The following is a 54766-nucleotide window of genomic DNA, read 5'->3' on the forward strand; positions in this document are numbered from 1 at the left end:
TGGCCAAAGCCAAGACCGCCTACGTCTGCACCGAGTGCGGCGCCGAGCACAACAAGTGGCAAGGGCAGTGCGTCGAATGCGGGGTGTGGAATACGCTGAGCGCCATTGTGCTGACGCCGGCGTCGGCAGCCGCGTCGTCCGTCGGGGCGCAACGTTCCAGCTATGCGGGCAACGCGGCCGGTGTGGCGCGCATCACGCCGCTGACCGAAGTGGCGTTGACCACCGAGGCACGCACGCTGACCGGCATCGGCGAGCTGGACCGGGTACTCGGCGGCGGACTGGTACAAGGCTCGGTGGTGCTGATCGGTGGCGATCCCGGCATCGGCAAGTCGACCTTGCTGCTGCAGATGCTGGGCACGCTGGGCGCGCACCTGCCCAGCGTGTACGTCACCGGCGAGGAGTCGCTGTCGCAGGTGGCGTCGCGGGCGCAGCGGCTGGGCTTGCCGCTGGAGCCGCTGCAGGCGCTGGCGGAGACCTGCATCGAGCGCATTCTGGAACAGGCGATGGCATCGCGGCCGCGCGTGCTGGTGATCGATTCGATCCAGACGATCTGGACCGAGTTGCTCGCCGCGGCGCCGGGCTCGGTGAGCCAAGTGCGCGAATCTGCCGCCAAGCTCACTCGTTTCGCGAAGGAAACCGGCACCTCGGTATTCCTGGTCGGCCACGTCACCAAGGAGGGCGGCATCGCCGGTCCGCGCGTGCTCGAGCACATGGTCGACGCGGTGCTGTATTTCGAGGGCGAGTCCGGCAGCCGTTTCCGCATCCTTCGTGCGTTCAAGAACCGCTTCGGTGCGGTGAACGAACTGGGTGTGTTCGCGATGTCCGACAAAGGCCTGCGCGAGGTGCCGAATCCGTCGGCGATCTTCCTCTCCTCGCACAATGGCCCAACCTCGGGCAGTGCGGTGATGGTGACGCGCGAAGGCACCCGGCCGCTGCTGGTCGAAGTGCAGGCGCTGGTGGATCAGTCTTCATTGGGTAATCCCCGCCGCGTCACGCTCGGGCTGGAACAGAACCGGCTGGCCATGCTGCTGGCCGTGCTGCATCGGCACGGAGGCGTGGCGGCGTACGACCAGGACGTGTTCGTCAACGTGGTCGGCGGCATCCGGGTGCAGGAGACGGCGGTCGATCTGCCGGTGCTGCTGGCGGTGTTGTCGTCGCTGCGCGACCGGCCGCTGCCGGAACACACCGTCGCGTTCGGCGAGGTCGGACTGTCCGGCGAGATCCGCCCGGTGCCGAACGGCGAGGAGCGCCTGAAGGAAGCCGCGCATCACGGCTTCCGCCGCGCGATCGTGCCGAAGGCGAATGGGCCGAAGAAGGGCCGCGTCGGCGAGATGGAGGTGATCGGGGTGGAGCGGCTGGCGGAAGCGATCGACGCCTGTCGCTGAGTGCCTCGAGAGCGACCTGGCGCGATCAGGTCAGCGGGCGATGCAGGATCAGCTCCAGCACGAACTTCGAGCCGAAGAAGGCTGCCACCAGCGCCGCCATCCCGAGCAGCGTGAGGTTGACCGCGCGCTGGCCGCGCCAGCCGCGGCGCCAGCGGCCGTAGAGCAGGACGCCGAATACCAGCCATGCCACGATCGACAATATCGTCTTGTGCGCCAGGTGCTGGCCGAACAGGTTGTCGACGAACAGCGCACCGGTGAGCAAGGTCAGCGTCAGCAGCACGAAGCCCGCGCCGATCAGCCGGAACAGCAACGTCTCGGTCAAGGTCAGCGGCGGCCACGCGCGCAGCCACGGACCGAACTGGCGATGGCGCAAGGCGCGTTCCTGCACCGCGAGCAGAATCGCGAATACGCTGGCGATCGACAGCACGCTGAATGCGATCAGCGCCACCGTGACATGCAGCTTGATCTGCCAGTCCATGGCGAGCGGCATCGTGGGCGGCGCCAGGAAGCTGTCTACAGCTATCAGTGCGGCCGTCAGCGGAAACACGATGACGCCGAGTGCGGCGACCGGCCGCGAGAGATTCACCAGCAGGGTCAGTGCCGATACCACGAAGGCGACCAGCGACAGCGCGGCGAAGAAGTGCAGGTCCAGCGCACCGCGGTGCATACCCAGCAGGATGCCGGCGTGCATCGCTACCGCGCCGCCAGCCAGGTACAGCGCCAGCCGGTTCAGCGGTTGGCCGCCGCTCAGCAACGGCCGCGCCAGCCCCACGGCTGCAGCGAGATAGAGCGCGATGGACAGCAACGCAAAGACATGGATGATCATAGCCATCAAGTGTCGCACAGGCCCCGCCAGGCGTGCATGGGGGGAGCGGCGCTCGGTCCGCTATAATCGGAAACTTTCCAGTTTGCCGGTTTCGCCATGTTCGAGTCGCTCAGCCAACGCCTTTCCACCACCGTCAATCGCCTGCGCGGCCGCGGCCGGCTGACGGAGGAGAACATCCGCGAGTCGTTGCGCGAGGTGCGCATCGCATTGCTGGAGGCGGATGTCGCCTTGCCGGTGGTGCAGGCGCTGATCCAGCGCATCAAGGTGCGTGCGGTCGGCCAGGACGTGCTGAAGAGCCTGTCGCCGGGCCAGGCGCTGATCAAGGTGGTCAGCGACGAGCTGACCACGGTGATGGGTGTCGCCAACACGGAGCTGAATCTGGCCCAGCAGCCGCCTGCCGTGGTGCTGATGGCCGGCCTGCAAGGTGCCGGCAAGACCACCACGGTGGCCAAGCTGGCGCGGCTGCTGACCGAGCGCAAGAAGAAAAAGGTGATGGTGGTCAGCTGCGACGTCTATCGTCCGGCCGCGATCGAGCAATTGCGCACGCTGGCCGAGCAGGTCGGCGTGAAGTTCTTCCCGTCCGAGTCGGGCCAGGACCCGGTCGCCATCGCCAGGGCCGCGGTCGCGGCGGCCCGTCGGGAAGTGGTCGACGTGTTGATCGTCGACACCGCCGGTCGCCTGCACGTGGACGAGGCGATGATGGCCGAGATCAAGGCTTTGCACGCCGCGATCACGCCGATCGAAACCCTGTTCGTGGTCGACTCGATGACCGGCCAGGATGCGGCCAACACCGCCAAGGCGTTCAGCGAAGCCCTGCCGCTGACCGGCGTGGTCCTGACCAAGACCGATGGCGATGCCCGGGGCGGCGCGGCGCTGTCCGTGCGTTATGTGACCGGCCGGCCGATCAAGTTCCTCGGCGCCGGCGAGAAGACTGACGCGCTGGAGCCGTTCCACCCGGATCGTCTCGCGCAGCGCATCCTCGGCATGGGCGACGTGCTGTCGCTGGTCGAGGAGGTCGAGCGCAAGGTCGACCAGGAGAAGGCGCAGAAACTTGCCCAGAAGGTGATGAAGGGCAAGCGCTTCGACCTGAACGACATGAAGGATCAGCTGGAGCAGATGAGCAATATGGGTGGGTTGGCGGGCTTGATGGACAAGCTGCCTGGCGTGTCCAACCTGCCGGACAGCGTCAAATCCAAGGTTGACGACGGCGAGATGAAGCGGATGGTGGCCATCATCAGTTCGATGACCAAGAAGGAACGTCGCCATCCGGATCTGCTGAACGGTTCTCGCCGCGCCCGCGTGGCGCGCGGTTCAGGCACCCAGCCGGCCGACGTCAACCGCCTGCTCAAGCAATACATGCAGATGGAAAAGATGATGTCCAAGCTGTCCAAGGGTGGCAGCAAGGGCCTGATGCGACAGATGCGGGGTGCCATGAAGGGCATGGGCGGCGGGCTGCCGCCGATGCGCTGAGAGTGAGGAACTCACTTCCCGCCATCAGGCCTTCCCTTTTCCCCGTTTTCCATTAAAATGCCCCGTTTACCGCGCACGTCTCTCGTGTGCCTGCCGCTGATTCGGCAATTCTGGAGTTTTACCATGGTCAAGATTCGTCTTTCGCGCGGTGGCGCCAAGGGCCGTCCGTTCTACCACGTCGTCGTGACCGATCAGCGCAGCAAGCGCGACGGCCGCAACATCGAGAACATCGGCTATTACAACCCGGTCGCGTCGGGCAAGGACAAGCGCCTTGAGCTGAACGTCGAGCGCGTCAAGGAGTGGGTGGGCAAGGGCGCTCAGCTGACCGACAAGGTCGCCGCGCTGGTGAAGGAAGCCGGCAAGCTGCAGGCTGCCTGAGTATGACCGCAGCCAGTCGACGCGTCCTGATCGGACGCATCGTCGGGCTGTACGGTGTGCAGGGCTGGCTCAAGATCGAATCCTGGGCTGAGCCGCGCATGCGGATCTTCGACTACCAGCCGTGGCTGCTTACCGCAGCGCCGGGTGTGGAGACGCAGATCTCGGGAGCGAAGGGTCGTTCGCAGGGCAAGGGCATGGTGGCCCAGTTGCCAGGCGTGGACGACCGGGAACACGCAGCAGCGTTGATCGGCCATGACATCTATGTGGCCCGTGAGCAGCTACCGCCTCCCGCGAAGGATGAGTATTACTGGGTCGATCTCGAGGGACTCGAGGTTGTCACCACGGAAGACGTGAAGCTGGGGCGGGTCAGTCACCTGTTCGCCACCGGTGCCAACGACGTCGTGGTAGTGAGGGACGGCGAGCGCGAGCGGCTGATTCCTTTCATCCAGGGTTCGTATGTGCGTTCGGTGGACTTGTCCGCAGGGCGCATGGTGGTGGACTGGGATCCCGAATTCTGACGTCGCCGGGTCGCGGGGCTTGAGGATCGGGATCATGCGCATCGATGTCGTCAGCCTGTTTCCCGACTTCGTGCTTCAGTGTGCCGCCGTTGGTGTGGTGGGACGCGCGCAGCAACGCGAGTTGTTGCAGGTGGAAACCTGGAATCCGCGCGACTACAGCACCGACAGGCACCGTTCCGTCGACAGCAGCTCGTATGGCGGCGGTCCCGGCATGGTGATGATGATCGAGCCGTTGCGCACGACCCTGGCGGCCATGCGGGACGCGGCAGCGGAACCGGTGCATCTGATTTATCTCAGTCCGCAGGGAGCGCGGCTGACGCAGGGCAGGGTGGAAGCGCTGGCGAAATTGCCGCGCATCGCGCTGCTCTGTGGACGTTATGAAGGTGTGGACGAGCGCCTGCTGGCGCACGAGGTCGACGAGGAGCTTTCCATCGGCGATTATGTGCTGTCCGGCGGCGAGCTGGCCGCAGCGGTGATCATCGACGCGGTGGGACGCTTGCAGGGCGGTGCGTTGAATCACGCGCAGTCGGCCGAGCAGGATTCATTCTCGGATGGCCTGCTGGATTGTCCGCATTATGGAAAACCGGTGCATGATGCGCTGGGTGATGTACCGGAGGTGCTGCTGTCCGGTGACCATGCGGCGATTGCCCGCTGGCGCCTGAAGCAATCGCTGGGACGAACCTGGTTGCGCCGCCCGGACTTGTTGTCGCAGCGTGGGCTGGATGCTGGATCCCGGGCCTTGCTGGATGAATTCCGCCGTGAACATGCTCAAGCCGAGCGGTTGCGGCAAGACGATGCGGCCGAAAGACGACCGCAGCATTGATATCGCTAAAGTGAACCGACAGGTGCGCCATGAACAAGATCATTGAACAGTTCGAATCCGAGCAGATCACCCGCCAGCTGCCGGAATTCAGCCCCGGCGACACCGTGGTGGTCAACGTCAAGGTGAAGGAAGGCAACCGCGAGCGCGTGCAGGCGTTCGAGGGTATCGTCATCGCCAAGCGCAGCCGCGGCCTGCATTCGGCCTTCACGGTGCGCAAGATTTCCCATGGCACCGGCGTGGAGCGCGTGTTCCAGGCGCACAGCCCGGCCATCGATTCGCTGACCGTGAAGCGCAAGGGCAAGGTGCGCGGCGCCAAGCTGTATTACCTGCGTGGCCTGGAAGGCAAGGCGGCCCGCATCAAGGAAGACATCGCCGCGGTCTCCGCCGCCAAGATCAGCGCCAAGGCAGCAGCTGCCGCATCCGCCGTCAAGTAATCCGTTCGGGATTGCTGGCTGCATGAAAAACCCGCGGAGCGATCCGCGGGTTTTTGCTGTCGGTCCGTCGGCGAAGGAGTTTGGCAGGCACCGCCCGCCGGTTACTCGAGCCGCATCGGCTGCTGCAGGAAATTGCCCTGCACGAAGTCGACGCCGCAGGCGAACAGCAACGACGTACTGGTCGCGTCCTCGACCCATTCGGCGATGGTCTGGCGCTTCAGTTCGCGCGCCTGCAGGCATATCTCGGTGATCTTTTTCTGGCTCTCCGGATGTTGCGGCAGCTCGGCCATGTAGCTGCGGTCGATCTTCAGGTAATCGGCGTCGACATGGTTGAGCAGCTGGAATGAATTCAGGCCCGAGCCGAACTGCTCCAGCGCGAAACGGCCGCCCAGCTTCTTCCAGCCATTGACGAACTCCTGCGCCGGGCGCAGCAGCGTCATCACCTTGCTCTCGGTCATTTCCAGCACCAGATGACCACGCTTGAGCGCCGCGTGGCCAAGCCGTTCGCGCAGCCACGGCAGCAAGGTGTCGTCGTGCAGCGAAGCCGCGGTGAGCTTGATGAAGAAGGTGGTCTGCTGCCCCTGCGCCTCGCGCGCCTGCAGCGCGCTGATGGCCTGGTCGAGCACCCAGCGGTCGATCGCGCCGGTGAGGTTGTGTTTTTCGGCGATCGGCATGAAGAAGCCGGGCAACACTTCGCCTTGCGGCCCGTTCATGCGCAGCAGGATTTCCGAATAGTCGCCCTCGGCATCCTGCAGGCTGATGGTCTGCTGGTGATAGAGCACCAGCCCATTCTTCGTCAGCGCCTGCTGCAACAGGTCCAGCCAGTAGCGATCACGCTCCTCGTCGGCCTTTTCCCGCGCCGCCGGATCGTGCAGTTCAACCTGGCTGCCGCCAAGGCTTTGCGCAGTGCGCAAGGCCAGGCTCGCCTGATTGAGCAGCAGCTCGGTATTGGCGTTCTTCTCGCCCAGCAGGCTGCCGCCGACGCTGGCGGTGACCGTGATCGAGCGGGCGCCGGCATCGAAAATCTTGTTGCTGACGCTGTGCTGCAGTTTGGCGATCCATTCCCTGATCGCCTCGTCCGAGCGCGAGTCGAGCACCACGCCCAGGGTGTGTTCGGCGAGCATGCCGGCGACATCGTCGGCGCCCAGCAGCATGCGGATGCGGTCGGCGAAGGCGGCCAGCAGCTCGTCGGCCTTGCCCAGGCCGATGCCGCCCACCAGCGAGCCCCAGTTGTCCGGTTCGACCAGCAGCAGCGACTGGCCCTTCTTGCCCTTGGCAGCGGCGGTGACCGCATCGTCGACGCAGGCCAGCATGTGGGCGCGATTGAACAGACCGGTGACCGGGTCGCGCTGCAGTTGCGCCAGCACCGCCGGGTCGACCATTTGCCGGCGGAACACGATCTGCAGGCACGGTTCGCCCTCGAATGTGGCCGGTGCGAACTCCACCGTGGCATCGAAGTGGCTGCCATCGGCGCGGCGCGCGTGCAGGATGAGCTGGGATGGCAGCTTTTCCTGACGGGCATGGCCGCGCAGCAGAGCCTTGAACTCGTCGGCGTTGGCCGAGTCGATCATGTCCAGCACCGGCAGGCCGAGCAGGTCATCGAAGCTCTCGTAGCCGAACGTCTCCAGATAGGCCTGGTTGGCACGCACGTGCATGCCCTCGTGCACGTAGGCGATCGCGTCGGTCGAGGAGTCGAGCAGTGCGTCGCAGCGTCGTTCCGATTCGCGCAGCGCGGTTTCCAGACGGCGCACCTGACGCCGCGTCTGCAGAGATTCGAACTCGCGCTGCAGGACTGCAATCAGCTGCTTCGGCTGGCTGCGCGAGGCGACGCCACGCGCGCCATGCACGAACAGGTCGGCAATGACCTGGTTTTCCATCGTGTTGACCAGGCCCAGCAAGGTGTAATCCCGGCCGTACGCGTCGAGCACCTTCACCGCTTCGGCCAGCGTGAGGGTGGTGACCGCCGGATCGAACATCACCACATCCGGCTCGAGTTCGTTTACGGCTGTCTGGACTTGTTCGACATTGGTGGCGCGGGCCGGTCGCACGGCGATGCCGGTATTGCGCAGCAGGCTGATGATCTGTTCCGCTTCCTCGAGCGAGTTCTCGATGAAGAGGATCTTGATGACGTAGTCTTTTTTCATGGGGCGTTAAGCTGTCCGTTGATCGCCGCAGGCCGCTCGAGCCGATTTGCACGGCCGTCTGTCACTGATGTTTGTAACGGATTCCGCCACCCGCCGCCAGCAAAAACCGCATGACGGTGCCGCTACCCGGCTCATACCGGCCGCTTGGAGGCCTCGCCGCCCACCTCACGTACCAGCCGGGGCACCAGATAGCCCGGCAGCCGCGCGCGCAGCGCTTCCATCAACGCCTGCGCAGAGGCGTCGTCGACCTCGAAATGGGCCGTGCCCTGCACGCGGTCGAGCTGGTGCAGGTAGTACGGCAGCACGCCGGCGGCGAACAGTCGCTCGGACAACCCGGCCAGCACCTCGGCATCATCGTTGACCCCGCGCAACAGCACCGACTGGTTGAGCAGGCTGGCGCCGGTATCGCGCAACCGTGCGCACGCGGCATCGACATGTCCGTCGAACTCGTTGGCGTGGTTGGCGTGCAGTACCACGACCTTCTGCAGCGGCAACGCAGCCAGCCAGGCGGTGAACGCAGGGTCGATCCGCTCGGGCAGCACCACCGGCAGGCGGGTGTGGATGCGCAGACGCGTGACGTGCGGCAAATCGGCCAGGCCCCGGCTCAATTCCTCCAGCTTGCCGGTAGCCAGCGCCAGCGGGTCGCCGCCGGAGAGAATCAGTTCGCTGATCGAGTCATCCCGGCGCAGATGTTCCAGCGCCTGCCGCCACTGGCCTGCAGCGGCCATTTCCTCCCCATACGGAAAGTGCCGGCGGAAGCAGTAGCGGCAGTTGATCGCGCAGCTGCCGCTGGCAATCAGCAGCGCCCGGCCATGGTATTTGTGCAGCACCCCCTGCGCCGCGCGCGCGGCCAGGTCGCCGACCGCGTCGACCGCGAAGCCCGCCACCTCGTCGAGTTCGGCCAGCTGCGGCAATACCTGCAACAGCAGCGGATCGCTTGCGTCGCCATGCCGCATGCGGGCGACGAAGCCCCGCGGTACGCGCAACTGGAAACCGGCGTCCGCCGGCGGCAGCTGTCCGGCGAGGTGCTGCAGGCCGAGCAGCCCCAGCAGTTCGCCGGCATCGGTCACGGCTTCGCGCCAGAGCTGGCGCCAGTCGGTCGTCGGGGTATCGGTGGACGGCGTAATGCGGGCGCCGGAGCTTGCGGTTATCATGGCGGGCCTTGGGCGGGCGCTCGAGCCCGTGACAGATACCCATTTTAGCCGTCTTGCGGGGCGGTTTTACCTCCGGAGCAGATAACGCATGGCGACCCTTGGCCTCAATGACGTCAAAACGGGTAAGAAGATCATCCATAACGGCGATCCGTGGCTCATCACCGAGGCGGACTTCGTCAAGCCGGGCAAGGGCCAGGCGTTCACCCGCATCCGCATCCGCAATCTGAAGGACGGCCGCACCACCGAGCAGACGCTGAAGTCCAGCGACTCCTTCGAGGAAGCCGACGCCACCGATACCGACATGCAGCTTTCGTTTATCGACGGCATCGGCAAGGACCGCGTCTGGCACTTCATGAACATGGAAACCTTCGAGATGGTGCCTGCCTCGCTCGCCGCGATGGGCGACGCGTGGAAGTGGCTGAAGGGCGAGGAAGAGTGTGTCGTCACCTTGTTCAATGGCGGCATCATCGCGGTACAGGCGCCGAAGTTCGTCGAGCTGAAGATTGTCGAGACCGATCCGGGCGTGCGTGGCGATACCTCGGGCGGCGGTGGCAAGCCGGCCACGCTGGAGACCGGTGCCGTGGTACGCGTGCCGCTGTTCGTCAATCAGGATGAAATCATCAAGGTCGATACTCGCACCGGCGAATACGACAGCCGCGTGAAGTGACGAACCGGCGCGCGAGCCCCGCTCGCGCCTTTGCCAGTTCGTCATCCCTGCGAAGGCAGGGATCCAGTTCAGGAAATCGTGCGTGGCACACGAAATGGATTTTGCGTGCCACGCGCGAGTACTTCACTTGATTTCCGCCCGCGCCGGAATGACGATCAAACGCATGACGATCCAGAACATGGGGCGGCCACCGCGAGGTACCGCCCCATGTCGTATCTCAAACCAGTACCTGCATGGAGCGAGTCCAGGATGAACCCGATGACAGCGCAAACCGTCGACCTGATGATCGAAGCCCGCTGGGTGGTGCCGGTCGAGCCGCATGCGGTGGTGCTGGAGAATCATGCGGTCGTTGTGCAGGACGATCGTATCGTCGCGCTGCTGCCGGTCGCCGACGCCCGCGTCGCCTATGCCCCGTGCGAGCGCGTCGCGCTGCCCGAACATGTACTGATCCCCGGCCTGATCAACAGCCACACGCACAACCCGATGACCTTGCTGCGCGGTCTCGCCGACGACTTGCCGCTAATGGTCTGGCTGCAGCAGCACATCTGGCCGGCCGAGGCGAAGGTGATCGGGCCCGAGTTCGTGCGCGACGGCGTCGAGCTGGCGGTGGCCGAAATGCTGCGCGGTGGCACCACCTGCGCCAACGAGAACTACTTTTTTCCCGACGTGATCGGCGCAACCTATCGGCGCATGGGCTTCCGCGCGGTGGTCGGCCTGCCGGTGATCGAGTTCCCCACCGCCTGGGCAAAAAGCCAGGACGAATACTTCGAACGCGCAGGTGAAGTGCACGACAGCTTTCTCGGCGACGGCCTGATCGGCACCGCGTTCGCACCGCACGCGCCGTACACGGTATCTGACGAGAGCTTCCAGCGCATCCGCGTGCTGTCCGACCAGCTCGACATCCCGGTGCATCTGCACACGCACGAGACCGCCCACGAGGTCGAGGACGAAAAGGCCAAGAGCGGCCTGCGTCCGTTCCAGCGGCTGCAGAAGCTGGGGCTGGTCAACGATCGCCTGATCGCCGTGCACATGACCCAGCTGACCGATGGCGAGATCGCCGCGTGCGCTGCGGCCGGCGTCTCGGTGGTGCACTGCCCGGAATCCAACCTCAAGCTGGCTTCCGGCTTCTGTCCGGCGGAGAAGCTGCGAGTGGCCGGCGTCAATGTGGCGCTGGGCACGGATGGCTGCGCGTCGAACAACGATCTGGACATGTTCGGCGAGATGCGTACCGCCGCGCTGCTGGCGAAGGCCGTGGCTGGCGATGCGGCGGCGTTCGATGCCGCGTTCGCGTTGCGCGCCGCCACGCTCAACGGCGCCAGGGCGCTTGGCCTGGAAGCGAAGATCGGTTCGATCGAGGTCGGCAAGCAGGCCGACTTCGCCGCCGTTCGCCTGGACGATCTGGAAACCCAGCCGATGTTCCATGTGATTTCGCAGCTGGTCTACGCCGCCAGTCGTCATCAGGTCAGCGACGTGTGGATTGCCGGCAGGCGCAAACTGGCCGAACGCCAGCTGATCGGTGTCGATACCGCGGCGATCCTGGACAAGACGCGCGCCTGGCGCGAACGCATCGCCGCAGCCTGAGTCGGAGCCTTCGATGAACCGTTATCTGATCCTGGCCATGCGCCGCCCGCATTTCGATCCAGCAGTGGTGCCGCTGCACCAGGCGTTTCTCGACCGGTTGCGCGAGCAGGGCCGGGTGGAATTGTCAGGCCCGTTCGGCGACAAGTCCGGCGGAGCGTATCTGTTGCACGCGGCCGATCTGGCGGAGGCGACCGCGATCGCGCACAGTGACCCCGTGCATCTCAGCGGTGGCTGGGACATCACGGTGCACGAGTGGCAGGCGCATTAAACTCGATGGCGTCCTTGGAGGATTCGACAATGCAGACCACGAATGCGAGTCCGTCGCAAACCCCCGCACCTGCAGGAGCGAACGCCCCGCCTAACGTAAGTCCCGACCCGCCTAACGTAAGTCCCGAGGAAATCGCCCGCTTCGGCGATCTCGCTGCGCGGTGGTGGGATCCGGATGGCGAGTCGCGTCCGCTGCACGATCTCAATCCGGTGCGTGCGGCCTACATCGGGTCACGCGTCGATCTGCGTGATGCCCGCGTGGCCGACGTCGGTTGTGGTGGCGGTCTGTTGAGCGAGGCGCTGACCCGCGCCGGCGCCAGGGTCAGCGGCATCGATCTCGGCGAGAAGGTGATCGAGATCGCCAAGCTGCACTTGCACGAGTCGAACCTCGAGGTCGATTACCGCGTGCAATCCTCGGCCGATCTGGCCGCCGCCGAGCCGGCCGGTTTCGATGTGGTGTGCTGCATGGAACTGATCGAGCACGTGCCCGATCCGGCGGCGCTGGTAAACGATCTGGCTGCCATGCTCAAACCCGGGGGGCATCTGTTCATGTCCACCATCAACCGCACGCCGGCTGCGTTCGGCGCGGCCATCGTGGGCGCCGAATACGTGATGCGGATGCTGCCGCGCGGCACCCATCACTACGCGCAGTTCCTGAAGCCGTCCGAGCTGGGTCGTCTGCTGCGCCATGCCGGGCTGGAACTGGAAGACGTCTCCGGGCTCGGCTACAACCCGATCAATCGCAAGGCATGGCTGAGCAGGATCACCGCAGTCAATTACGTGCTCAGCGCGCGTCCCACAGGGACTTCCTGCGGTCGAAAACCTGCATGAAGCCGCTACCCGAAACTATCCGGGGCGTGCTGTTCGACCTGGATGGCACCTTGCTCGACAGCGCCCCCGATCTGTACGCCGCACTGGTCGTGCAGTGCGCGGAAGAGGGTGTTGCACCGCCGCCGTATGCGCCAGTGCGCGAGGTGGTTTCGCGTGGTGCGCGTGCCGTGCTGCGCTGTGCGTTTGCCGAGCGCGGCGAGCCCGCGCTGGAAGCGCTGATACCCCGCTACCTGCAGCTGTATCAAGCCGCGATGGCACATCAGACCAAGGCATTCGATGGCGTCGACGACCTGCTCGCGCGGATCGAGGCACACGGCTTGCACTGGGGCATCGTCACCAACAAGGCGGGGTTCCTCACCGACGAACTGGTCAGTCGCATCGGCTGGGCCGGTCGCGTCAGCGCGGTGGTATCCGGCGATACCTTGCCGGTGAAGAAGCCCGATCCGGCGCCCGTGCTGCTGGCCTGCGAATGGGCCGGCGTGGAACCGGCCCATTGCCTGTTCGTCGGCGACGATCGCCGCGACATCCAGGCCGGCATGGCGGCCGGCTTGTACACGGTGGCAGTGAGCTGGGGTTATCTCGACGGCGGAGATCCGCACACCTGGGGTGCCGATGTCGTGCTGGCTCATCCAGCCGAACTGGTCGCGTTGCTGCAGTTGCAGCCGGTCGCCGCATGATCGAGCTGGTCGAACAGAGCGCTGTATTGCAAGGCTTCATCGACAAGTGGCTGGCGGTGCAGCCGCAGCAGCGCGTCGCGCTGGTATTCGTCGATGGCCGGCGCTATCCCGGTCATGTCGCGCTGGCTGCGCTGGAGCAGGAACTGCTCGGTGCCGCCTACGGCATTCGCGAGCCGCAGGTGGCGGTGGCCAAGCTCAACTGGTGGGCCGAGGAACTGGCCGGGGCGGCGACCAGCGGCGGCCGTCATCCGCTGACCCAGGTGTTGTTCGACGACGAGCGGGCGCATGCCATCGCCAGCAACCTGTGGCTGGCCCCGGTGCTGGCCGCGATGGCTCAGCTGGAGCAGGGCACCTCCACGGATTTTCCCGCACAGATCGACGCCGCGCTGCCGCTGCATGGTGGCATGGCCGCGTTGGAAACCGCCTGGTGGTATGGCGCCGACGCATCGCCGGCGCGGGCGGCCCGGGTCGCCACGCTCAATCACCTGCTGTACGCGCTGTTGCGGCTGGAGCAGGACGCCGAGCGCGATCGCCTCCCGCTGCCGATGGCGCGGTTGGCGCGGCATGGGCTCAGCCGCATGCAATTGCGCACCGCCAGCGAAGCGCGACAGCAGGCGGTCAGGGCTCAACTGCAGGATCTGCTGGCCAGTTGGAAAGAATCGACGACGCTGCCCGGTCCGCTAAGCGTGTTTCGCGCACTGGAATCGCGTCATGCCAGCCGGCTGGCGCAGCGTGCCGCGCATGCCGGCGATGCGCTGGCGACCTTGCAGGCCGGCCAGCCGCGCAGCGGTCTGGCGACCACCTTGCAGGCATGGCAGGCCGCCCGTGCGTGGCGCCGGCAAGTGATGTAAACCGGCTCGGGACGGACGCAGCGTTTCCGTCACACTACTATTGCGCGGTGGGCTCCCCGCCCCAAGATTGTCTGCTTCGCGGCGACGTGCTCGCCGATGTCAGGATCCAACGATGCCGAATCAGGAAAATACCGCCCGCCTGCTGCCCGACGTTGCCGTGCACGCGCAGCCGCATCTTGCCGGCGCACTCGACTGGGTCGGCATGGCCGACATCCAGGTGCCGGTGTTGTTCGATGCGGGCGACGGAGAAATACAGCGGGCCAGTGCGCGGGTCGGCGCCTTCGTCAATCTGAACCGGCCGGACAAGCGTGGCATCCACATGTCGCGACTCTACCTGCAGGTCGAGCAGGCGCTGAGCACGCAGGCGCTCACGGTGGACTCGCTGCACGCGCTGCTGCGCGGATTTCTCGACTCGCACAAGGACTTGTCCGACCGCGCCTGCCTCAGCATCCATTTCGAACAGCTGGTGCGCCGCCCGGCCCTGCGCAGCGCCAACCGCGGCTGGCGCGCCTATCCGGTGTGCATCGAAGCCAGCCTTGCCGGCGACGAGTTCCTGCTGGAATTCGGCACCGAGGTGGTTTACTCCTCCACCTGTCCGGCCTCGGCCGCGCTGTCGCGCCAGTTGATCCAGGACCAGTTCGCCAGCGACTTCGACGCCGCAGAGCCGATCGACCACGCGGCGGTGCTGGTCTGGTTAGGCAGCGAACACGGCATCGTCGCCACGCCGCACGCCCAGCGCAGCGTGGCGCGCCTGCGCGTTCGCCCGGTCGCTCGTGCCGGCTTCCGCTTGATCGATCTGATCGACCGCGCCGAGCACGCGCTCGGGACGCCGGTGCAGACCGCGGTCAAGCGCGAGGACGAACAGGCGTTCGCGCTGGCCAACGGCGGCAACCTGATGTTCTGCGAGGATGCTGCCCGGCGTATCCAGAAGGCGCTGGATGCCGACGCCGCGCTCAGCGATTTCCACATCCGCGTCGAGCACCAGGAAAGCCTGCATCCGCATGACGCGGTGGCTTACGCGAGCAAGGGCGTGGAAGGCGGCTACGGCTCGACGCCGTAACCGCATTCTTTCTCTCCCTCTCGGCGACCGAAGGGAGTCTCCTTGGGGGTTGAGAGGATCGAGGCGAGGTGATGGGTGTTAGCCGAAAACCACCTATCTTGCAGGCGCTTTTGTAGGAGCGACTTCAGTCGCGATGCTCCTGCCCTTCTGATTGGCCAGAGCGAAGACCTTCTGTCCGCATCAACGATCAAACGCCAGCCGCTGCCCGCGTACGTCATCGTCCACGGTCGAGCCATCCCATACCCGCCGCCCATTGACGAAGGTGCCGACGATCGAGCTGGAGAACGTTTCGCCCTCGAACGGCGCCCAGGCGCATTTGGACAGCACTTCGGCGCGGGTCACCGTGTGCGGCTTGTTCGGATCGACCAGTACCAGGTCGGCGGCGTAGCCTTCGCGCAGGTAGCCGCGCTCTTTCACGTCGAACAAGATGGCCGGTGCGTGGGCCACCGCATCGACCACCCGTTCCAACGTCAGCTTCCCTTCGAACACGCGCTGCAGCGCGGCCTGCAGCACGAATTGCACCAGCGGCAGGCCGGACGGCGCCTTGTCGTACTTCTGCGCCTTCTCTTCCAGCAGGTGCGGTGCGTGGTCGGTGGCCAGTACGTCGATGCGGCCTTCGGCCAGCGCCCGGGTGATCGCCTCGCGGTCGGCGGCGGTCTTGATCGCCGGATTGCACTTGATCAGAAAGCCCAGCCGCTCGTAGTCGCGATCGTCGAAATGCAGGAAATGCACGCAGGTCTCGGCGGTGATCTGCTTGCGCGAACCGTCCTGACGCCGGAGCGGGCCGGGCTGGAACAGCGCCAGCTCGTCGGCGGTGGAGATGTGCAGCACGTGCAACCGGGTGCCGTGCTTCTGCGCCAGCGAGATCGCCAGCCGGGTCGACTTGATGCAGGCCTCGCGCGAGCGGATCAGCGGATGCTCCCGGGCCGGGATGTCCTCGCCGTACTTTTCGCGAGCTAGCGCGTGCAGCGCGTCGATCGTCGGGGTGTCTTCACAATGCGTGATGATCGGAGTGGGGCAGTCGCGGAAGATGCCGTCGAGGGTTTCCGGGTCGTCGACCAGCATGTTGCCGGTAGAGGCTCCCATGAATACCTTCACGCCGGGTGTGGTGAGCGGGTCGATCGCCCGGATCGCTTCCAGGTTGTCGTTGCTGGCGCCCATGTAATAGGCGTAGTTCACCGCCGAGCCTTCCGCGGCGTGCGCGTACTTGGCTTCCAGCGCCGCGCGGTCCAGCGTGGGCGGCCGGGTATTCGGCATGTCCATGAAGCTGGTGACGCCACCGGCGGCGCAGGCCCGGGATTCGTGCCGGATATCGGCCTTGTGCGACATGCCCGGTTCGCGGAAGTGCACCTGGTCGTCGATCATGCCCGGCAGCAGCCATAACCCGCCGGCGTCCACCACCTGCTCGCCGGGGCGGCCGTCGAGATCGGCGGCGATTGTCTCGATGCGGCCATTTTTCACGCGCAGGTCGGCGTGGAAGCGGCGGCCTTCGTTGACGAGTTCGGCGTTCTTGATCAGCCAGTCAGTGGACATCGGGTGAATCTCCTTGGCAGCGGCAGCGGGGGTAGTGGAAGTGTTCGGGCACCGGATCCTCGCCGCCGGTGCACAATGGCTGGCAGCGTAGCAGCCGCCAGCCGGCCAGCAGGCTGCCGCGCCACGGGCCGAAGCGCGCGACCGCAATCCGTGCATAATCAGAGCAATTGGGGTGGAAGCGGCAGTGCGGACCGAGCAATGGGCTGAGCCAGCGCTTGTACAAACGGAGCAACCACAGTATCAATCGGGTCAGAACATTCACGTTGCCGGAACGGCTTGCTGCATGTAGTGGTACAAGTATTCCAGAAGCGAGCTTGCTGGTGTAGAACACATGGGCTATAACACCCGGCCGCCACGGCCAAAAACGGTGAAGGGATATGGCGAAAACGACACGTAATTCGACTGCCGTCAAGGCACAGAAAGGGAAGACTCCGGCCAGGGCGCAAGGCGCCAAGGCTGGCAAGCCGACAGCAGCTGCCACAAAGGGGCGGACCGTGAAGAGCGCCAAGACACCTGCCAGGAAAACCGTGAGCAAGCCAGCCGGCAAGGCAGCAGCCAACAAGGTCGCGGTCAAAAAGGTCGCAGCCGCGAAACCGGCCGCCAAGCCGGCGGCCAGGAAATCCATCGCCAAGCCACAATCGAAGAAAGCCGGCCCGGCCAAGAAAGCCGCCGTGAAGAAAGCCGCCGTGAAGAAGATGGTCGCCAAGAAACCAGCCGCCAAGAAGGTGGCCGCCAAGAAGCCGGCGCCGAAGAAAGTCGCCGTCAAGAACACCAAGGTCAAGAGCGGCGCCGCCGGGAAACCGGTGGCAAAACCCGTCACCAAGCCGGTAGCCAAGAAAGCGGCTGCACCGGCCAAGCAGGCCGTGAAACCGGTCGGAAAACCGGCCAAGCCGGTTCATGTCGAAGCCAAGCCGGCAGCCAAGGCCGCTCCGGCTCCAGTCGTCAACAGCGTATCCCCGTCACCCGCCAGCACCCTCTTCAAGGGCAAGGTGGCGAGTGCAACCGCCATGGTGACACCGCGAACAGCCCCGGCTGCCGCGCATCACGCTCCCTCTCACAAAAGTCAGAAAAACTCGTCGTCCTCAATGAATAAACTCGCTACAAAAAAACTCGATAACGGCATCACCCGTGAAGACGGGCGATACGCGCTGCCGGCGACCAGTACCATTGCGTTGCCCAAGGGCTACCACCCTTCCAGCAACGAGGAGTACATGAACCCGCAGCACCTGGCCTACTTCCGCAACAAGCTGCGGGACTGGCGTGACCAGCTGGTGGAAGAATCCCGCCAGACCATGGACAACCTGCGCGAGGAAGTTCGCGACGTCGGCGACGAAGCCGAGCGCGCCACCCGCGAAACCGAAAACTCGCTGGAACTGCGTACCCGCGACCGTTACCGCAAGCTGATTTCCAAGATCGACAAGGCACTGCGCCGGATCGAGGAAGGCAGCTACGGTTTCTGCGAGGAGACCGATGAGGAAATCGGCATCGATCGTCTCGACGCGCGCCCGATCGCCACACTGTCGCTGGATGCGCAGGAACGCCGCGAACACCTGCAGAAGCAGATGGGCGACTGAGCCAGTTCTTTTTGCGCTCCTCCATGAGCGCAAAGATCAAGCCGGCATCCATGCCGGACTTTTCAATCAAAGCCCCGCTCTGAGCGGGGCTTTGTCTTTTGGTGCCTCGGTGGCGGAGCGCTCAGGCCAATGCCTGTGCCGCGTAGCCTTTCAGTTTTGCCAGCATCGCGGCCAGCCCGTTCGAGCGCGTGGGCGAGAGATGCTTGGCCAGCCCGATCGCGGCGATGAACTGCGGTTCGGTGGCGACGATCTCCTGCGCAGGGCGATCCGAGTACACTCGCAGCACCAGCGCGATCAGCCCGGAGACAATCGCCGAGTCGCTGACCGCCTCGAAGTGCATGTTCGACGCATCGCCGCTGGGCACCAGCCACACCATCGACTGGCAGCCGTGTACGCGGTACTGCTCGGTCTTGCCCGACTCGGGAAACGGCGGCAATTGCTTGCCGAGGTCGATCAGGTACTGGTAGCGCTCGGTCCAGTCACCGAAGAAGGCGAATTCCTCGGCGATGTCTTGCTGCGCCTGCGCGGCGCTGGTGGTGGCGATGCTGTTCATGCACCCATTATCGCGCCGACAAGCTGAATTCACGAACACGCGCGGCCAGCGCTCAGCTCTTCTGCACGCTCCAGCGGGTGCCCTGGGCGCCGTCCTCAATGGCGATGTTCATCGCGGCCAGTTCGTCGCGAATCGCGTCCGCGCGCCTGAAGTCGCGTGCGGCACGGGCCGCACGGCGCTCTTCCAGCAGCGCATCGACATGCGCGGCATCGATGGCTTGTCCGCTGTCGCGCTTGAACCATGCTTCCGCGTCCTGCTGCAGCAGCCCGAGCAGGGCGCCGCCACCGAGCAGTGCGGCTTTCGCCGCGGCGGTGCCGAACTGGCGCGCGGCATCGGCCAGCACGGACAGCTCGGCCAGCGCCTGCGGCGTGTTGAGGTCGTCGCACAAGGCGGCCTCGACCCCTGTGGGCACGGGCAGGTCGCCGGCAGGCAGTTCGATATCGGCGAGGTCGCGCAACACGCGGTACCAGCCGTCCAGCGTGCTCACCGCTTGTGCGACGGCGCCCTCGGACCAGTCCAGCGGCTGCCGGTAATGGCCGCTCAGCAGCCGTAACCGCAGGGCTTCGGCCGGATGCAGTTTCAACAGTTCGTGCAGCAGCAGCACATTGCCCAGCGACTTGGACATCTTGCGGCCGTCGAAGGTCAGCATGCCGTTGTGCATCCACCAGCGCGCGAACACCTTGCCGCCGTGCGCGCAGGTGGATTGCGCGATCTCGTTCTCGTGGTGCGGGAACAGCAGGTCGATGCCGCCGGCATGGATGTCGATGGTGTCGCCCAGGTGCGCTGCGCTCATCGCCGAGCATTCGATGTGCCAGCCCGGACGGCCGACGCCCCACGGGCTGTTCCAGCCGGGCAGATCCGGCGTGGACGGCTTCCACAGCACGAAATCGCCAGGACTGCGCTTGTACGGTGCCACTTCGACGCGCGAGCCGGCGATCAGCTCGTCGGTATCGCGGCCGGAAAGCTCGCCATAGGCAGGAAACGAGCCGACGTCGAACAGCACGTGGCCTTCGGCGGCATAGGCGTGGCCGCCGGCAACCAGGTTCTCGATCATCGTGATGATCGGGCCGATGTGGGCGGTGGCATACGGCTCGATGTCCGGCGGCGCCACGCCCAGTCCGGCCATGTCGTCGCGATACGCTTGCGCGAAGCGCCCGGTGATCGTGCCTATCGGCACGCCTTGCTCCTGGGCTGCGGCATTGATCTTGTCTTCTACGTCGGTGATGTTGCGGGCGTACACCACCTGCGGGTAATGCCGCCGCAGCAGCCGGGCCAGCACGTCGAACACCACCGGGCCCCGCGCATTGCCGATATGCACGTAGTTGTAGACGGTGGGGCCGCACAGATACATCGTCACGCGCTCGGGATCGAGCGGGGAGAACGGCTCGGTGCGGCGGGTCAGACTGTTGTAGAGCGAGATCGGCATGGGTGAAATCCGCAGCGTGGGGCCGCGCGGGCAGGGCGCGGCCAGTCCGGCATCTTAACAAGGTGTAAGTAGGGCGGTGGCGCCAGGCCGATTCTAAGCGTGTATTCAGCGTGATTTTGCTGCAATGCGTGCCAGTAAGCGCGCAGGCGCTTGGATGTTTCCTTTTTGGGAGGTCGTGATGACCCGCTTATGGCTTTCCGCGCTGGTGCTCGCCTTGGCGGCTCCCGGCGCTTTCGCGCAGGATGCGCGTGCCCCGAACGACGACAACGCCCACTACGGCTGGGCCGACGTATTGCGGGCGGACCCGGTGCAAGGCATCACCCGCACCGAAGTGCCGCGGCAGGAATGCTACGACCAGCCGGTGGTGCGCCACGAGGGCGGCAACAGCACTGCCGGTACGGTGCTTGGCGCCGTGATCGGCGGCGTGCTCGGCCACACCGTGGGCAAGGGCGACGGGCGCACGGCCGCCACGGTGGTGGGCGCCGTGGCGGGTGGCGCGGTCGGCAACCGGGTTTCGGACCATGGCGCCGACTACGAGAGCACCCAGACCCAGTGCCGCCAGGTCAACGCGGTGAGCGAGCAGCGCCGGATCATCGGCTATGACGTGGAATACCGCTACCGCGGCGAGGTCTACACCTCGCGGTTGAGCTACGATCCCGGCGAACGGCTGCGCGTACGCGTGCAGGTCGATCCGGCCGACTGATCGAACCCTGGCTATTGCCGACATCGCCGCCCCCGGGGCGGCGATGTCGTTTCTGCGGATGATTTTTTGGTTGCGCGGCAGCGAAAATGCCGCCATCATGCGCACTCGTCACCGTACTCGTCACTTGGAATCTGCATGTCCGCAGCCGTCTATACCGCTACCGTACTCACCAGCGCCCGCGCGGCTGCTGGCATGACGTCGCGTGCGCGCCGACCGCTGGATGGATATTCGGCCGGGTAGGCAGTCGCACGCGTTTCACGTGCATTGACGACGAAACCCGGCCACCGTGCCGGGTTTTTTGTTTTCCGGAGATGCATTTCACACGGACCCAGCCGTGACAACCCAACCGGCCATCCATGGCCTGACTCTTCACCAAGAGCCTAACAACATGACCCTTCGCCATTTCATCACCACCCAGGACTTCAGTCGCGCCGAGATCGACGCGCTGCTGGAGCAGGCTGCCGCGTTCAAGCGCTCGCCGCGCGGCCAGCAGCTGGCCGGCAAGTCCATCGCGCTGTTGTTCTTCAATCCCTCGATGCGCACGCGCACCAGCTTCGAGCTGGGTGCCTTCCATCTGGGCGCGCACGCGATCGTGCTGTCGCCGGGCAAGGATGCGTGGCCGATCGAGTTCGAAGTGGGTAGCGTGATGAGCGGCGATACCGAGGAGCACATCGCCGAAGTGGCACGCGTGTTGTCGCGCTACGTCGACCTGATCGCAGTGCGTGCGTTTCCGAAATTCCAGGACTGGACGGTGGATCGCCAGGACAAGGTGATCAAGGCGTTCGCGCAGTACGCCACGGTGCCGGTGATCAACATGGAGACGATCACCCATCCCTGCCAGGAACTGGCCCATGCGCTGGCGATGAAGGAGCACCTGGGCAGCCTGCAGAACAAGAAGTACGTGTTGACCTGGACCTATCATCCGAAGCCGCTGAACACCGCGGTGGCGAATTCGGCGCTGTTGATCGCGACCAAGATGGGCATGGACGTGACCTTGCTGTGTCCCACGCCGGACTATGTGCTGGACGAGCGCTACATGGCGTTCGGCGAACAGAACGCGAAGGAGAACGGCGGCTCGCTCAAGGTCAGCCACGACATCGAGGAAGCCTATGCCGGCGCCGACGTGGTCTACGCCAAGAGCTGGGGCGCATTGCCGTTCTTCGGCCGCTGGGAGCAGGAGAAGCCGATCCGCGATGCGCACAAGCACTTCATCGTCGACGAGGCGAAGATGGCGTTGACCAACCACGGCCTGTTCAGCCATTGCCTGCCGTTGCGCCGGAACATCAAGGCCACCGATGCGGTGATGGATTCGCCCGCCTGCATCGCCATCGACGAGGCCGAGAACCGCCTGCACGTGCAGAAGGCGGTGATGGCGTCGTTGGTCGGCCAGGGTTGAGCATTCATGTATACGCCGAAGCACTTCGAGGAAACCCGTGTCGATGCCTTGCACGGGTTGATCCGGGCGTATCCGTTCGCCACGCTGGTGACCCACGCGGCAGCAGGGTTGGCTGCCAACCACCTGCCGTTCGAACTGGTCGACGGCGTATTGCATGGCCATGTGGCCCGCGGCAACGAGCTGGCGCAGCTGGACGGTGCCGAAGTACTGCTGATCTTCCGGGGTCCGGACGGCTATGTCAGCCCGAACTGGTATCCGAGCAAGCACGAGACCGGGCGCGAGGTGCCGACCTGGAACTATGCGGTGGTCCATGTGCATGGCCGTCTGCGGGTGATCGACGATGCCGCCTGGCTGCGTCGCCTGCTGGAAACACTGACCGATCATCATGAAGCCGCCCAGCCGAAGCCGTGGAAGATCGGCGATGCGCCGGAAGACCACATCGAGAAGTCGCTGCGGGCCATCGTGGGGCTGGAGGTCGCCGTCGAGCGCATCGAAGGCAAGTTCAAGCTCAGCCAGAACCACCCCACGCGCAATCGGGCGGGAGTGATCGCCGGCCTGCGCCAGCGTGATGGCGACGGCGACGCGGAGCTGGCCGAACTGATGATCCGACAAGAGGAGTCGAACCCGTGACACATCAGCATCACTATCGCGTGGACGTGGAATGGACCGGCAATCTCGGCAGCGGTACGGACGGCTATCGCAACTACAGCCGCGACCACGAGATCCGCATCGCCGGCAAGCCGGTCCTGGCCGGCTCGTCCGATCCCGCGTTTCGCGGCGATGCCGCCAGGCACAATCCCGAAGACATGCTGGTCACCGCGCTGTCCACCTGCCACATGCTGTCGTACCTGCATATGGCCACGGTGGCGGGCGTGGTGGTGACGGCCTATGCCGATGCCGCTGAAGGCACGATGGCGACCGAAGGCAATGGCGGCCGCTTCGTCGAGGTCGTGCTGCATCCCACGGTGACCATCATTGCCGCCAGCGACCCTGCCAAGGCCGCGGCCGCGCACGACGACGCCCACCACGCCTGCTTCATTGCCAATTCCGTGAATTTCCCGGTGCGCTGCGAACCGCGCATCGTCGTGGAGCCGGGAATCGGGAGTGGAGAGTAGGGAATCGTCAATACACTCCTTTCTACGCATCAACTATCCGCTCATCTTCATTTCTTCAGGTAAACCACCATGTCCAGCGCTTCCACGATTCCCGATTCCCCACTCCCGACTCCCGGCAACAAAGACATCGTTCTCGCGTTTTCCGGCGGGCTCGATACCAGCTTCTGCGTGCCTTACCTGCAGGAGAAAGGCTGGGCCGTGCATACCGTGTTTGCCGACACCGGCGGCGTGGATGCGGAAGAACGCGCCTTCATCGAGCAGCGCGCGGCCGAGCTGGGCGTGGCTTCGCACGTCACAGTCGACGGCGGCCCGGCGATCTGGGAGGGCTTCGTCAAGCCGTTCGTGCAGGCGGGCGAGGGCTACCAGGGCCAGTACCCGCTGCTGGTGTCCGACCGTTATCTGATCGTCGACGCGACCATCAAGCGTGCTGCGGAACTGGGTACCAAGGCCATCGCGCATGGCTGCACCGGCATGGGCAACGACCAGGTGCGGTTCGACCTGACCGTGAAGGCACTAGGCGACTACGAGATCGTGGCGCCGATCCGCGAGATCCAGAAAGAGCACACCCAGACGCGTGCCTACGAACAGGCCTACCTGGAACAACGCGGCTTCGGCGTGCGCGCCAAGCAGCAGGCTTACACCATCAACGAGAACCTGCTCGGCCTGACCATGTCCGGCGGCGAGATCGACCGCTGGCAGGCGCCGGGCGAGGGTGCCGCAGGCTGGTGCAAGCCGCGCGCCGAATGGCCGTCCAAACCGTTGCGCGTGAAGATCGGTTTCGTGAAGGGCGAGGCGGTGACGCTGGATGGCGAGAAGATCGCCGGCCACAAGATGCTGGCCAGGTTGAACGGCTTGTTCGCCCAGTACGGCGTGGGCCGCGGCATTTACACCGGCGACACCACGATCGGCCTGAAGGGCCGCATCATCTTCGAGGCGCCCGGCTTGACCGCGCTGCTCGCCGCGCACCGCGCGCTGGAAGAAGCCGTGCTGTCCAAGCAGCAGAACCGCTTCAAGCCCGAGGTGGCCCGCAAATGGGTGGAGCTGGTCTACGAGGGCTTTTTCCATGATCCGCTGAAGACCGACCTGGAAGCCTTTCTTGCCTCCAGCCAGTCCACCGTCAATGGCGAGGTGACGTTGGAGACCAGCGGCGGCATCGTCAACGCGGTCGCGGTCGAGTCCAGGCACATCCTGAACGCCAAGGGCGCCACCTACGCGCAATCGGCCGACTGGGGTGTGGAGGAAGCCGAAGGCTTCATCAAGCTGTTCGGCATGAGCAGCACGCTGTGGGCCGAAGTGAACCGCTGATGGCCAGGACGCACGAGCTGCGCATCGACACGCTGCGGGAGGCGCTGGACGTGGACATGATCCACGCCTTCCTCTCGGAGCAGGCCTACTGGTCCCAGGGGATCTCGCGGGCGACGGTGGAGCGGGCCATCGCCGGCTCGCTGTGCTTCGGCGGCTATCTGGACGGCCGCCAGGTGGCGTTCGCCCGGGTGGTCACCGACAGCGCCACCTTCGCCTACCTGGCCGACGTGTTCGTGCTGCCCGATTTCCGCGACCAGGGCCATGCCCGCACGCTGGTGGCGGCGGTGCTGGCCCATCCCGCGCTGCAGGGGCTACGCCGCTTCAGCCTGGCCACCCTCGACGCGCATGCGCTCTACGCCGGCTTCGGCTTCACCGCCCCCGTGCACCCGCAGAGCCTGATGGAAAAATTCGATCCCGACATCTACACGAGGACGTCGCCCCAGCCATGAATCCACTACTCGCCTCCACGCTGGAGCATCTGAAGGCGCTGGTCGGTTTCGACACGCGCAACCCGCCGCGTGCGATCGGCACCGGCGGCATCTTCGATTACCTGCGTGCGCAATTGCCCGGCTTCGACGTGACGGTGACCGATTACGGCGCCGGTGCGGTGACCTTGCATGCGGTACGCGGCCAACCGAGATACTTGTTCAACGTGCACCTGGATACGGTGCCGGATTCACCGCACTGGAGTGCCGATCCGCACGAACTGCGGGTCACCGCGGATCGTGTGATCGGCCTCGGCGCCTGCGACATCAAGGGAGCGGCGGCGGCATTGCTCGCGGTGGCGAATGCCGCCGACGGCCCGCTGGCGCTGCTGCTGTCCACCGACGAGGAGGCGAACGATCCGCGCTGCATCGCCGGCTTTTTGGGCACATCTCATGATTACCAGGCGGTGATCGTGGCCGAGCCGACCAAGGCCGAAGCGGTGCTGGCACACCGCGGCATCCAGTCGGTGCTGATGCGTTTCGCCGGGCACGCCGGCCACGCGTCGGGCGAGCAGCAGCCCAGCGACAGCGCGTTGCATCAGACCGTGCGCTGGGGCGGTGCGGCACTGGATTTCGTGGCGGCGCAATCGCACGAACGCTTCGGCGGGCTCACCGGGCTGCGCTTCAATATCGGCCGCATCGAGGGCGGCATCAAGGCGAACATGATCGCGCCGACGGCCGAGCTGCGTTTCGGTTGCCGTCCGCTGCCGACGATGGATCCGGATCAACTGCTGGAGCGTTTCCGTACACTGGTGGAACCGCGGCCGGTGGAATTTTCCGAAACGTTCCGGGGCGCCTCGCTGCCGGCCGGCGATACCGCCAATGCCGAGGCGAACCGGCTCGCCGCGCGTGATCTTGCCGACGAACTCGGCATCCCGGTAGGCAACGCGGTCGACTTCTGGACCGAGGCCGCGCTGTTCTCCGCCGCCGGCTACACCGCCTTCGTCTACGGCCCCGGCGACATCGCCCAGGCGCACAGCGCCGACGAGTGGATCGCACTCGACCAATTGCAGCAGTACGCAGAAACTATCTACCGGATTGTCAGTCGTGGAAACGCATAAGCACACAAGAAAGACCATCGTGCGCCTGCTCTCGAGCATGGGCAGCGCGAAGGAAATCCAGCAGTACCTCAAACGCTTCTCCGAAATCGACGCCAAGCGCTTTGCCGTGGTCAAGGTGGGTGGCGCCGTGTTGCGCGACGAGTTGGCGGACCTCGCCTCGTCGCTGACCTTCCTTCAGCAGGTCGGGCTCACTCCGATCGTGCTGCATGGGGCCGGCCCGCAGCTGGACGAGGAACTGGCGGCGGCCGGCATCGAGAAGCAGACCGTCAATGGCCTGCGGGTCACCTCGCCGAAGGCGCTGGGCATCGTGCGCCGCGTGTTCCAGCAGCAGAACCTGAAGCTGGTCGAGGCATTGCAGTCGATGGATACGCGTGCCACCTCGGTGGCATCGGGCGTGTTCATGGCCAGCTATCTCGATCGCGATACCTACGGATTGGTCGGCAAGGTGGCGAGCATCAACCTGGCGCCGATCGAGGCCAGCCTGCGTGCCGGCTCCATCCCGGTGATCGCCAGCCTCGGCGAGACGGACGAAGGGCAGATCCTCAACATCAACGCCGACTTCGCCGCCAACGAGCTGGTGCGCGTGCTGCAGCCGTACAAGATCGTGTTCCTCACTGGCACCGGCGGCCTGCTCGACGAGCACGGCAAGCTGATCGACTCGATCAATCTGTCCACCGAATACGAGCATCTGATGGCGCAACCGTGGATCAACGGCGGCATGCGCGTGAAGCTGGAACAGATCGCCGATCTGCTGGCCGACCTGCCGCTGACCTCGTCGGTGTCGATCACCCGGCCGGCGGAGCTGGCCAAGGAGCTGTTCACCCACAAGGGTTCCGGCACGCTGGTGCGGCGCGGCGAGAAGGTACTGACATTCGATTCGTGGGAAGGCATCGACCTGGCGCGCATGCGCACGTTGATCGAGTCGAGTTTCGGCCGCACGCTGGTGCCGGATTATTTTGAGCGCACCCGGCCGCTGCGCGTCTACGTGAGCGAGAACTACCGCACCGCGATGATCCTCGCCGAGGAGGGCGGCTTGCCGTATCTGGACAAATTCGCCGTGCTCGACGACGCGCAGGGCGAAGGTCTGGGGCGTGCCGTGTGGCAGGTGATGCGCGAGGAGAACCCGCAGCTGTTCTGGCGCTCGCGCCACGGCAATCAGGTCAATCCTTTCTATTATGCCGAGTCGGACGGCTGCCTCAAGCAGCCGCACTGGAAGGTGTTCTGGTACGGCATCCACGATTTCGACACCATCGCCCGCTGCGTGGCGCATTGCGCGCAGCGGCAGCCGACCTTGACGGACTGAAGCATGAGCACGAACAGGAAGAGCATCGGCATCGTCGGCGCGCGCGGGCATACCGGCGTGGAGCTGATCCGTTTGATCGCGGCGCATCCGGCGCTGGAGCTGGCCTTCGTCTCCTCGCGCGAACTGGACGGCCAGCGCGTCGACGCGCATGTGCCCGAGTACCGCGGCGAGCTGCGCTACAGCTCGCCGGCGCATGAGGATCTGCCGAAGCTCGGCACCGACGTGGTGATCCTGGCGCTGCCCAACGGCAAGGCGGCGGCCTGCGTGGCGGCGTTCGATGCGGCTGGCGTCGATCCGCTGATAGTCGACCTGTCCGCCGACTACCGTTTCGATCCGGCCTGGTATTACGGCCTGCCCGAGCTGACCCGCGAAAAGTGGCGCGGCGAGAGGCGCATCAGCAATCCCGGCTGCTATGCCACCGCGATGCAGCTGTCGATCGCGCCGCTGAAGGATCTGCTGGCCGCACCACCGGTGTGCTTCGGTGTCTCCGGCTACTCCGGTGCCGGCACCACGCCGTCGGACAAGAACGATCCGGACAAGCTGCGCGATAATCTGATGCCGTATGCGCTCACCGGACACATGCACGAGAAGGAAGCATCGTTCCGGCTCGGCGTGCCGGTGGAGTTCATGCCGCATGTGGCACCGCATTTCCGCGGGCTCACCGTCACCACCAATCTGTATCTCGCGCGTCCGCTGAGGCGCGAAGAAGTGCTTGCCCGCTTTCACGCGGCCTACGGCCACGAGAAACTGGTGAGCGTCACGGACGACGCGCCGTGGGTCAGCCACATCGCTCATCGCCATCATGCCGAGATCGGTGGTTTTGCCCTGTCGGCCGACGGCAAGCGCGTGGTAATCGTGGCGACGCTGGACAATCTGTTGAAGGGCGCGGCCACCCAGGCCATGCAGAACATCAACCGCGCGATCGGAGTGGACGAATGCACCGCCGTTCCCTCGCCGTAGGAGCCCGCTGGCGGGCGATGCTGTTGTTTTAATGTTGGGTAGGAAAAATCAAAACAAGAGCATCGCCCGCCAGCGGGCTCCTACATTGAAAACCAGGACATGACTATGACTCAACCTCTCTGGCAGAAAACCGGCGTGCAGATCGACGCGAAGATCATGAAGTTCCTCGCCGGTGACGACGTATTGCTGGATCGCGAATTCTTCCTGCACGACATCGCCGCCAGCAAGGCGCATGTGGAAGGGCTGGCGAACATCGGCGTGGTCAGCGCCGACGAGTCCGCCGCGCTGAAGCGCGAGCTTGACGTACTGGCTGGGGATTTTCGTAGCGGCGCATTCGTGCTGGACGAGCGCTACGAGGACGGCCATTCGGCGATCGAGGCACGACTCACCGAACGCCTCGGCGACGCAGGCCGTCGCGTGCACACGGGGCGTAGCCGCAACGACCAGATCCTGGTGGCCACCCGGCTGTGGCTGAAAGAGCAGCTCGCCACGCTGCAGGTGCATTGCCGCGCGATCGCGCAGGTCTGTCTCGATCGTGCCGCGCAACCGGCGTTGCCGCTGCCCGGCTATACCCATCTGCAACGCGCCGTGGTGTCGTCCACCGCGATGTGGTTCGCCGGTTTCGCCGAAGGCTTCATCGACAGCGCATGGCGCGCGCAGCAGACGACGACGTGGATCGATGCCAATCCGCTGGGTACCGCGGCAGGCTACGGCGTGAATCTCAAGCTTGATCGCGGGCACACCACGCAGGCGCTCGGCTTCTCGCGTATGCAGGTGTCGCCGATCTATGCGCAGCTTTCGCGCGGCAAGTTCGAGATGGCGGTGCTGGAAGCGATCGGCAGTGCGCTGCTCGATCTGCGCCGGATGGCGTGGGACCTGTCGCTGTTCACCACCGCCGAATTCGATTTCGTGAAGCTGCCGCCGGAATACACCACCGGCAGCTCGATCATGCCGAACAAGCGCAACCCCGACGTGGTGGAACTGCTGCGTGCCAGCTACGCCAGCGTGGCTGCTGCGCGCACCGAGATCGAACAGCTGCTGTCCCTGCCATCGGGTTACCAGCGCGACTTGCAGTTCTCCAAGGGTTCGCTGTTCCATGGCTGCCGTCACGGTCTGGGCGCGCTGGAACTGGTGCCGGATCTGCTGGCGCGGCTGCAGTGGAACGAGGCGGCGATGCGCGCGGCGATCGAGCCGGCGATGTATGCCACCGACGTGGCGATCGAGCAGGCCGCCGCCGGCGTGCCGTTCCGCGATGCTTATCGCGCCGCGGCGGAAACCGCGGCATCCGCGGGGCAGGGCCGCACGCCGGAAAGCAGCCTTGCCGCGCGTGTTTCGCCGGGCGCCGGCAACGATTTGCGACTGGATGAACTGCGCGGACGACTGGGTCGGCTGGATACTTGAAGCGGAGGCGATATGACAGCGGTCAGCACGGGCAATGCGCAGCACTATCGGTGGGGTGGCGCCTGCGACGGCTGGCACCTGCTCGCCGCCGACGATCTCAGCGTGATCGAGGAACGCATGCCGCCGGGCGCGGCGGAGCAGCGCCACCGGCATGCGCAGGCGCGCCAGTTCTTCTACGTACTGGAAGGCGGGGCCACGCTTGAGCTGGACGGCGTGAGGCATTCGCTGCGACGTGGCGAAGGCCTTCACGTGCCGCCCGGCCTGGCGCACCAGATGCGCAACGACGGGGCGGCGGACCTTCGCTTCATCGTGGTCTCCGCCCCGAAAAGCCACGGCGACCGCATTGCCGCACCACCCATGGAGTTCGCAGGATGACCTCGTCGTCGCAACATGCGCTGCCGGAGCAGACGCTGCCGCACTGGCGTCGTGCGGTGCTGAAGGTGGGCAGCAATCTGCTGGCCGCGGATGGCGGCGGCCTCACGCCGCGTTATGCCGAGGCGCTGGCCGGCTTCATCGCGGCCAGCCACGCTGCCGGCCGGCAGGTGGTGCTGGTGTCCTCCGGCGCCGTGGCGGCGGGCCGCGCGCTGCTGCGCGAGCGCAAGCCGGCCGGCGATGCGCTGGTCGCGCGCCAGGCGCTGGCCGCGCTGGGCCAGGCGCCGATGATCGCGCTGTGGCAGTCGCTGTCCGCGCGACCGGTGGCGCAGGTGCTGCTCACACATGACGACCTGCGCAACCGGCGGCGCTACCTCAATGCGCGCGCGACCTTGCGCGAGCTGCTGGCGCTGGACGTGCTGCCGGTGGTCAACGAGAACGACACCGTGGCGGTGGACGAACTCAAGCTGGGCGACAACGACAATCTCGCCGCGATCGTCGCCGCACTGGTCGATGCCGATCTGCTGCTGATCGCATCCGATGTCGATGCGCTGTACAGCGCCGATCCGCGTCGCGATCCGGATGCCGTGCCGGTGGCTCATGTCGCCGCGCTGACGCCGCAAATCCTGACGATGGCCGGCGGCAGCGGCAGCACGGCGGGGACCGGCGGCATGCGCACCAAGCTGGAAGCGGCGGTCAAGGCATCCGCGGCCGGCATTCCCAGCGCGCTGTTCAGTGGTCGCGACGAGGCAACCGTGCAGGCGCTGCAGCACGGCCGCCTGCGCGGCACCTTGATCGCTGCCGCGGGCAGCCGCATGCAGGCGCGCAAATACTGGTTGCGTCACGCACCCGCTGCGCCGGGCTGCATTCGCATCGACGCGGGTGCCGCGCAGGCGCTGGCCGGCGGCCGCGTGTCGTTGCTGCCGGGCGGCGTGCTCGGCGCCGACGGCGAGTTTCATCGCGGCGATCTGGTGGAGATCGTCGACGCTGCCGGCAAGGCCATCGCACGCGGTCTAAGTCAGTACGGTGCCGCCGAGGTGCGTCGGCTGGCCGGACGGCACAGCCGCGAGATCGGCGCCGTGCTCGGTTACAGCTACGGCGCCGAGGTGGTGCATCGCGACGACCTCATCACCATGAACCATCCCGTCGCACCCGACCAGGAGATCAGCGCATGAGTACGATTCGGCAGCAGGCATCGGCCTGTCGCGACGCGGCCCAGGTCGTCGCCGCTCTGGGTAGCGACGCCAAGCGCGCCTTGCTGCGCGACATGGCCGCGGCGCTGGAAACACGATCCGCCGCGGTACTGGCGGCGAATGCCGAGGATATGCGGGAGGCTGCGGCGAAAGACGTGCAGGGCGCGATGCTCGATCGCCTGCGGCTGGACGCGGCGCGCGTGGCCGGCATCGCCGACGCGTTGCGCGAAGTGGCCGAGCTGCCCGACCCGGTAGGCGTGGTGACGCGCCGCGAGACACGGCCGAATGGTCTGTCCATCGAACGCGTACGCATTCCGCTGGGCGTCATCGCGATGATCTACGAGGCGCGGCCCAACGTCACCGCCGACGCCGCAGCGCTGTGCCTGATGGCCGGCAACGGCGTGATCCTGCGCGGCGGCTCCGAGGCGATCCATTCCAACTCGGCGATCGCGGCCGCGTTGAAGTCGGCCCTGGAAGCGCATGGCGTGCCGGCCGCCGCGCTGACCCTGGTCGAGGATCTGCGCCGCGAGACCATGATCGAACTGCTGCAGCTCAGCGACATCGTCGATCTCGCCATTCCCCGCGGCGGCGAAGGCCTGATCCGCTTCGTCGCCGAGCATGCGCGCGTGCCGGTGATCAAGCACTACAAGGGCGTCTGTCATCTGTACGTGGATCGCACCGCCGACCCCGCGCTCGCGCTGAACCTGCTGATCGACGGCAAGACCTCGCGCCCCGGCGTGTGCAATGCGCTGGAGACCCTGCTGGTGCATCGGGACATCGCCGATGCGTTCCTGCCGCAGGCGGTGCAGGCGTTGCGCGAACGCGGCGTCGAATGGCGCGGCGACGAACGCAGCCGCGCGCTGGTGCCCGACATGCATGCGGCCAGCGACGACGACTACGCCGCCGAATTCCTGGACCTGATCCTCGCCGTGCGCGTGGTCGACGATCTCGACGCAGCCATTGCCCATATCCACCGGTACGGCTCCGACCACACCGAAATCATCGCCACCCGCGACGAAGCCGCCGCGCAACGCTTCGTGCAGGCGATCCGCTCGGCCGTGGTGATGGTCAACGCGTCTTCGCGCTTCAGCGACGGCGGGGAGCTGGGTCTGGGCGCCGAGATCGGCATCTCCACCACGCGCCTGCACGCCTATGGTCCGATGGGTGCCGAGGCGCTCACGGTGGAGCGCTTCGTGGTGCGTGGGGAAGGGCAGGTGAGGCATTCGCAGAGCTAGGGTGTGAAGTCGAATGGCACCACACCGGAGCCGTTCCAGCTTGTCGCAAGCCGCATGCATGGCATACGCCGGCGCGCCAACCATGCGGGCGTTTCGCCCCGGCCTGCCAGGTGTTGTTTCGCCGCAAAAGCGGCCCGTTACAGGGAAGTCGTCAGCTTCGCCAGCCAGTCGGGACTGACCGAGAGAATGAGCGCTTCGAGCTTGCGATCGAAGCCGGTCAGGATCAGCGCGCCCAGGACCACGAACAGCCCGCCCATCGCTGCTTTTGCGGCATGCCCGAGCGATGACAGCGAGCCGCGGATCCGCATCATGGTGGCATGCGACAGCCCGCCCAGCAGCAGTAGCGGCAAGCCGGCGCCCAGCCCGAACACGAACATGAGCAACGCGATCTGCCCGAGATCCCGTCCCTGTGCCGCCAGCGTGGAAGCGGCACCAAGCGTCGGTCCGACGCATGGGCTCCAGACCAGACCCAACAGCAATCCGATGGCGAACTGGCTCGCCAGGCCTTCACCCTTGATCGAGCCAAGCGCGCGCTGTCCGCTCGAGCCGACACGGGAGCTGATGGTGGCGAATCCACCTTGCAGCCGCTGCGAAAGCATCACTACACCGAACAGCACCATCAGCGTGGCCGCCACGCGTCGCAGCGTCTCCGTACCCAGGCCAATCGATGCGCCCAGCGTGGCAATGAAAATTCCCACCACTGCGAACGACAAGGCCAGCCCCAGTGCCAGCGCGGCCGTGCCGAGACGGTGCCTGGATAGTGCCGAGGCAATCAGGATGGGCAGGATCGGCAACACACAGGGCGACAGTATCGAGGCGGCGCCTGCCAGGAGGCTCACTGCATAAGTGGCGAGGCCAAAGTCCATCAGAGCGCTTTCTGCAATATGGCGCGGATCGCCGGCTCTTGAGTCTGACCGGTGGAACGCGAAACTTCGTGTCCATGGCTGAAAACCACGAAGGTCGATTGCTGGCCGACCTTCAGCGTCTTTTCCAGCGCGGTTTCCGTGTCGAAGTCGGCTTCGAAGATCGTCACCGGCTTGAACTGTGGTTCGACGGCGAGACGGGCCACGATGGGCTGTTGCACGCGGCAGGTCGGGCACCAGTCCGCATGGAAATAGACCACGACCGGCTGGCCAGCGGCCCTGGCCTGGTCGAATTTCGCCTGGTTGAAGGGCACCTCGCTTGCCACGGCGCCGCATGCCAGCGTCAGCAGGAACACGCTCAAGAGAAATTTTTTCATGGTGACGGCTACCCTCGTGATTTTTCGATTTGCGGCGACGCGGTGTATCCCGTCATTCGCTGCATGAGCGCATCGGGTTACACGTCATGCCATCGTTGCGACGGCATGGCGACGTCGGTGGCGTGCACCGGTTGCATCAGCCTTGCGTGCGGATTCCCAACCAGCGCGCCACCAATGTGTCGAGACTGGCCTTGCCCGGTCCGGCGATGAGCAACCAGAAGAAGATCAGGCTGTAGACCACCTCGTCGGCCTCGACATAATCGTCCAACCCCATCAAGTTGGCTGACACCACCAAGGTGACCGCGACGACCATGTTGATGATCATCGGGATGCAGACAAGCCGGGTGAACAGGCCAAGCAGGATGAAGAGGCCGCCCAGCAGCTCGGTCCAGGCCGAGAGCGCCGCATTGAAGGCGGGATGGGGAATGTGCCAGCCGACAAAGCGCTGGGTGAAGCCATCCAGGTTCTGTACTTTGGCAATGCCCGTCTCGAGCCAGAAGTAGCCGAATACCAGACGCACCGCGAGCGGGCCGACCCAGCGGCTGGCGTGTAGCCATTCGAGCAATCGTGAAGCCTTGTCGGCGATGAACTGGCGCATCGGTTGGTCCTGTGAACGTGACGAGACGGCATCATGCGTGTGCACCCGAGCCGACGCCATGTTCGTGCGTCCATGCTTTCTTGCCGCGCGTCCGGTCCCGCCGCCAGCCACTCGCTACCGGACGATCGGATACAAAAACGGGATGCAGGGGAACAGTCAGGAGCACAGGCGACTGTCGAAAATATGCCTGTCGGAATCGGCTCGATGCGACAAGGCAGCCCGGGCCGGCTAGACATCTCCCATGCCGCATTCGATGGCGGTCCATACGACTTAATTGGAGTTACCTAATGAATACCAACAAACTCAACGGTGCCGCAATGGCTGTCATGGTTGCCGGCCTGTTTGCGATGAGCTCGATCTCGTCCGCCGTTGCGTCGCCCAGCAGCGCCGGCCATACCGCCGCGGTCAAATGCATGAACTCGTCATCCTGCAAAGGCCATGGTGCATGCAAGCAGGCCACCAATTCGTGCAAGGGTCAGAACTCCTGCAAGGGCCAGGGCTTCACCATGCAGAAGACCCAGGCGGACTGCAGTGCGGCCCAGGCGGCCAACAAGGCCTCCTGATTCGCCGGAAGGGGGCTTCCCGCACTGCTGGCGGAAAGCCCCCTTCCTCCCGCATCTCTGCGCAGCCTTCGAAACCATGACTAACCAGACAAATACCGAACGTTTTCCCCATCTGGGTTACGGCCTCGGTCTGCGCGTCGAGTATTACGAAAGCCTGCTCGAACAGCCCGGCAACGTCGAATGGCTGGAAATCGTTTCCGAGAATTACATGATCCCCGGCGGGAGTCCGCTGGTATGGCTGGACAAATTCCGCGAGCGCTTTCCGTTGGTGATGCACGGTGTGTCGATGTCGATCGGCGGCACCGATTCGCTGGACGAGGGTTATCTTGCGCGGCTCTGCGCACTCGCCCGCCGCGTGGAACCGGCATGGATTTCCGATCACCTATGCTGGACCGGCGTGCAGGGCGTCAACCTGCACGACCTGATGCCATTGCCGTATACCGAAGAGGCGCTGGCGCATGTGATCGATCGCGTACGCCGCGTGCAGGATGCGCTTGGCCGACGCATCCTGCTGGAAAACGTATCCAGCTACATCCGCTTCGCCGACGCGCAGTTGACGGAATGGCAATTCCTGGCGGCCGTGGCTGAACGTGCCGATTGCCTGATCCTGCTGGATATCAACAACGTCCATGTCAGTGCCCACAACCATGGATTCTCGCCGCTGGACTATCTCGATGGCCTCCCGGCGACGCGCGTTCAGCAGTTCCACTTGGCGGGTCACGAACAAGGCACACCGCTGCTGATCGACACGCACGATGCACCGATCATCGATGACGTGTGGAACCTCTATGTCGAAGCGGTGCGTCGGTATGGCAGGGTCTCCACGATGATCGAGCGCGACGACCATATGCCGCCTCTGGTCGACTTGCTGACCGAGCTCGATCGCGCGCGCCTGCTTGCCGAGCCCTTGCTGCGAGCAGCGGCATGAACCAGCTGAGGGAGCTTCAGCAGCGCATGCTGCAAGCCGTGCTTGCCGATAAGTCGCCACCGCTGCAGGAGCTGCGGGACGATGCACGCGCGGATGCCGCGACTCGCCTGGCGATCTATCGCGACGGCTACCGCATTCGCCTGCGCAATGCACTGGCCACGGAATTTCCCGGTCTCGGCGTCATGCTGGGCCGGCGTTTCGACAGCTTGCTGAATCGCTACGTCGAAGCGCATCCGTCCGGGCACTACAACATCCGCTGGCACGGCGCAGGCGTCGCGGCCTTTCTGGAATATGGCCTGCCTTGGCGCGACAGGCCCGCGCTGGCCGACATGGCACGGCTGGACTGGGCCATCTCCACCTCTTTCGACGCGGCTGACGAACCGGTGCTCACCGCTGCGGATCTGGCCGCCGTGGCCCCCGATGACTGGGTGAATCTGCGCCTTCTTCCGCAGCATCACCTGCAAATCCTTTCCACCCACCACAACATCGAAGATTTTCGCCGTGCCGCGGATCGCGATGACAAGCGCCCGCGACTGCGCCGCCATGGCAAGCCGCGCCACCTGCTGGTCTGGCGACAATCGCTGACGGTGCGCTACCGGGCCATTGGAATGGACGAATTGTCGGCACTGAACGGTGCGATCAGGGGCGAGCGATTCGCTGTCTTGTGCGAGCTGGCCGCCGAACATCACGATCCTGCCGATGCCTTGCCGCGCATGGTCGGGTTTCTGCAGCAATGGCTCATCGACGGTCTGATCAGCGGGAAGCTGCTGGACTGAGGCCACATCGGATATGGGGGCTGATGTAACCGCCGGCACGCCACCGGCGAAAGAGGCCAAGAGAGCCACTTGCCGGAAAGGCCGCCTGTGTATATCGAACCCAATCCGAGCCTGTCGAATGAACATCGTCCACCGCTGATCGAGCCGGCTCTCGAGTCGCTGCTGAATCAGTCGATGCTGCGAGTGGCGATTGTTGCCGAGTGGCATCGTTGTGGTTCGTGGTTTCTCGATGAGCCACGGTACCCTGGCGGCCTTTTCCATCTGGTCGGTGCAGGTCGTTGCAAAGTCGAATCGGCCGTGCTCGGTCACGCCATGCACTTGGAGGCCGGAGATCTGGTCCTTTTCCCGCAGGGCGACCCTCACCGGCTGAGCATCGAAGGGCCATCGGATCTGGAAAACCCGGATCAGACCAGTCTTATCTGCGGCGAGATGAGATTCTCCGGGAACATGCATCACCCGTTCGATCACGCGTTACCAGCTTGTTTCGCGGTGCGGTCGAAAGATGCCGGAAACACCTTCCGGCAGCTGTCGGCCATGATGGTCGAGGTGGTCAATGCCGGTCAGGCGGGGCGCCAAGTGCTGTTGAACAAGCTTGCCGACGCCCTGTTCACGCTGGCTATTTGCGACTACGCCAAACGTGCCGGCGGACGACGTGGCTTGTTTGCCGCTGTGGCCGATGTGCGCATCAGCAGGGTGCTTCAGGCAGTGCACGAAAACCCTGGCGATCTGTGGACCATGCAGTCGTTGGCTGGACTTGCCTGCATGTCGCGCTCGGCCTTCGCGGAACGCTTCACTCATTTGATGCAGATACCGCCGATGCAGTACGTCACCCAATGGCGGGTGAGCGTCGCCGAACAGTTGCTGCGCGACCGGCAGCAATCCGTGGCATGCATTGCCGAACAGCTGGGTTATAGCAGCGAAGCGGCTTTCCGACGCCTGTTCAAGCGCGTCAGTGGCATCAGTCCGGGTCAGCTCCGGTCCGATATCGCCAGTGCCGCACCAAACTGAGTGCGGGTTGCCGGGAACTCGCCAGGCAAAGGCGGCCTCTTTCAATCCCACTTCATGGGACAGATACCTGGAACATTTGGACGATACGTCGGCCGACCTGGAAACTGGAGCCAGCAACCGGCCCGACGCTCGATAGGTCCGGCGATGGCAAGGTCCGCTTCAGGCCGCGGTCGAAAGCGGACATGAACGATCAGGACGCGAGGTCGGTCAGCCGCGACTCCACTCCCGCACCGCCTCCGCAAACGCCAGGCAATCCGCAAAACGGTTGTACAGCGGCGCCGGCGAGATGCGGATCACGTCGGGTTCGCGCCAGTCGCCGATGATGCCGTGTTCCATCATGTACCCGAACAGCGCACGGCCGCGTTCGCGGCCTTCGGTCACCCGGATCGACAGCTGGGCACCACGGTGTTGCGGGTCGGCCGGCGTGACGACCTGCAGCACGTCGGCCAGCTGCGACTGCACCAGCCATTCCAGGTAGCCGGTGAGCTGCAGCGACTTCGCCCGCAGCGCGGTCATGCCGGCGCGGCGGAATATTTCCAATGACACGCGCAGGGGCACCAGCGCCAGGATCGGCGGGTTGGACAACTGCCAGCCATCGGCGCCTGCCGTCGGCACGAACTCGGGGCCCATCTGGAAGCGGATGGTCTTGTCGTGACCCCACCAGCCGGCGAAGCGGGGCAGCGCGGCCCGGGCGTGACGTTCGTGCACGAACGCGCCGCCGATCGCGCCGGGGCCGCTGTTGAGATATTTGTAGCTGCACCAGATCGCGAAGTCGGCGCCGCTGTCGTGCAGCTGCAGCGGCAGGTTGCCCACAGCGTGGGCGAGGTCGAAGCCGACCACGCAGCCGTGTTTGTGTCCCAGCGCGGTGATGGTCTCGAGGTCGAACGCCTGGCCGGTGCGGTACTGCACGCCGGGCAGCATCACCAGGGCGACGCGTGCGCCGTGTTCGGCCAGCGCGCGTTCGATCGCGGCGGACGAGGTCGTGCCGTTCGGTTCGTCGGGCTGCAGCTCGATCAGCGCGCTGGCCGGATCGAAGCCATGAAAGCGGATCTGCGATTCCACCGCGTAGCGGTCGGTGGGAAACGCGCCGGCCTCGATCAGGATCGCCGGGCGCTCTTTCGTGGGGCGATAAAAGCTCACCATCATCAGGTGCAGGTTCACGCCCAAGGTGTTCATCGCCACCACCTCGGTGGGCTGCGCACCGACGACGGCGGCGAGATCGTCACGCACGAACTCGTGGTAGTCCATCCACGGAAGGCGGCCCTTGAAATGGCCTTCCACGCCCAGCTCGCCCCAGTAATCGAGTTCCGCGTTGACCGCCTCGCGCACCGCGCGCGGCTGCAGGCCCAGCGAGTTGCCGCAGAAGTACACACTGTCTGACGGCCGGCTGCCTGACGGGCGGTTGTCCAACGGCGAACCGTCGTTGATTTCGTGCGGCGGTATCAGGAACTCGTCGCGGAACGCGCGCAGCGGATCGGCAGCGTCCCGGGCACGAGCCCAGTCGGCGGTAGCCTGGTAGTCGGGCATGCTGGTGTCCTGTGCTTTGCTTCGTGTGGGAGCGGCTTCAGCCGCGATGCTCTTGCCGGCCAAAAAGCATCGCGGCTGAAGCCGCTCCCACAGGTTGGATGAGGGAGTGTTACTTCAATTGCGCCGCGATCGCCTCGCAACCCTTGTCGAACTCGGCCTTCCACGCGGCGCCGGCCAGACTCTGGCTGGGGCGCACGCAGCGCAGCTGGATCGCGTGGCCGTTCTTGAACCAGTAATGTTCGGTGTAGCTGAATTCGGTGCCGTTTTCCTGCGCGGTATAGATGTAGCTGTTCGGCCCGGGCGGTAACGCGGCAGCCTTGTAGCCGGGCAGCGCTATCGCTTTCGCGCTGGCCTCGCTCTTGTATTGATTGAAACTGTTGACGTCATTGGCCAGTTTCACCGTCACGGTGACGCGGGCGAGGCTGTTCTTGCCGGTGGGCGAGGGATCGGGCACCTGGAACACCTTCGCTTCCGGGTCGCCCTGGGTTTCCATGATGCCCAGCCAGTTGTCCGGCGTGCTGAAGTGCACGCTGCCGTCGGCCATGCTGACGTCGGTGGCATGGACGCTGCCGGCCAGCAGCAAGGTGACGCTCAGGGCGATCGCGATCGTGGCGGTGCTGCGGAGAAAACTCATGCTGATTCCTTGGAGGTGACGTCGGGGACGAAGCGATGGCGGGGCAGGCCCAGCCATTCCAGCGCGGTGCCGTGGAACAGCCGGGCACGCTCGATATCGTTCAGCCCCAGTGCCTCGATGCCGCTGCCGGGTTCCTGTTCACCCAGCGGGAAAGGATAGTCGGTGCCGAGCATCACCTGCTCGACGCCCGTCACATCCAGCAGATAACGCAGCGCGCGGTCGTCGTGCACGCAGGAGTCGAAATAGAAGCGCTTGAGGTATTCGCGCGGGTTGCGCGGGTTGTCGGTGGCGACCAGGTCCGGCCGCATCTTGAAGCCGTGCTCGATGCGGCCGATCGTCGACGGAAAACTGCCGCCGCCGTGCGCCAGCATCACGCGCAGTTTCGGCAGCCGCTCCAGTACGCCGCCGAAGGCGAGGCAGCATGCGGCGCGGGTCTGTTCGGCCGGCATGCCGACCAGCCAGGGCATCCAGTACTTCGGCATGCTGTCCGCGCCCATCATGTCCCATGGATGCACCAGCACCGCCGCGCCGAGGTCGGCGGCGGCCTCGAAGAACGCGAACAGCTCCGGTGCATCCAGATTCCAGCCGCCGCAGTGCGAGCCGATCTGCACGCCTTGCAGGCCAAGCTCGTCGATGCAGCGCTCCAGTTCGCGCACCGCCAGTTTCGGTGCCTGCAGCGGCACCGTGCCGATGCCGGCGTAGTGACGCGGATAGTCCCGGCAGATGCCGGCCATGTGATCGTTCAAGTGGCGATGCAGCTCCAGCGCCTGATGGCCCGGCGCCCAGTAAGAGAACAGCACGGGGACGGTGGAGATCACCTGCACGTCGACACCGAAACGGGCGTAGTCGTCGATGCGGGTCTGCGGATCGAACGCCGAATCCCACACTTCGCGGAAAAACTTGCTGTCCTTGTAGATGCGGTGGCGCTCGTCGGTATGCGTCATCACCGGAAAGCGGTCGTCGCCGTACTTGGTCGCCAGATTCGGCCAGTCGCGGGGCAGGATGTGCGCGTGGGTATCGATCTTGAGCATCCGCGCAGTGTAAAACCTTCGCGGTGCCGCGTCGCGTTGCGCCGCATCCCTAGGCCGGCCGCGGGTCCGTTGCTGCGGCGGGTTCCGGACGGTTGCGGTTCGCCACGTAGGCGAGCGTGTCGATGTTGTCGACCAGCCGGTCGCTGACCCGCGCCAGCAGCTCGGCGGTGGCGCGATCTCCGGCGTTCCGGGTCACGTCGACCAGCACGCGCTGCATGGCACGCAGTGGCGGCAGGGGATCCATCGCACGCTGTTCGCGCAGTGCCGCGGCGACCGTCTGCAGTGCGTCGGCGGCGTGCTCGAGGAATCGGCTGATCCCGGCTTGCGCAGGCAGCGTGGCGAGATCGTCGAGCAATGCCTCCCACGTCATGGCGGTGCGCGCCAGGCGGTTGCCGTTGGCGAACAGTGCGCGGGCCAGCGCCAGCAGTTCCGGCGGGGTGGCTGGCTCCGTGCGCATGCGGTCGATCGAGGCTTGCGCGTTGGTGCGGGCGGTTCGTGCCGCGGTGCGGGTGTCGCGCCGGGCGCCTGCGGGTCCAGGTTGCGCCATGGCGCGCAGGTAGCTGGCGTAGGCAGTCAGCATCACCGCCAGCGCGGCGCGCGCGCGGCCGCGTTCCCAGGTCGGCCACGCCACATAGGCGAGCAAGGCCATGCCGCAGCCGAGCGCGGTATTGATCACCCGATCCGACACGGCCGCGCCGGAATTGACGCCCTCGAAGGAAAGCAGGATCACCACGGTGCCGGTCAGGGCCGCCACCGCGAAGCCGTAGTGCGCGGTGGCCAGGTAACGGAACGCCATGCACAGCAAAGCCATCAGCGCCAGGTGCGCCCACGGTTCATCCGGCGTGATGTGCAGCAGCACGGTGGTCAGCACCAGCCCGAGCACGGTGCCGAGCACGCGCAGCAGGCCGAAGTTGAAGGTGGCGGCGAAGTCCGGCCGCAGCACGATCGCCGCCGTCATCGGCAGCCAGTAGCCGTGCGGCAGCTGCAGCAGGCGCGAGATCCACAATGCGGCGCTGAGGCAGACCGCCATGCGCACGGCGTGGCGGAATGCCACCGAGCGCGGCGTGAGATTGGCGCGCAATGTGGCCCAGGTGGAGCCGCTGCGCAGCGCCTTGGGCAGACGGGTTTCTTCGGCGCTGGCACGCAGTTCGCCGCGGCTGCCGGCCCAGTCGGCGTTGCGCACCGCCGCGGCCAGCTGGCCGGCGAGGGCATGGATGTGCGCGGCCAGGCCGCCAGCAGGGCTGTCGTTGTCGAACAGCGCCTGCTCGCTGGCGCGCAAGGTCTGCAATGCGCGGCCGGCCTGCTCCGGCGATTCGCCTTGTGCCAGCGCGTCGGCAATCGCCGCCAGCACGCGTGCGGCGTCCTCGCGGAACATCGCGTAGGCGGCCGGATCGGCGTGCAGCTCGGTCATCGCGGTGAGCTCCAGCCGGATTCGTTCGGCCAGCTCCAGCAGCACCCCGAACGCTTCCATCGCGCGGCCATGGGCACGGTGACGGCCAAGCAGGGTTCGCTGCAGCGTGGTCATCGCCTCGGTCAGCGCCGGCACATCGGTGTCGTCATGCGATTGCTGCCTGGCCAGCGCGGCAAGGCCGGTGTAAACGTTCGTCAGCGCCCGGCGTTCGGGCCAGTAGCGCTGCAGCGGCCACGCGGCCAGCGAGAACATGGTAAGCAGCAGACCGCCGCTGAAGATCAGCACGGCACCGCCAAGGGCCTCATGCAGCGGGGTCGGCGTCGACGCCGTGATCACCAGTAGGATCATGCTGGTCATGCCGACCCGCGCGGTATCGACGCCGAATACCACCAGCAGGCCGCCGAAGAATCCGCAGGCGGCGGTGGCGATCAGGATAGGCAGCAAGTGGCCGCCGATCACGAAACCCACCAGCGCGGCGCCGCCGGCAGCCAGCGACGCCAGCAGCAGCTGGCGCAGACGTTGCCGATACGGCCCGGGCTGATCGGAGAACATGGTGTCCAGCGCGCCGGCTGCTACGCCCAGGCCGATCTGCGGATAACCCATGGCCAGACCGACACCCAGCGGCAGCACCACTGCGGCGGTATTGCGCAAGACCACCTGCCACGGCACGTCCGGCCGCTTGATGACGGTCAGGCTTTCGATCGCATGGGCGCGTAGCGAATAGTCGCTGGAGGACATGGGGCGGGCTAGGGGCTAGGAGTGAGTGGAGAGGAGTGAGAAGTGAGAGAAGAGCCATGACTCGGGCAAGGTTACCGCGCCACCTGATGCGATGCTCCATGCCTGCGTGGGACGAGAAGTGGGGCAGCCTCGAACTGCCTTTCTCTCACTTCTCACTCCTCTCCACTCACTCCTGCCCTCAAGCCCGGCCGGCGAACTCTCCGGTGATCGTGTTCACCCACACCTTCTCGTCGTTGCTGATGTACTCCGGCACCTGCACCTCGATGCCGGTGTTGAGCTTGGCCGGCTTGTTGCGCTTGGTGGCGCTGGAGCCTTTCATTTCCGGCGCGGTGTCGACCACGGTCAGGATCACGCTGCTCGGCACCTGCAGCCCGACCGGCGCATCGTCGATCAGCTGCACGTAATAACCCTCGATGCCTTCGACGATGTAGCCGGCATTGTCGCCGACCAGTTCGGGCGAGAGCGGGTACTGGGTGTAATCCTCGGCATCCATGAACACGAACGCGCCATCATCCATGTACGAGAAATTCGCCGCGCGGCGAACCAGGTCCATTTCGCGCAGCTCGTCGTCGGCACGCAGGCTGAGGTCGAACTTGCGTCCGCCGGGAATCGAATACAAGGTGAAACGGAAGGTGACATTGCCGCCGCGCGCGCTGGGCGAGCTGCGCTCGATGTCGCGCACCTGGTAGACGGTGCCGTCGTGTTCGACCACATTGCCTTTCTTGACGTCGGAAGCTTTCATAAGTCAGTGGAGAGTAGTGAGTGAGGAGGAGTGAGAGAAGGCGGCAGCGGTGTCAGGGAGCGCGAAGCATTTCTCTCGCTTCTCACTCCTCTCCACTCACTCCTCGCTACTTGGGTTGAAGCCGCACCGCGCCGTCGAGGCGGATGGTCTCGCCGTTGATGTAGCGGTTGCCGAGGATGAAGGCGACGGTGCTGGCGTATTCGTCCGGCTGGCCCAGGCGCGCCGGGAACGGGATCGAGGCGGACAGCGACTGCTGCACGGCTTCCGACATGCCGTCGACCATCGGGGTCCAGAAGATGCCCGGCGCGATCGTCGCCACGCGGATGCCGAAGCGGGCCAGTTCGCGCGCCATCGGCAAGGTCATGCCGACCACGCCTCCCTTGGAGGCGGAATACGCGGCCTGGCCGATCTGGCCTTCGTAGGCGGCGACGCTGGCGGTGTTGATGATCACGCCGCGCTCGCCGTCCTCGCCCGCCTCGTTGTCCTGCATGGATGCGGCGGCGGCCTTGGCGACGTTGAAGCTGCCGACCAGGTTCACCATCACCGTGCCGGCGAAGTTGGCCAGCGGCATCGGGCCTTCCTTGCCCAGCACGCGGCCGGCACCGAGGATGCCGGCACAGTTGATCAGCACATTGACGCCGCCCATCGCGTCACGCGCGGCGGCCACGTTGGCGCCAACGCCATCCTCGGAAGTGACATCGGTGCGGAAGAAGCGCGCCGCATCGCCCAATTCCTTCGCAGCGGCGTGGCCTTTCTCGTCGTTGACATCGAACAGCGCGACCTTGCCGCCATGCGCGACAAGATGTTGCGCCACCGCGTGACCGAGGCCGGAGGCGCCGCCGGTGATGATGGCCTTGACCTGATTCAACTGCATGAAAGTATCCGGTGCCGAAAAACGCACATAGTAGCGGAGCTGCCGACCGGCGGCGATTCGGGCTGCGGGTCCACTGCCGCCGGGTAGCGTTCAGCCTGGCGGATCGTTCGACCGCCGCCGTTCAGGAAGGCTTGCTAGGCTTCAGCAACGGGAGCCATGATGATGTACAGCACGGCCAGCGTTCCCCCATCTTCCAAGGAGACACGTCATGAAAAAGTACCTGATTCTTCTGGCCGGCGGCCTGCTGTGCGCCGCGACTGCGGTGGCGGCCAGCCCGTCGCCGCAGCATGACGATCGCGGCCAGCAGGACGACCAGGACTGGCATGGCAATCACGGCAACCAGGACAAGCGCGACAAGCACGACCACGGCGACCGTGGACGTGACCGCGGCTGGGACGACCGCGGCGACCATGACCGCGGCCATGGCCGGGATCGCGAGGTCCGCTACGACCGTGACGACGACCGCGGCTACTACGTGAGGCACGACCGCGGCCGGCACGAGGGCTGGTACAAGCGTGGCGGCTATATTCCGGTCGAATATCGTGATCGCCGCTATGTGGTCGAGGACTGGCAGACCTATCACCTGCGTCAGCCGCCGTATGGCTATCGCTATGTGCGTGGCGACGACGGCCAGTTCCTGCTGGTGGCGATCGCCAGCGGCGTCATTGCGGACATCCTGCTTTCGCACTGACACCGAAACCCGCATGTGAAACCACTTCACGGAAACATTCACGCGGCCAGGGGTTCCCGTCGCTGATAGTGCCGACAGGGCTGGCGATCTTTCGAGATCGCCAGCCCCTCGGAGTTGTCCGAATGCATCGCGGCAGGAACCGCTCCCCGGTTCTCGTCATTCCAAGAGGTGAAGAGTCATGAACAAGCAGCGAAGTATGTGGGTGGTCTGTGGCGCATTGTTGATGTTTTCCGCTGCCGCCGCAGTGGCGCAGCCGCAGGATCAGGATCATCGCGATCAGCAGCATCAGGATCGCGGCCAGGATCAGGGCAAGCACGGCCATGATCGCGGTAACCGGGGCCATGATCGGAACTATAGCGGCATGTACGACCGCGGCCGTCACGAAGGCTGGTACAAGAGGGGCGGCTATGTGCCGTCCGAGTATCGTGAAGGTTCCTATGTGGTGACCGACTGGCACAGCCAGCACCTGCGCCAGCCGCCGCGCGGCTATCGCTATGTGCGCAGCGACAACGGCGACTTCCTGCTGGTCGCGATCACCACCGGCGTGATCGTGAGCATCCTGGCCAATCACTGATACGAAAAGCTGCCGTTCTGCCGCAAGCCGAATAAAAAAGTCAGGCCCGCTTCGGGCGGGCCCGACGTTTTTCATGGATCCCGCGCAGCGACCGCGCTGCCCAGCAAGCGCCGTAGCGCAGCTGTCCCCGCCATGTCCGGGAAAGGTATCACCGGGGGCGGTGGAGAGGCCGCGGGTTGCAACTCCTTCTGCCACACGCCCACGTCCCACCATTGGCCCAGCTTGTAGCCGCATTGGCGCCACACGCCGGCGGCGCCGAAACCCATGGCTTCGTGCATGGCCACGCTGACCGTCCCGGGCAAGGTGATCACGCCGACAGCCTGATTGATGCCTTGCAACCGCATCGCATCCAGCAGCGTGCCGTAGAGTCGGCGCGCGATGCCGCGGCGATGTGCATCGCCGCGAACGTAGATCGAGGTTTCCGCAATCCAGTCGTAGGCGGCGCGTTCGCGAAAACGCCCGGCATAGGCATAGGCCAATACTTCGCCGCCTTCTTCCCAGACCAGCCACGGGTAATGCCGCAGACGGGCGCGGATGCGCTCGCGCATCGCCGGTACGCCGGGCAGCTCGGTCTCGAACGTGGCCACCCCGTCGGTGATCGAGGGAGCGTAGATCGCGTGGATGGCGGCGGCGTCTTCGTCGCGGGCGATGCGTATCATCGAAAGTCGGCCTTCAGCTTGCTCACAGCTTGCGGATGAAGAAACGGTCGCAACTGAAATGTCCGGTGCCGCCCATCGGTGCGCACAACGCGGTAAAACCGCTGCGCTTGTACAGCGCCTGGGCCGCATCCATGCCGGTCAGTGTTTCCAGATAGCAGCGCCTGAAGCCGTGCGCGCGTGCCGCATCGAGGCAGCGCTGCATCATGGCGCTGCCGGCGCCGATGCCGCGGGCCTGAGGCAGGAAATACATCTTGCGCAATTCGCATACGTCCGGCTCGGCATTTTCCAGCGGCGCGACGCCGCCACCGCCGATCACCTCGCCGTCGCGCTCGACCACGAAGTAGCTGGACCGTGGTTGCGCATAGGCTTCATACATGGTGTCGACCTCGGCATCGTGGATCGCGAAGCCGGGGCCGTCGGCGCCGAACTCGGGCATCACGCTGCGGATGACCGCGGCCATCGCGATGTTGTCGCGCGGCTCGATCGGGCGGATATGGAACGTCTCGTTCATGGCGTGGCTGCGGGGCTGCGGTAGGAGATGCCGTCCTTCATCACGAAGACCGGGTGGGCGAGATCGTCGATCTGTGTGCTGGGATCGCCGCTGAACGCGGCGAGGTCGGCGTCCAGGCCCGGTGCGATGCGGCCGAAGTGTTGCGACTGGCGCAGGATCTTCGCCGCCACGTCGGTGGCCGCGTGCAGCGCCTGCGCCGGGGTCATGCCGTCGCGCACCATCGCTGCGGGCTCGCGCCAGTTGGTGCCGTGCGCGAACACGCCCACGTCGCTGCCGTTGCCGATGGTGACGCCGACTTTCAGCGCGGTGCGGAATGCGCGCTCGGCCTCCTTCATGGCGGGTGTCGGCGCGGACTTGCCCGGCACGTAGTGCTGGAAATACTCGGAGGTGGCGTCGACCGCGGTGAGCGTGGGTTCATAGGCCACACCCCTCTGCTTGAGCAGACGGAAGGTCGCCTCGCTGGCGCCGTAACCGTGTTCGATGGTATCCACGCTGGCCTCGACCGCCATGCGCACCCCCGCATCGTTGGCCGCGTGCGCCGCGACCGGACGGCCGATCTGGTGCGCCGTATCGACGATGGCCTTCAGCTCCGCCGGGTTGAGGGTGGGCTCGGTTTCACCGTCCGGGCCCACCCGATAATCCGCATACAGCTTGATCCAGTCGGCGCCGCGAGCGGCCTGCTCGCGCACGGCGGCGATGGCCGCATCCGCGCCGCTGACCGGCTGCGCGCCCTGCGGCAGGTCGAGGTCCGGACGGAAGCCGCGTGGCCCCGGTCCGTAGCTGGCAGTGGCGACGATGGCGCGGGTGGCGACGAACATCCGTGGTCCGGGGATCAGTCCTTCGTTGATCGCACGCCGGATCGACACGTCGGCAAAGCCGGCGCCCTCGGTGCCTAGGTCGCGCAGGGCGGTGAAGCCGGCCATCAGCGTGGCCTTGGCATGGGCGGCGGCCTCCAGCGTGCGGTAATCCTGCGGTTCGGTCAGCACCTGGTCGTTCCACGAGGTCTCGTTGTAGGGATGCAGGAACAGGTGCGAGTGCAGATCGATCAGCCCTGGCGTGAGCGTGGCGCCGGGCAGCTCGATACGCTGCGTGCCGGCGGGTGCGTGCACCGATGCGACCGGGCCCGCGGCAGCGATCACGCCGTCGTGGACCAGCACCGCCCAGCCGCGATGCGCGGCATCGCCATCGCCGGTCCACACGCGCTCGGGCAGCAGCAGCCAGTCGCCTTTCGGCGTCGCGGCCAGCGCAGGCAGGGCGCACAGTACGAGCAGCAGCGCCGCCGCATTTCGCCACCACGCCATCAGGTTCGCACGCATCGCATCGCCCCGCATCGATCGAAGGCCGATGATAGCGACCAGCGGCGGGTTTCGGCGAGGCGCTCAGACCGGTGCGGTGCGCGCGCGGGTGACCCGGCTGGCGGTGTCCTTGTGCAGTTGCGCGGCCAGCCATGCGCCGACGGCCACCAGCAGGTCGAGGTCGACGCCGGTGCTCATGCCCATGCCGTGCAGCATGTAGACCACGTCTTCGCTGGCCACGTTGCCGGTGGCCCCCTTCGCGTAAGGGCAGCCGCCGGTACCGGAAACCGCGCTGTCCACCACGCGCACGCCTTCTTCCAGGCAGGCCAGGATATTCGCCAGCGCCTGGCCGTAGGTGTCGTGGAAATGCACCGCCAGCGCCGCCATCGGCACCTCTTGCGCCACCGCGTGCAGCATCGCCCGCGCCTCGGCCGGCGTGCCCACCCCGATGGTGTCGCCCAGCGAAATTTCGTGGCAGCCCAGCTCGTACATCCGGCGCGCCACGCGTACCACGTCGGCGACCGGCACCTCGCCCTGGTAGGGACAACCAAGTACGGTGGAGACGTAGCCGCGCACCTTCACCCGGTCGGCCCTGGCCTGTTCGATCACCGGAATGAATCGCTCGATCGACTCGTCGATCGAGGCGTTGATGTTCTTGCGGTTGAACGCTTCCGACGCGGCGGTGAACACGGCGATGTCCGTCGCACCCACCTCGCGCGCCCGCCGATAGCCCTGCAGGTTCGGCACCAGCACCGGGTAGCTCACGCCGGGTACTTTGCGGATGCCGCGGAAAACCTCGGCCGCGTCGGCCAGCTGCGGCACCCACTTCGGGCTGACGAAGCTGGTTGCCTCGATAGTTTGCAGGCCGGTTGAAGAGAGGCGATCGATCAGCGCGATCTTCACGTCGGCCGGCAGCAGCGTCTTCTCGTTCTGCAGGCCGTCGCGGGCGCCGACTTCGACGATGCGGACGTGATTGGACGGGTTCATGGAGGACTCCGAAAAATTGTGCAGGAGCGCTTGTGCGCGATGCTTTGTCGTCGATCGTGCGAAGAGCATCGCGCGCGAGCGCGCTCCTACGGGTATCGCCATGACCTCAGTCGGCGAAGCGCACCAGCACGGCGTCCGCCTCGACGAATTCGCCTTGCGTGGCGCTCACGCTCTCGATGGTGCCGGCGCGTGGCGCCTTCAAGGCCAGCTCCATTTTCATCGCTTCCATCACCAGCAGTTCCTGGCCGTGTTCGACCACCTCGCCGGCGTTCGCTTTCACCAGCACGATGCGGCCGGGCATCGGCGCGATGACCTGGTTGCCGCCGGCCGCATCCGTCGACTCCCACGCGAACGCGGCGGCGCGGGCGAAGCTGTAGCGCTGGCCGTGGGCGTCGTGCAGCAGTATATGGGCGGCATCGATGTGCAGCGGAACGCGTCGTGATTCCCCGTCGAAGCGCGCGCTCAGGTTGTCGTCGAGAAGACGCGCACCGCGTACCTCGCACGTGGCCTCGCCATGGTGCAGCTGATAGCTGCCGTCATGGCCATGCGCCTCGATGTCGTAACGCTGTTCACGCAAGGTCAACGCGATGATGCGTTTGCCCGCATGGCCGATGCGCCAGGCATCGGCACGTGCCCAGGGAGAATGAGGATCGGCGGCTACCGCATCGACGCTAAGTTCATCGTGGAGCAGGGCAGCGGTAGCCGCGGCGAACAGCACCGGGTCGGTCGACACCACCTCGCCTACCAGGAATTCTTCCAGGTGGCGATCGAGGTAACCGGTGTCGATGCGGCCCTCGATCACGGCCGGGTGGCGGGCGAGCCGCTCGAGAAAACCGATGTTCGATTTCGGGCCGACGATTTCGCATGCGGCCAACGCCTCGCGCAGCCGCTGCAAGGCCTGCTCGCGGGTGGCATCGAACACGATCAGCTTGGCGATCATCGGGTCGTAGAAGATCGTCACCGTGTCGCCTTCGATCACGCCGCCGTCGAGGCGTACATGCGGCGACGGTGCGGGAAGGCGCAGCGTCTGCAGCTTGCCGGAGCCGGGCAGGAAGTTCTGGTCCGGGTCTTCCGCATACAGCCGGACCTCGATTGCGTGACCGTGCGCGTGGACCTGCTCCTGTCGCAGCGGCAGCGGCTGGCCGGCGGCGACACGCAATTGCCATTCGACCAGATCGAGACCTAACGTGAGCTCGGTGACCGGATGCTCGACCTGCAGGCGCGTGTTCATCTCCATGAAGAAGAACTCGCCGCTCTGTGCCACGATGAATTCCACCGTGCCGGCGCCGACGTAGTCGACTGCTTTCGCCGCGGCGACGGCAGCCTCGCCCATCGCCTTGCGGCGCGCCTCATCGAGGAACGGCGACGGCGTTTCCTCCAGCACCTTCTGGTAGCGGCGCTGCGCCGAGCATTCGCGCTCGTTGAGATGAATCACGTTGCCATGGGTATCGCCGAACACCTGGAATTCGATATGCCGCGGATGCTCGACGTAGCGCTCCAGGATCACGCGTGTATCACCAAACGAGCTGGCCGCTTCGCGTTGTGCGGAGGCGAGTGCATCGGCAAATTCCGCCGCACTGCGCACGATGCGCATGCCCTTGCCGCCGCCTCCGGCCGCGGCCTTGATCATCAACGGGAAGCCGGTCTTCGCTGCCTGTTCGGCAAGGAAGGCGGTGTCCTGATTCTCGCCGTGATAGCCCGGCACCAGCGGCACGGCGTGCTGTTCCATCAACGCCTTGGCAGCGGCCTTGGAACCCATCGCGTCAATGCTTTCCGGGCGCGGGCCGATGAAGACGATGCCGGCTTGCATGCAGGCGCGGGCGAAGCCGGTGTTCTCGGACAAAAAGCCGTAACCTGGATGGATCGCCTGTGCGCCCGACTTCTTCGCCATCTCGAGAATGGCGTCGCCGCGCAGGTATGAGTCGGCCGGTCGCGGGCCGCCGATCGGCCACGCCTCGTCGGCCAGCCGCACGTGCTGCGCATCGCGATCGGCTTGCGAGTACACCGCGATGGTGTGGATGCCGAGACGGCGGCAGGTGCGTATCACACGGCAGGCAATCTCGCCGCGGTTGGCTATCAGTACGCGTTCGAACATGCAGGATTCCTGGCCCCTTCGTGTCGAGCCGTTCGTGTCGATGCAAAGCCAGTAAAGCTAACAGATCGGGGCGCAGCCGCCGATGCGCGGCGCAGCATCGCGCGCTCCCGGCCGGAATCATCAGGCATCGCCGACCCAGGCGGGCGCTCGCTTGTCGAGGAAGGCGCCCAGGCCATGCTGGCCTTCCGCCGAAACGCGCAGGCGGGCGATCAGTTCGGCGTTGGCCGTGTCGACGCGTTCGGCTTGCGCCAGGTCAGCACCGCCGATGCGCAAGGCCAGCCGCTTCGCTTCGCGCTGGGCCAGTGGGCCGGCCTTGGCCAGCAGGTACAGCTGGCGCTCGATCGCCTCGTCCAGGTCGGTACCCGACACGATGGCGTGCAGCAATCCGATGCGGGCGGCGATGGCGGCGTCGAACACTTCGCCGGTGATGAACAGCCGTCGCGCCTCGCGCAAACCGATCGCGGCGACCACGTACGGCGAGATCACCGCCGGTACCAGGCCCAGCTTCACTTCCGACAGCGCGAACTTGGCAGTGTCGACGCCCACCGCGATATCGCAGCAGGCGACCAGGCCGACGCCGCCACCGTAGGCGGCGCCGTTGACCCGCGCAACGGTGGGCTTGGACAGGAACTGCAGGTTGCGCATCAGCCGCGCCAGCCGTAGCGAATCTTCGCGATTTTCCTGTTCGCTGGCGCCGGCCATGCCGCGCATCCAGTTGAGATCGGCACCGGCGGAGAAGCAGCTGCCATTGCCGCTCAGCACCACGGCGCGCACGGCCGGATCGGCATCGGCCTGCGCCAGCGCATCGGTGAGCGTGGCGATCAGCTCGTCGTCGAACGCGTTGTGGATCTGCGGGCGGTTCAGGGTGAGCCATGCCACCGCGCCGCGGCGTTCGCTGAGGATGGAGTCGGTCATCGATCGTCCCTGCAAATAGCGTCATGATAAACGCTGCCCATCGCCGTAACGTGGCCTGGTGCACTGGCGCGGACAAAGGTCTACAATGCGAACAATTCTTATTTGAGAGTCGCCCGTGCGTCTGTCCGAATTGTCCAAAGGTGCTTCCGCCGTGGTCGACCGCGTGCACGATGCGCATGCGGCGGATCCGATTGCGCAACGCCTGCGCGACCTGGGTTTCGTGGACGGCGAACCGGTGCGGGTCGTGGCGATCGGGCCGATGGGCGGCGATCCGGTGCTGATCCAGATCGGCTATACCCGCTTTGCGCTGCGCCGCGCCGAGGCGGCCCGGATCAGTGTGCGCGCCGAGGTGGCGGCATGAGCGCCTCGACCCTGCGCATCGCCCTGGTCGGCAACCCCAACTGCGGCAAGACCGCGCTGTTCAACCAGCTCACCGGCGGCCGGCAGAAGGTGGCCAACTACGCTGGCGTCACCGTCGAGCGCAAGGAAGGCCGGTTCACCGCCCCGTCCGGCCGTGTGCTGCACATTCTCGACTTGCCGGGCACGTACAGCTTCGAGGCGAACAGCCCGGACGAGCAGATCACCCGCGATGTCTGCGCCGGCAACTACCCGGGCGAGGTGCCGCCGGATCTGATCATTTGCGTCGCCGATGCCACCAACCTGCGCCTGCACCTGCGTTTCGTGCTGGAAGTGAAACGCCTTGGCCGGCCGATCGTGCTGGCATTGAACATGATGGATACGGCGCGCCGCCGCGGCATCCTCATCGACGTGCCGGAACTGCAGCGCCGCCTCGGCGTGCCGGTGGTGGAAACCATCGCGGTGAAGCGTGGCGGCGTGCGGGCGCTGATCGAACGGGTCGACGGCGAAATGCCGACGGCTGCGCCGGTCGAGCCCGACGACGCTGCAAGCCGCGCCGACCTGCATGCGCAGGTGCGCGATATCCTGACCGCGACGGTAACGATGCCGCGAGCCACCGCGGCGCTCGACGATGCGCTCGATCGCTGGGCGCTGCACCCGGTGTTCGGGCTGGCGATACTCGCCGTGGTGATGTTCCTGGTGTTCCAGGCGGTGTATGCCGCGGGCAAGCCGATGAGCGACCTGATCGGCAGCGGCTTCGGCTGGATGGGCGAGCATGTCGCCGCGCTGATGCCGGCCGGGCCGTTGCAGAGCCTGGTGGTCAATGGCCTGTTCGGCGGCATCGGCACGGTGCTCGGCTTCCTGCCGGTCATCCTGGTGCTGTTCCTGTTCATCCTCACGCTGGAGGAGTCCGGCTACCTGCCGCGCGCGGCGTTCCTGCTCGATCGCCTGATGCTGTCGGTAGGGCTGACCGGACGCTCGTTCATCCCGCTGCTCTCCAGTTTTGCCTGCGCGATCCCCGGCATCATGGGCACGCGCAGCATCCAGGATCCGCGCGACCGCCTGGCCACCATCCTGATCGCACCGCTGATGACGTGCTCGGCGCGGCTGCCGGTGTATGCGCTGCTGATCGGCGCCTTCATTCCGATGCGTTACGTGTTCGGCGTGTTCAACCTGCAAGGCATCGTGCTGTTCGCGCTGTATCTGGCGGGCATCCTCGGCGCGATGGCGGTGGGCTGGGTGATGAAGCATCTGCGCCGCGACAAGAGCGAGCATGCGCTGCTGATGGAGCTGCCGTCGTACCGGATGCCGAAAGTGCGCGACGTGGCTATCAGCCTGTACGAGCGCGGCGCGATTTTCCTCAAGCGCCTGACCGGCGTGATCCTGGGGCTGACCGTGCTGATGTGGTTCATCTCCACCTTTCCGTCGCCGCCGGCGGGCGCCACCGGGCCGGCCATCAACTACAGCTTCGCCGGCTACATCGGGCGCGGGCTGCAGTACGTCTTCGCGCCGATCGGCTTCAACTGGCAGATCAGCCTGGCGCTGATCCCGGCGTTCGCCGCGCGCGAGACGGCGGTGGCGGCGCTGGCCACGGTCTATCTGGTTGGCGGCGAGGCGACCGGCGGCCTGGGTCATGCGCTGGCAGGGCAGATTTCGCTGGCCAGCGCGCTGTCGCTGCTGGTGTGGTTTGCGTACGCACCGCAGTGCATGTCCACGCTGGCGGTGATTCGTCGCGAGACCGACTCCTGGCGCAACGTGGCGATCTCGTTCGGCTACATGTTCGGCTTGGCTTACGCCGCGTCGTTCATCGTCTACCAGGTGACGAGGATGCTGACATGAGCGCGGGCCTGCTGGTGCAATACGTGGTGGTCGGCCTGATCGTGCTGGCCAGTGCGCTGATCGTGTTCCGCAAGCTGGCACCCAAGCTCACC

58 protein-coding genes (2 of these 58 only partly in view) are annotated in these 54766 nt (G+C 65.7%); 36 read left to right on the top strand and 22 right to left on the bottom strand.

All coding sequences use genetic code 11. From position 1 onward, the window contains the following. Positions 1–1385 carry the 3' portion of a DNA repair protein RadA gene (radA, locus tag ACFPPB_RS07120; RefSeq protein WP_377325778.1) on the top strand. Its footprint begins 1 nt before the window's first position, so only the last 1385 of its 1386 coding nucleotides appear in the window; its start codon straddles the left edge of the window (only 2 of its three bases are visible, at positions 1–2); it ends in the stop codon at positions 1383–1385. Positions 1386–1410: 25 nt separating this feature from the next. Here the strand turns inward: radA and ACFPPB_RS07125 are convergent, their stop codons facing one another. After that, positions 1411–2211 (bottom strand): cytochrome C assembly family protein, encoded by an 801-nt coding sequence (locus tag ACFPPB_RS07125; RefSeq protein ID WP_377325946.1) that lies wholly within the window; start codon positions 2209–2211, stop codon positions 1411–1413. 96 nt (positions 2212–2307) lie between these two features. Between ACFPPB_RS07125 and ffh the strand changes: the two genes are divergently transcribed. The 5 genes from ffh to rplS all read left to right on the top strand — a co-directional run bounded on the left by ffh (position 2308) and on the right by rplS (position 5834). Next, on the top strand, positions 2308–3681 hold the full coding sequence (ffh, locus tag ACFPPB_RS07130; RefSeq protein WP_377325780.1) for a signal recognition particle protein: 1374 nt from the start codon (positions 2308–2310) through the stop codon (positions 3679–3681). Positions 3682–3804: 123 nt separating this feature from the next. Next, positions 3805–4059: a 30S ribosomal protein S16 gene (gene rpsP, locus ACFPPB_RS07135; RefSeq protein WP_377325782.1), complete on the top strand. Its 255-nt coding sequence runs from the start codon at positions 3805–3807 to the stop codon at positions 4057–4059. A 2-nt stretch (positions 4060–4061) separates the two neighbouring features. Continuing rightward, positions 4062–4577 (top strand): ribosome maturation factor RimM, encoded by a 516-nt coding sequence (rimM, locus tag ACFPPB_RS07140; protein WP_377325784.1) that lies wholly within the window; start codon positions 4062–4064, stop codon positions 4575–4577. A gap of 34 nt (positions 4578–4611) precedes the next feature. Beyond that, positions 4612–5400: a tRNA (guanosine(37)-N1)-methyltransferase TrmD gene (trmD, locus tag ACFPPB_RS07145; RefSeq protein WP_377325786.1), complete on the top strand. Its 789-nt coding sequence runs from the start codon at positions 4612–4614 to the stop codon at positions 5398–5400. A 29-nt stretch (positions 5401–5429) separates the two neighbouring features. Beyond that, positions 5430–5834, top strand: coding sequence for a 50S ribosomal protein L19 (rplS, locus tag ACFPPB_RS07150; protein WP_377325788.1), 405 nt, complete (start codon positions 5430–5432; stop codon positions 5832–5834). A gap of 101 nt (positions 5835–5935) precedes the next feature. On the opposite strand, the gene ACFPPB_RS07155 is transcribed toward rplS, so the two are convergent. Beyond that, a complete protein-coding gene (locus tag ACFPPB_RS07155) occupies positions 5936–7978 on the bottom strand; it encodes an EAL domain-containing response regulator (protein ID WP_377325790.1) in 2043 nt (680 codons plus the stop codon). 131 nt (positions 7979–8109) lie between these two features. Then, positions 8110–9132 carry an EF-P beta-lysylation protein EpmB gene (gene epmB, locus ACFPPB_RS07160; protein WP_377325792.1) on the bottom strand — a complete coding sequence of 341 codons (1023 nt, stop codon included), beginning with the start codon at positions 9130–9132 and terminating at the stop codon, positions 8110–8112. Between the two features lie 88 nt (positions 9133–9220). Between epmB and efp the strand changes: the two genes are divergently transcribed. From efp to folE2, 7 genes are all read left to right on the top strand, one after another. Continuing rightward, positions 9221–9799, top strand: a complete 579-nt coding sequence (gene efp / locus ACFPPB_RS07165; protein ID WP_377325794.1) for an elongation factor P — start codon at positions 9221–9223, stop codon at positions 9797–9799. A 249-nt stretch (positions 9800–10048) separates the two neighbouring features. Next, the gene (locus ACFPPB_RS07170) at positions 10049–11380 is read left to right on the top strand and encodes a TRZ/ATZ family hydrolase (protein ID WP_377325796.1); all 1332 of its coding nucleotides are present in this window, start codon (positions 10049–10051) and stop codon (positions 11378–11380) included. A gap of 13 nt (positions 11381–11393) precedes the next feature. Continuing rightward, a complete protein-coding gene (locus ACFPPB_RS07175) occupies positions 11394–11648 on the top strand; it encodes a YciI family protein (protein ID WP_377325798.1) in 255 nt (84 codons plus the stop codon). 29 nt (positions 11649–11677) lie between these two features. Beyond that, on the top strand, positions 11678–12478 hold the full coding sequence (ubiG, locus tag ACFPPB_RS07180) for a bifunctional 2-polyprenyl-6-hydroxyphenol methylase/3-demethylubiquinol 3-O-methyltransferase UbiG (protein WP_377325800.1): 801 nt from the start codon (positions 11678–11680) through the stop codon (positions 12476–12478). Next, the gene (gph, locus tag ACFPPB_RS07185) at positions 12475–13155 is read left to right on the top strand and encodes a phosphoglycolate phosphatase (RefSeq protein WP_377325802.1); all 681 of its coding nucleotides are present in this window, start codon (positions 12475–12477) and stop codon (positions 13153–13155) included. The genes ubiG and gph overlap by 4 nt, the downstream gene beginning before the upstream one ends. Then, positions 13152–14006, top strand: coding sequence for an isoprenoid biosynthesis enzyme family protein (locus ACFPPB_RS07190; protein WP_377325804.1), 855 nt, complete (start codon positions 13152–13154; stop codon positions 14004–14006). The genes gph and ACFPPB_RS07190 overlap by 4 nt, the downstream gene beginning before the upstream one ends. Before the next feature lie 112 nt (positions 14007–14118). After that, complete coding sequence (gene folE2 / locus ACFPPB_RS07195) at positions 14119–15066, top strand: GTP cyclohydrolase FolE2 (RefSeq protein WP_377325806.1); 948 nt, start codon at positions 14119–14121, stop codon at positions 15064–15066. A gap of 180 nt (positions 15067–15246) precedes the next feature. On the opposite strand, the gene ACFPPB_RS07200 is transcribed toward folE2, so the two are convergent. Together ACFPPB_RS07200 and yidD are read right to left on the bottom strand one after the other, a co-directional pair. Continuing rightward, the gene (locus tag ACFPPB_RS07200; RefSeq protein WP_377325808.1) at positions 15247–16599 is read right to left on the bottom strand and encodes a dihydroorotase; all 1353 of its coding nucleotides are present in this window, start codon (positions 16597–16599) and stop codon (positions 15247–15249) included. Continuing rightward, on the bottom strand, positions 16589–17080 hold the full coding sequence (gene yidD / locus ACFPPB_RS07205) for a membrane protein insertion efficiency factor YidD (RefSeq protein ID WP_377325810.1): 492 nt from the start codon (positions 17078–17080) through the stop codon (positions 16589–16591). The genes ACFPPB_RS07200 and yidD overlap by 11 nt, the downstream gene beginning before the upstream one ends. Here yidD and dksA point away from each other — a divergent pair. Continuing rightward, positions 16977–18173: an RNA polymerase-binding protein DksA gene (dksA, locus tag ACFPPB_RS07210; protein WP_377325812.1), complete on the top strand. Its 1197-nt coding sequence runs from the start codon at positions 16977–16979 to the stop codon at positions 18171–18173. The two genes, yidD and dksA, sit on opposite strands and share 104 nt — an antisense overlap. A 121-nt stretch (positions 18174–18294) precedes the next feature. Here dksA and ACFPPB_RS07215 read toward each other — a convergent pair whose 3' ends face one another. Further along, on the bottom strand, positions 18295–18726 hold the full coding sequence (locus ACFPPB_RS07215) for a SufE family protein (RefSeq protein ID WP_377325814.1): 432 nt from the start codon (positions 18724–18726) through the stop codon (positions 18295–18297). A gap of 52 nt (positions 18727–18778) precedes the next feature. Continuing rightward, on the bottom strand, positions 18779–20152 hold the full coding sequence (gene cysS, locus ACFPPB_RS07220) for a cysteine--tRNA ligase (protein ID WP_377325816.1): 1374 nt from the start codon (positions 20150–20152) through the stop codon (positions 18779–18781). 178 nt (positions 20153–20330) lie between these two features. Between cysS and ACFPPB_RS07225 the strand changes: the two genes are divergently transcribed. The 13 genes from ACFPPB_RS07225 (at position 20331) to ACFPPB_RS07285 (ending at position 32681) form a co-directional block, all read left to right on the top strand. After that, positions 20331–20855 carry a glycine zipper 2TM domain-containing protein gene (locus ACFPPB_RS07225; protein ID WP_377325818.1) on the top strand — a complete coding sequence of 175 codons (525 nt, stop codon included), beginning with the start codon at positions 20331–20333 and terminating at the stop codon, positions 20853–20855. A gap of 388 nt (positions 20856–21243) precedes the next feature. Further along, the gene (locus ACFPPB_RS07230) at positions 21244–22251 is read left to right on the top strand and encodes an N-acetylornithine carbamoyltransferase (protein WP_377325820.1); all 1008 of its coding nucleotides are present in this window, start codon (positions 21244–21246) and stop codon (positions 22249–22251) included. A gap of 6 nt (positions 22252–22257) precedes the next feature. Beyond that, positions 22258–22881 (top strand): FMN-binding negative transcriptional regulator, encoded by a 624-nt coding sequence (locus ACFPPB_RS07235; protein ID WP_377325822.1) that lies wholly within the window; start codon positions 22258–22260, stop codon positions 22879–22881. After that, a complete protein-coding gene (locus ACFPPB_RS07240; protein WP_377325824.1) occupies positions 22878–23366 on the top strand; it encodes an OsmC family protein in 489 nt (162 codons plus the stop codon). The genes ACFPPB_RS07235 and ACFPPB_RS07240 overlap by 4 nt, the downstream gene beginning before the upstream one ends. Before the next feature lie 69 nt (positions 23367–23435). Continuing rightward, complete coding sequence (locus ACFPPB_RS07245; protein WP_377325826.1) at positions 23436–24671, top strand: argininosuccinate synthase; 1236 nt, start codon at positions 23436–23438, stop codon at positions 24669–24671. Next, positions 24671–25120: a GNAT family N-acetyltransferase gene (locus tag ACFPPB_RS07250; protein WP_377325828.1), complete on the top strand. Its 450-nt coding sequence runs from the start codon at positions 24671–24673 to the stop codon at positions 25118–25120. The genes ACFPPB_RS07245 and ACFPPB_RS07250 overlap by 1 nt, the downstream gene beginning before the upstream one ends. Further along, positions 25117–26217, top strand: coding sequence for an acetylornithine deacetylase (locus tag ACFPPB_RS07255; RefSeq protein ID WP_377325830.1), 1101 nt, complete (start codon positions 25117–25119; stop codon positions 26215–26217). The genes ACFPPB_RS07250 and ACFPPB_RS07255 overlap by 4 nt, the downstream gene beginning before the upstream one ends. Before the next feature lie 37 nt (positions 26218–26254). Then, the gene (locus tag ACFPPB_RS07260) at positions 26255–27520 is read left to right on the top strand and encodes an acetylglutamate kinase (RefSeq protein WP_377325948.1); all 1266 of its coding nucleotides are present in this window, start codon (positions 26255–26257) and stop codon (positions 27518–27520) included. Between the two features lie 3 nt (positions 27521–27523). Beyond that, the gene (gene argC, locus ACFPPB_RS07265; protein WP_377325832.1) at positions 27524–28480 is read left to right on the top strand and encodes an N-acetyl-gamma-glutamyl-phosphate reductase; all 957 of its coding nucleotides are present in this window, start codon (positions 27524–27526) and stop codon (positions 28478–28480) included. Between the two features lie 105 nt (positions 28481–28585). After that, a complete protein-coding gene (locus tag ACFPPB_RS07270) occupies positions 28586–29881 on the top strand; it encodes an argininosuccinate lyase (protein ID WP_377325834.1) in 1296 nt (431 codons plus the stop codon). A 12-nt stretch (positions 29882–29893) separates the two neighbouring features. After that, the gene (locus ACFPPB_RS07275) at positions 29894–30256 is read left to right on the top strand and encodes a cupin domain-containing protein (RefSeq protein WP_377325836.1); all 363 of its coding nucleotides are present in this window, start codon (positions 29894–29896) and stop codon (positions 30254–30256) included. Further along, a complete protein-coding gene (proB, locus tag ACFPPB_RS07280; protein ID WP_377325838.1) occupies positions 30253–31428 on the top strand; it encodes a glutamate 5-kinase in 1176 nt (391 codons plus the stop codon). Before ACFPPB_RS07275 ends, proB begins: the two co-directional genes overlap by 4 nt. Continuing rightward, entirely contained in the window at positions 31425–32681 is a 1257-nt protein-coding gene (locus tag ACFPPB_RS07285; protein WP_377325840.1) for a glutamate-5-semialdehyde dehydrogenase, read from the top strand. Before proB ends, ACFPPB_RS07285 begins: the two co-directional genes overlap by 4 nt. A gap of 137 nt (positions 32682–32818) precedes the next feature. Here the strand turns inward: ACFPPB_RS07285 and ACFPPB_RS07290 are convergent, their stop codons facing one another. The 3 genes from ACFPPB_RS07290 to ACFPPB_RS07300 all read right to left on the bottom strand — a co-directional run bounded on the left by ACFPPB_RS07290 (position 32819) and on the right by ACFPPB_RS07300 (position 34519). Beyond that, on the bottom strand, positions 32819–33547 hold the full coding sequence (locus tag ACFPPB_RS07290) for a cytochrome c biogenesis CcdA family protein (protein ID WP_377325842.1): 729 nt from the start codon (positions 33545–33547) through the stop codon (positions 32819–32821). Continuing rightward, complete coding sequence (locus ACFPPB_RS07295) at positions 33547–33921, bottom strand: thioredoxin family protein (protein WP_377325844.1); 375 nt, start codon at positions 33919–33921, stop codon at positions 33547–33549. Before ACFPPB_RS07295 ends, ACFPPB_RS07290 begins: the two co-directional genes overlap by 1 nt. 136 nt (positions 33922–34057) lie before the next feature. Beyond that, entirely contained in the window at positions 34058–34519 is a 462-nt protein-coding gene (locus tag ACFPPB_RS07300) for a DoxX family protein (protein ID WP_377325846.1), read from the bottom strand. Between the two features lie 287 nt (positions 34520–34806). On the opposite strand from ACFPPB_RS07300, the gene bufA2 reads away from it, so the two are divergent. The 4 genes from bufA2 (at position 34807) to ACFPPB_RS07320 (ending at position 37794) form a co-directional block, all read left to right on the top strand. Then, positions 34807–35082 carry a BufA2 family periplasmic bufferin-type metallophore gene (gene bufA2 / locus ACFPPB_RS07305; protein ID WP_377325848.1) on the top strand — a complete coding sequence of 92 codons (276 nt, stop codon included), beginning with the start codon at positions 34807–34809 and terminating at the stop codon, positions 35080–35082. A 76-nt stretch (positions 35083–35158) separates the two neighbouring features. Beyond that, complete coding sequence (gene bufB / locus ACFPPB_RS07310) at positions 35159–36010, top strand: MNIO family bufferin maturase (RefSeq protein WP_377325850.1); 852 nt, start codon at positions 35159–35161, stop codon at positions 36008–36010. Then, positions 36007–36786: an HvfC/BufC family peptide modification chaperone gene (locus ACFPPB_RS07315; RefSeq protein ID WP_377325852.1), complete on the top strand. Its 780-nt coding sequence runs from the start codon at positions 36007–36009 to the stop codon at positions 36784–36786. The genes bufB and ACFPPB_RS07315 overlap by 4 nt, the downstream gene beginning before the upstream one ends. Positions 36787–36873: 87 nt before the next feature. Further along, positions 36874–37794 carry an AraC family transcriptional regulator gene (locus tag ACFPPB_RS07320; RefSeq protein WP_377325854.1) on the top strand — a complete coding sequence of 307 codons (921 nt, stop codon included), beginning with the start codon at positions 36874–36876 and terminating at the stop codon, positions 37792–37794. A gap of 207 nt (positions 37795–38001) precedes the next feature. Here ACFPPB_RS07320 and kynU read toward each other — a convergent pair whose 3' ends face one another. The 6 genes from kynU to ACFPPB_RS07350 form a co-directional block, all read right to left on the bottom strand. Then, a complete protein-coding gene (gene kynU, locus ACFPPB_RS07325; RefSeq protein ID WP_377325856.1) occupies positions 38002–39321 on the bottom strand; it encodes a kynureninase in 1320 nt (439 codons plus the stop codon). Between the two features lie 109 nt (positions 39322–39430). After that, positions 39431–39955 carry a hypothetical protein gene (locus ACFPPB_RS07330; protein ID WP_377325858.1) on the bottom strand — a complete coding sequence of 175 codons (525 nt, stop codon included), beginning with the start codon at positions 39953–39955 and terminating at the stop codon, positions 39431–39433. Continuing rightward, complete coding sequence (locus tag ACFPPB_RS07335) at positions 39952–40986, bottom strand: amidohydrolase family protein (protein WP_377325860.1); 1035 nt, start codon at positions 40984–40986, stop codon at positions 39952–39954. The genes ACFPPB_RS07330 and ACFPPB_RS07335 overlap by 4 nt, the downstream gene beginning before the upstream one ends. Positions 40987–41035: 49 nt before the next feature. Continuing rightward, the gene (locus tag ACFPPB_RS07340) at positions 41036–43135 is read right to left on the bottom strand and encodes an FUSC family protein (RefSeq protein ID WP_377325862.1); all 2100 of its coding nucleotides are present in this window, start codon (positions 43133–43135) and stop codon (positions 41036–41038) included. A 178-nt stretch (positions 43136–43313) separates the two neighbouring features. After that, positions 43314–43877: an elongation factor P-like protein EfpL gene (gene efpL / locus ACFPPB_RS07345; protein WP_377325864.1), complete on the bottom strand. Its 564-nt coding sequence runs from the start codon at positions 43875–43877 to the stop codon at positions 43314–43316. Between the two features lie 106 nt (positions 43878–43983). Next, a complete protein-coding gene (locus ACFPPB_RS07350; RefSeq protein ID WP_377325866.1) occupies positions 43984–44751 on the bottom strand; it encodes an SDR family NAD(P)-dependent oxidoreductase in 768 nt (255 codons plus the stop codon). Between the two features lie 208 nt (positions 44752–44959). Between ACFPPB_RS07350 and ACFPPB_RS07355 the strand changes: the two genes are divergently transcribed. Continuing rightward, positions 44960–45442: an RcnB family protein gene (locus tag ACFPPB_RS07355; RefSeq protein ID WP_377325868.1), complete on the top strand. Its 483-nt coding sequence runs from the start codon at positions 44960–44962 to the stop codon at positions 45440–45442. Positions 45443–45620: 178 nt separating this feature from the next. Further along, positions 45621–46016: an RcnB family protein gene (locus tag ACFPPB_RS07360; RefSeq protein ID WP_377325870.1), complete on the top strand. Its 396-nt coding sequence runs from the start codon at positions 45621–45623 to the stop codon at positions 46014–46016. A 71-nt stretch (positions 46017–46087) separates the two neighbouring features. Here the strand turns inward: ACFPPB_RS07360 and ACFPPB_RS07365 are convergent, their stop codons facing one another. The 6 genes from ACFPPB_RS07365 to ACFPPB_RS07390 all read right to left on the bottom strand — a co-directional run bounded on the left by ACFPPB_RS07365 (position 46088) and on the right by ACFPPB_RS07390 (position 52478). Beyond that, positions 46088–46675 carry a GNAT family N-acetyltransferase gene (locus ACFPPB_RS07365; RefSeq protein WP_377325872.1) on the bottom strand — a complete coding sequence of 196 codons (588 nt, stop codon included), beginning with the start codon at positions 46673–46675 and terminating at the stop codon, positions 46088–46090. Positions 46676–46697: 22 nt separating this feature from the next. After that, entirely contained in the window at positions 46698–47186 is a 489-nt protein-coding gene (locus tag ACFPPB_RS07370) for a GNAT family N-acetyltransferase (RefSeq protein WP_377325874.1), read from the bottom strand. Further along, positions 47183–48502: a metal-dependent hydrolase family protein gene (locus ACFPPB_RS07375; protein ID WP_377325876.1), complete on the bottom strand. Its 1320-nt coding sequence runs from the start codon at positions 48500–48502 to the stop codon at positions 47183–47185. Before ACFPPB_RS07375 ends, ACFPPB_RS07370 begins: the two co-directional genes overlap by 4 nt. A 63-nt stretch (positions 48503–48565) precedes the next feature. Next, positions 48566–49468, bottom strand: coding sequence for a hydroxymethylglutaryl-CoA lyase (locus tag ACFPPB_RS07380; protein ID WP_377325878.1), 903 nt, complete (start codon positions 49466–49468; stop codon positions 48566–48568). Positions 49469–49574: 106 nt separating this feature from the next. Beyond that, positions 49575–51563: an ATP-binding protein gene (locus ACFPPB_RS07385; protein ID WP_377325880.1), complete on the bottom strand. Its 1989-nt coding sequence runs from the start codon at positions 51561–51563 to the stop codon at positions 49575–49577. 120 nt (positions 51564–51683) lie between these two features. After that, a complete protein-coding gene (locus ACFPPB_RS07390) occupies positions 51684–52478 on the bottom strand; it encodes an enoyl-CoA hydratase/isomerase family protein (RefSeq protein ID WP_377325882.1) in 795 nt (264 codons plus the stop codon). A 115-nt stretch (positions 52479–52593) separates the two neighbouring features. Between ACFPPB_RS07390 and ACFPPB_RS07395 the strand changes: the two genes are divergently transcribed. The 3 genes in view from ACFPPB_RS07395 to ACFPPB_RS07405 are tightly spaced (each overlapping or abutting the next) and all read left to right on the top strand, a layout consistent with a single transcriptional unit that may run on beyond the window. Further along, positions 52594–52839, top strand: a complete 246-nt coding sequence (locus ACFPPB_RS07395; RefSeq protein WP_072760566.1) for a FeoA family protein — start codon at positions 52594–52596, stop codon at positions 52837–52839. Then, positions 52836–54674 (top strand): ferrous iron transporter B, encoded by a 1839-nt coding sequence (gene feoB, locus ACFPPB_RS07400; protein ID WP_377325884.1) that lies wholly within the window; start codon positions 52836–52838, stop codon positions 54672–54674. Before ACFPPB_RS07395 ends, feoB begins: the two co-directional genes overlap by 4 nt. Continuing rightward, positions 54671–54766, top strand: partial view of a DUF6587 family protein gene (locus ACFPPB_RS07405; protein WP_377325886.1) — the 5' end (the start) only. 204 nt of this gene lie beyond the right edge of the window; the window shows 96 of its 300 coding nt (coding positions 1–96); its start codon is at positions 54671–54673; its stop codon lies off the right edge, out of view. Before feoB ends, ACFPPB_RS07405 begins: the two co-directional genes overlap by 4 nt.

The organism is Rhodanobacter terrae (assembly GCF_042657005.1).
Classification (GTDB): Bacteria; Pseudomonadota; Gammaproteobacteria; order Xanthomonadales; family Rhodanobacteraceae; genus Rhodanobacter; species Rhodanobacter terrae.

Coding starts and splice junctions, on each gene's coding strand:
- ACFPPB_RS07125 (WP_377325946.1), bottom strand. CDS start 2,211: ATGATCATCCATGTCTTTGCGTTGCTGTCCATCGCGCTCTATCTCGCT.
- ffh (WP_377325780.1), top strand. CDS start 2,308: ATGTTCGAGTCGCTCAGCCAACGCCTTTCCACCACCGTCAATCGCCTG.
- rpsP (WP_377325782.1), top strand. CDS start 3,805: ATGGTCAAGATTCGTCTTTCGCGCGGTGGCGCCAAGGGCCGTCCGTTC.
- rimM (WP_377325784.1), top strand. CDS start 4,062: ATGACCGCAGCCAGTCGACGCGTCCTGATCGGACGCATCGTCGGGCTG.
- trmD (WP_377325786.1), top strand. CDS start 4,612: ATGCGCATCGATGTCGTCAGCCTGTTTCCCGACTTCGTGCTTCAGTGT.
- rplS (WP_377325788.1), top strand. CDS start 5,430: ATGAACAAGATCATTGAACAGTTCGAATCCGAGCAGATCACCCGCCAG.
- ACFPPB_RS07155 (WP_377325790.1), bottom strand. CDS start 7,978: ATGAAAAAAGACTACGTCATCAAGATCCTCTTCATCGAGAACTCGCTC.
- epmB (WP_377325792.1), bottom strand. CDS start 9,132: ATGATAACCGCAAGCTCCGGCGCCCGCATTACGCCGTCCACCGATACC.
- efp (WP_377325794.1), top strand. CDS start 9,221: ATGGCGACCCTTGGCCTCAATGACGTCAAAACGGGTAAGAAGATCATC.
- ACFPPB_RS07170 (WP_377325796.1), top strand. CDS start 10,049: ATGAACCCGATGACAGCGCAAACCGTCGACCTGATGATCGAAGCCCGC.
- ACFPPB_RS07175 (WP_377325798.1), top strand. CDS start 11,394: ATGAACCGTTATCTGATCCTGGCCATGCGCCGCCCGCATTTCGATCCA.
- ubiG (WP_377325800.1), top strand. CDS start 11,678: ATGCAGACCACGAATGCGAGTCCGTCGCAAACCCCCGCACCTGCAGGA.
- gph (WP_377325802.1), top strand. CDS start 12,475: ATGAAGCCGCTACCCGAAACTATCCGGGGCGTGCTGTTCGACCTGGAT.
- ACFPPB_RS07190 (WP_377325804.1), top strand. CDS start 13,152: ATGATCGAGCTGGTCGAACAGAGCGCTGTATTGCAAGGCTTCATCGAC.
- folE2 (WP_377325806.1), top strand. CDS start 14,119: ATGCCGAATCAGGAAAATACCGCCCGCCTGCTGCCCGACGTTGCCGTG.
- ACFPPB_RS07200 (WP_377325808.1), bottom strand. CDS start 16,599: ATGTCCACTGACTGGCTGATCAAGAACGCCGAACTCGTCAACGAAGGC.
- dksA (WP_377325812.1), top strand. CDS start 16,977: ATGGCGAAAACGACACGTAATTCGACTGCCGTCAAGGCACAGAAAGGG.
- ACFPPB_RS07215 (WP_377325814.1), bottom strand. CDS start 18,726: ATGAACAGCATCGCCACCACCAGCGCCGCGCAGGCGCAGCAAGACATC.
- cysS (WP_377325816.1), bottom strand. CDS start 20,152: ATGCCGATCTCGCTCTACAACAGTCTGACCCGCCGCACCGAGCCGTTC.
- ACFPPB_RS07225 (WP_377325818.1), top strand. CDS start 20,331: ATGACCCGCTTATGGCTTTCCGCGCTGGTGCTCGCCTTGGCGGCTCCC.
- ACFPPB_RS07230 (WP_377325820.1), top strand. CDS start 21,244: ATGACCCTTCGCCATTTCATCACCACCCAGGACTTCAGTCGCGCCGAG.
- ACFPPB_RS07235 (WP_377325822.1), top strand. CDS start 22,258: ATGTATACGCCGAAGCACTTCGAGGAAACCCGTGTCGATGCCTTGCAC.
- ACFPPB_RS07245 (WP_377325826.1), top strand. CDS start 23,436: ATGTCCAGCGCTTCCACGATTCCCGATTCCCCACTCCCGACTCCCGGC.
- ACFPPB_RS07250 (WP_377325828.1), top strand. CDS start 24,671: ATGGCCAGGACGCACGAGCTGCGCATCGACACGCTGCGGGAGGCGCTG.
- ACFPPB_RS07255 (WP_377325830.1), top strand. CDS start 25,117: ATGAATCCACTACTCGCCTCCACGCTGGAGCATCTGAAGGCGCTGGTC.
- ACFPPB_RS07260 (WP_377325948.1), top strand. CDS start 26,255: ATGGGCAGCGCGAAGGAAATCCAGCAGTACCTCAAACGCTTCTCCGAA.
- argC (WP_377325832.1), top strand. CDS start 27,524: ATGAGCACGAACAGGAAGAGCATCGGCATCGTCGGCGCGCGCGGGCAT.
- ACFPPB_RS07270 (WP_377325834.1), top strand. CDS start 28,586: ATGACTCAACCTCTCTGGCAGAAAACCGGCGTGCAGATCGACGCGAAG.
- ACFPPB_RS07275 (WP_377325836.1), top strand. CDS start 29,894: ATGACAGCGGTCAGCACGGGCAATGCGCAGCACTATCGGTGGGGTGGC.
- proB (WP_377325838.1), top strand. CDS start 30,253: ATGACCTCGTCGTCGCAACATGCGCTGCCGGAGCAGACGCTGCCGCAC.
- ACFPPB_RS07285 (WP_377325840.1), top strand. CDS start 31,425: ATGAGTACGATTCGGCAGCAGGCATCGGCCTGTCGCGACGCGGCCCAG.
- ACFPPB_RS07290 (WP_377325842.1), bottom strand. CDS start 33,547: ATGGACTTTGGCCTCGCCACTTATGCAGTGAGCCTCCTGGCAGGCGCC.
- ACFPPB_RS07295 (WP_377325844.1), bottom strand. CDS start 33,921: ATGAAAAAATTTCTCTTGAGCGTGTTCCTGCTGACGCTGGCATGCGGC.
- ACFPPB_RS07300 (WP_377325846.1), bottom strand. CDS start 34,519: ATGCGCCAGTTCATCGCCGACAAGGCTTCACGATTGCTCGAATGGCTA.
- bufA2 (WP_377325848.1), top strand. CDS start 34,807: ATGAATACCAACAAACTCAACGGTGCCGCAATGGCTGTCATGGTTGCC.
- bufB (WP_377325850.1), top strand. CDS start 35,159: ATGACTAACCAGACAAATACCGAACGTTTTCCCCATCTGGGTTACGGC.
- ACFPPB_RS07315 (WP_377325852.1), top strand. CDS start 36,007: ATGAACCAGCTGAGGGAGCTTCAGCAGCGCATGCTGCAAGCCGTGCTT.
- kynU (WP_377325856.1), bottom strand. CDS start 39,321: ATGCCCGACTACCAGGCTACCGCCGACTGGGCTCGTGCCCGGGACGCT.
- ACFPPB_RS07330 (WP_377325858.1), bottom strand. CDS start 39,955: ATGAGTTTTCTCCGCAGCACCGCCACGATCGCGATCGCCCTGAGCGTC.
- ACFPPB_RS07335 (WP_377325860.1), bottom strand. CDS start 40,986: ATGCTCAAGATCGATACCCACGCGCACATCCTGCCCCGCGACTGGCCG.
- ACFPPB_RS07340 (WP_377325862.1), bottom strand. CDS start 43,135: ATGTCCTCCAGCGACTATTCGCTACGCGCCCATGCGATCGAAAGCCTG.
- efpL (WP_377325864.1), bottom strand. CDS start 43,877: ATGAAAGCTTCCGACGTCAAGAAAGGCAATGTGGTCGAACACGACGGC.
- ACFPPB_RS07350 (WP_377325866.1), bottom strand. CDS start 44,751: ATGCAGTTGAATCAGGTCAAGGCCATCATCACCGGCGGCGCCTCCGGC.
- ACFPPB_RS07355 (WP_377325868.1), top strand. CDS start 44,960: ATGAAAAAGTACCTGATTCTTCTGGCCGGCGGCCTGCTGTGCGCCGCG.
- ACFPPB_RS07360 (WP_377325870.1), top strand. CDS start 45,621: ATGAACAAGCAGCGAAGTATGTGGGTGGTCTGTGGCGCATTGTTGATG.
- ACFPPB_RS07365 (WP_377325872.1), bottom strand. CDS start 46,675: ATGATACGCATCGCCCGCGACGAAGACGCCGCCGCCATCCACGCGATC.
- ACFPPB_RS07370 (WP_377325874.1), bottom strand. CDS start 47,186: ATGAACGAGACGTTCCATATCCGCCCGATCGAGCCGCGCGACAACATC.
- ACFPPB_RS07375 (WP_377325876.1), bottom strand. CDS start 48,502: ATGCGTGCGAACCTGATGGCGTGGTGGCGAAATGCGGCGGCGCTGCTG.
- ACFPPB_RS07380 (WP_377325878.1), bottom strand. CDS start 49,468: ATGAACCCGTCCAATCACGTCCGCATCGTCGAAGTCGGCGCCCGCGAC.
- ACFPPB_RS07385 (WP_377325880.1), bottom strand. CDS start 51,563: ATGTTCGAACGCGTACTGATAGCCAACCGCGGCGAGATTGCCTGCCGT.
- ACFPPB_RS07390 (WP_377325882.1), bottom strand. CDS start 52,478: ATGACCGACTCCATCCTCAGCGAACGCCGCGGCGCGGTGGCATGGCTC.
- feoB (WP_377325884.1), top strand. CDS start 52,836: ATGAGCGCCTCGACCCTGCGCATCGCCCTGGTCGGCAACCCCAACTGC.